This window comes from Pseudomonas tremae, from assembly GCF_001401155.1.
Lineage (GTDB): Bacteria > Pseudomonadota > Gammaproteobacteria > Pseudomonadales > Pseudomonadaceae > Aquipseudomonas > Aquipseudomonas tremae.
This window is the reverse complement of sequence record NZ_LJRO01000360.1, coordinates 1-57671: the sequence shown is the minus strand read 5'-3', so window position 1 is coordinate 57671 and position 57671 is coordinate 1. Positions and strand designations below refer to the sequence as shown.

At 58.1% G+C, this 57671-nt stretch carries 44 protein-coding genes and 1 pseudogene (1 of these 45 running past the window's edge); 19 read left to right on the top strand and 26 right to left on the bottom strand.

What is annotated here, in order from left to right:
* Window positions 1-498: the 3' portion of an HAD family hydrolase gene (locus tag ALO43_RS20150; protein WP_054997962.1), read on the top strand. 135 nt of this gene lie to the left of the window's left edge; only the last 498 of its 633 coding nucleotides appear in the window; its start codon lies beyond the left edge, outside the window; it ends in the stop codon at window positions 496-498.
* A gap of 53 nt (window positions 499-551) precedes the next feature.
* On the opposite strand, the gene ALO43_RS20145 is transcribed toward ALO43_RS20150, so the two are convergent.
* A complete protein-coding gene (locus tag ALO43_RS20145) occupies window positions 552-1307 on the bottom strand; it encodes a hypothetical protein (protein WP_235662529.1) in 756 nt (251 codons plus the stop codon).
* A 355-nt stretch (window positions 1308-1662) separates the two neighbouring features.
* Here ALO43_RS20145 and ALO43_RS20140 point away from each other — a divergent pair, with 355 nt between their 5' ends.
* The 3 genes from ALO43_RS20140 (at window position 1663) to ALO43_RS20130 (ending at window position 5379) form a co-directional block, all read left to right on the top strand.
* Window positions 1663-2715, top strand: coding sequence for a nucleoid-associated protein (locus ALO43_RS20140; protein WP_054997961.1), 1053 nt, complete (start codon window positions 1663-1665; stop codon window positions 2713-2715).
* On the top strand, window positions 2678-4174 hold the full coding sequence (locus ALO43_RS20135) for a hypothetical protein (protein WP_054997960.1): 1497 nt from the start codon (window positions 2678-2680) through the stop codon (window positions 4172-4174). Before ALO43_RS20140 ends, ALO43_RS20135 begins: the two co-directional genes overlap by 38 nt.
* A gap of 593 nt (window positions 4175-4767) precedes the next feature.
* Window positions 4768-5379, top strand: a complete 612-nt coding sequence (locus ALO43_RS20130; protein WP_054997959.1) for a pentapeptide repeat-containing protein — start codon at window positions 4768-4770, stop codon at window positions 5377-5379.
* Between the two features lie 879 nt (window positions 5380-6258).
* On the opposite strand, the gene ALO43_RS20125 is transcribed toward ALO43_RS20130, so the two are convergent.
* Window positions 6259-7122 carry a hypothetical protein gene (locus ALO43_RS20125; protein ID WP_054997958.1) on the bottom strand — a complete coding sequence of 288 codons (864 nt, stop codon included), beginning with the start codon at window positions 7120-7122 and terminating at the stop codon, window positions 6259-6261.
* A gap of 211 nt (window positions 7123-7333) precedes the next feature.
* Here ALO43_RS20125 and ALO43_RS20120 point away from each other — a divergent pair, with 211 nt between their 5' ends.
* From ALO43_RS20120 to ALO43_RS20105, 4 genes are all read left to right on the top strand, one after another.
* Entirely contained in the window at window positions 7334-8518 is a 1185-nt protein-coding gene (locus tag ALO43_RS20120; protein WP_147461972.1) for an HNH endonuclease signature motif containing protein, read from the top strand.
* 378 nt (window positions 8519-8896) lie between these two features.
* Window positions 8897-9631, top strand: a complete 735-nt coding sequence (locus tag ALO43_RS20115; protein ID WP_054997956.1) for a phosphoribosyltransferase — start codon at window positions 8897-8899, stop codon at window positions 9629-9631.
* A gap of 537 nt (window positions 9632-10168) precedes the next feature.
* A complete protein-coding gene (locus ALO43_RS20110; RefSeq protein WP_054997955.1) occupies window positions 10169-10882 on the top strand; it encodes a hypothetical protein in 714 nt (237 codons plus the stop codon).
* Between the two features lie 187 nt (window positions 10883-11069).
* Window positions 11070-14303 carry a hypothetical protein gene (locus ALO43_RS20105; RefSeq protein ID WP_054997954.1) on the top strand — a complete coding sequence of 1078 codons (3234 nt, stop codon included), beginning with the start codon at window positions 11070-11072 and terminating at the stop codon, window positions 14301-14303.
* Window positions 14304-14395: 92 nt separating this feature from the next.
* Here ALO43_RS20105 and ALO43_RS20100 read toward each other — a convergent pair whose 3' ends face one another.
* Window positions 14396-15454, bottom strand: a complete 1059-nt coding sequence (locus ALO43_RS20100) for a hypothetical protein (RefSeq protein ID WP_054997953.1) — start codon at window positions 15452-15454, stop codon at window positions 14396-14398.
* Between the two features lie 306 nt (window positions 15455-15760).
* On the opposite strand from ALO43_RS20100, the pseudogene ALO43_RS20095 reads away from it, so the two are divergent.
* Window positions 15761-16072 (top strand): annotated as a pseudogene (locus ALO43_RS20095) (thymidylate synthase); the annotation flags it as partial.
* Window positions 16073-16231: 159 nt separating this feature from the next.
* Here the strand turns inward: ALO43_RS20095 and cadR are convergent.
* Window positions 16232-16678: a Cd(II)/Pb(II)-responsive transcriptional regulator gene (gene cadR, locus ALO43_RS20090; protein WP_005896182.1), complete on the bottom strand. Its 447-nt coding sequence runs from the start codon at window positions 16676-16678 to the stop codon at window positions 16232-16234.
* Window positions 16679-16763: 85 nt separating this feature from the next.
* On the opposite strand from cadR, the gene ALO43_RS20085 reads away from it, so the two are divergent.
* Window positions 16764-19016 (top strand): heavy metal translocating P-type ATPase, encoded by a 2253-nt coding sequence (locus ALO43_RS20085; protein ID WP_053931793.1) that lies wholly within the window; start codon window positions 16764-16766, stop codon window positions 19014-19016.
* A 52-nt stretch (window positions 19017-19068) separates the two neighbouring features.
* On the opposite strand, the gene ALO43_RS20080 is transcribed toward ALO43_RS20085, so the two are convergent.
* The 10 genes from ALO43_RS20080 to hutU form a co-directional block, all read right to left on the bottom strand.
* On the bottom strand, window positions 19069-19527 hold the full coding sequence (locus tag ALO43_RS20080) for a thiol-disulfide oxidoreductase DCC family protein (RefSeq protein ID WP_054997951.1): 459 nt from the start codon (window positions 19525-19527) through the stop codon (window positions 19069-19071).
* 62 nt (window positions 19528-19589) lie between these two features.
* On the bottom strand, window positions 19590-20390 hold the full coding sequence (gene hutG, locus ALO43_RS20075; protein ID WP_005896187.1) for an N-formylglutamate deformylase: 801 nt from the start codon (window positions 20388-20390) through the stop codon (window positions 19590-19592).
* Window positions 20391-20401: 11 nt separating this feature from the next.
* The gene (gene hutI, locus ALO43_RS20070; protein ID WP_005896188.1) at window positions 20402-21607 is read right to left on the bottom strand and encodes an imidazolonepropionase; all 1206 of its coding nucleotides are present in this window, start codon (window positions 21605-21607) and stop codon (window positions 20402-20404) included.
* Window positions 21608-21622: 15 nt separating this feature from the next.
* Complete coding sequence (locus ALO43_RS20065) at window positions 21623-22999, bottom strand: amino acid permease (protein ID WP_054989380.1); 1377 nt, start codon at window positions 22997-22999, stop codon at window positions 21623-21625.
* A 104-nt stretch (window positions 23000-23103) separates the two neighbouring features.
* Window positions 23104-24651: a histidine ammonia-lyase gene (gene hutH / locus ALO43_RS20060; protein ID WP_054997950.1), complete on the bottom strand. Its 1548-nt coding sequence runs from the start codon at window positions 24649-24651 to the stop codon at window positions 23104-23106.
* Window positions 24652-24705: 54 nt separating this feature from the next.
* Window positions 24706-26247, bottom strand: coding sequence for a histidine ammonia-lyase (hutH, locus tag ALO43_RS20055; protein ID WP_054997949.1), 1542 nt, complete (start codon window positions 26245-26247; stop codon window positions 24706-24708).
* 12 nt (window positions 26248-26259) lie between these two features.
* Window positions 26260-27090: a quaternary amine ABC transporter ATP-binding protein gene (locus tag ALO43_RS20050; protein WP_050586612.1), complete on the bottom strand. Its 831-nt coding sequence runs from the start codon at window positions 27088-27090 to the stop codon at window positions 26260-26262.
* On the bottom strand, window positions 27087-27938 hold the full coding sequence (locus ALO43_RS20045) for an ABC transporter permease (RefSeq protein WP_005896196.1): 852 nt from the start codon (window positions 27936-27938) through the stop codon (window positions 27087-27089). Before ALO43_RS20045 ends, ALO43_RS20050 begins: the two co-directional genes overlap by 4 nt.
* 73 nt (window positions 27939-28011) lie before the next feature.
* Window positions 28012-28980, bottom strand: coding sequence for an ABC transporter substrate-binding protein (locus ALO43_RS20040; RefSeq protein WP_054997948.1), 969 nt, complete (start codon window positions 28978-28980; stop codon window positions 28012-28014).
* Window positions 28981-29091: 111 nt separating this feature from the next.
* On the bottom strand, window positions 29092-30789 hold the full coding sequence (hutU, locus tag ALO43_RS20035) for a urocanate hydratase (RefSeq protein ID WP_054997978.1): 1698 nt from the start codon (window positions 30787-30789) through the stop codon (window positions 29092-29094).
* A gap of 652 nt (window positions 30790-31441) precedes the next feature.
* Between hutU and betT the strand changes: the two genes are divergently transcribed.
* The gene (gene betT / locus ALO43_RS20030; RefSeq protein WP_172678987.1) at window positions 31442-33397 is read left to right on the top strand and encodes a choline transporter BetT; all 1956 of its coding nucleotides are present in this window, start codon (window positions 31442-31444) and stop codon (window positions 33395-33397) included.
* A gap of 61 nt (window positions 33398-33458) precedes the next feature.
* Here the strand turns inward: betT and ALO43_RS20025 are convergent, their stop codons facing one another.
* Window positions 33459-34505, bottom strand: a complete 1047-nt coding sequence (locus ALO43_RS20025) for a LacI family DNA-binding transcriptional regulator (protein ID WP_053481164.1) — start codon at window positions 34503-34505, stop codon at window positions 33459-33461.
* A 219-nt stretch (window positions 34506-34724) separates the two neighbouring features.
* On the opposite strand from ALO43_RS20025, the gene ALO43_RS20020 reads away from it, so the two are divergent.
* The 4 genes from ALO43_RS20020 (at window position 34725) to mgrA (ending at window position 40571) form a co-directional block, all read left to right on the top strand.
* Complete coding sequence (locus ALO43_RS20020) at window positions 34725-36992, top strand: TonB-dependent receptor (protein WP_054997977.1); 2268 nt, start codon at window positions 34725-34727, stop codon at window positions 36990-36992.
* A 35-nt stretch (window positions 36993-37027) separates the two neighbouring features.
* Complete coding sequence (locus ALO43_RS20015) at window positions 37028-38353, top strand: LLM class flavin-dependent oxidoreductase (protein ID WP_024670511.1); 1326 nt, start codon at window positions 37028-37030, stop codon at window positions 38351-38353.
* A gap of 162 nt (window positions 38354-38515) precedes the next feature.
* Window positions 38516-39451 (top strand): sulfonate ABC transporter substrate-binding protein, encoded by a 936-nt coding sequence (locus ALO43_RS20010; RefSeq protein WP_005896208.1) that lies wholly within the window; start codon window positions 38516-38518, stop codon window positions 39449-39451.
* Window positions 39452-39533: 82 nt separating this feature from the next.
* Entirely contained in the window at window positions 39534-40571 is a 1038-nt protein-coding gene (gene mgrA, locus ALO43_RS20005) for an L-glyceraldehyde 3-phosphate reductase (protein WP_005896210.1), read from the top strand.
* Between the two features lie 226 nt (window positions 40572-40797).
* Here the strand turns inward: mgrA and ntrC are convergent, their stop codons facing one another.
* The 6 genes from ntrC to glnA all read right to left on the bottom strand — a co-directional run bounded on the left by ntrC (window position 40798) and on the right by glnA (window position 46977).
* Window positions 40798-42234, bottom strand: coding sequence for a nitrogen regulation protein NR(I) (ntrC, locus tag ALO43_RS20000; protein ID WP_005896211.1), 1437 nt, complete (start codon window positions 42232-42234; stop codon window positions 40798-40800).
* Window positions 42231-43316: a nitrogen regulation protein NR(II) gene (glnL, locus tag ALO43_RS19995; RefSeq protein WP_003420138.1), complete on the bottom strand. Its 1086-nt coding sequence runs from the start codon at window positions 43314-43316 to the stop codon at window positions 42231-42233. The genes ntrC and glnL overlap by 4 nt, the downstream gene beginning before the upstream one ends.
* A gap of 283 nt (window positions 43317-43599) precedes the next feature.
* Window positions 43600-44229 (bottom strand): DUF4124 domain-containing protein, encoded by a 630-nt coding sequence (locus tag ALO43_RS19990; protein ID WP_032618625.1) that lies wholly within the window; start codon window positions 44227-44229, stop codon window positions 43600-43602.
* The gene (locus ALO43_RS19985; protein WP_054997947.1) at window positions 44226-44768 is read right to left on the bottom strand and encodes a DUF4124 domain-containing protein; all 543 of its coding nucleotides are present in this window, start codon (window positions 44766-44768) and stop codon (window positions 44226-44228) included. Before ALO43_RS19985 ends, ALO43_RS19990 begins: the two co-directional genes overlap by 4 nt.
* Window positions 44769-44847: 79 nt before the next feature.
* Window positions 44848-45405, bottom strand: a complete 558-nt coding sequence (locus ALO43_RS19980) for a chorismate mutase (protein WP_005896221.1) — start codon at window positions 45403-45405, stop codon at window positions 44848-44850.
* Between the two features lie 165 nt (window positions 45406-45570).
* Entirely contained in the window at window positions 45571-46977 is a 1407-nt protein-coding gene (gene glnA, locus ALO43_RS19975) for a glutamate--ammonia ligase (protein ID WP_005896223.1), read from the bottom strand.
* 336 nt (window positions 46978-47313) lie between these two features.
* Here glnA and thiI point away from each other — a divergent pair, with 336 nt between their 5' ends.
* Window positions 47314-48768, top strand: a complete 1455-nt coding sequence (gene thiI, locus ALO43_RS19970; protein ID WP_005896225.1) for a tRNA uracil 4-sulfurtransferase ThiI — start codon at window positions 47314-47316, stop codon at window positions 48766-48768.
* 141 nt (window positions 48769-48909) lie between these two features.
* Entirely contained in the window at window positions 48910-50730 is a 1821-nt protein-coding gene (gene typA, locus ALO43_RS19965; protein WP_005896227.1) for a translational GTPase TypA, read from the top strand.
* A 101-nt stretch (window positions 50731-50831) separates the two neighbouring features.
* Here typA and ALO43_RS19960 read toward each other — a convergent pair whose 3' ends face one another.
* The 3 genes from ALO43_RS19960 to ALO43_RS19950 form a co-directional block, all read right to left on the bottom strand.
* A complete protein-coding gene (locus ALO43_RS19960; protein WP_005896229.1) occupies window positions 50832-51656 on the bottom strand; it encodes a DeoR/GlpR family DNA-binding transcription regulator in 825 nt (274 codons plus the stop codon).
* A gap of 131 nt (window positions 51657-51787) precedes the next feature.
* A complete protein-coding gene (locus ALO43_RS19955) occupies window positions 51788-52561 on the bottom strand; it encodes an L-iditol 2-dehydrogenase (RefSeq protein ID WP_005896231.1) in 774 nt (257 codons plus the stop codon).
* Between the two features lie 39 nt (window positions 52562-52600).
* Entirely contained in the window at window positions 52601-53917 is a 1317-nt protein-coding gene (locus tag ALO43_RS19950) for an ABC transporter substrate-binding protein (RefSeq protein WP_005896234.1), read from the bottom strand.
* A gap of 280 nt (window positions 53918-54197) precedes the next feature.
* On the opposite strand from ALO43_RS19950, the gene ALO43_RS19945 reads away from it, so the two are divergent.
* Entirely contained in the window at window positions 54198-55097 is a 900-nt protein-coding gene (locus ALO43_RS19945; protein ID WP_024670507.1) for an AraC family transcriptional regulator, read from the top strand.
* On the opposite strand, the gene ALO43_RS19940 is transcribed toward ALO43_RS19945, so the two are convergent.
* The gene (locus tag ALO43_RS19940; RefSeq protein ID WP_054997946.1) at window positions 55098-56357 is read right to left on the bottom strand and encodes a cation:proton antiporter; all 1260 of its coding nucleotides are present in this window, start codon (window positions 56355-56357) and stop codon (window positions 55098-55100) included.
* Between the two features lie 277 nt (window positions 56358-56634).
* Entirely contained in the window at window positions 56635-56964 is a 330-nt protein-coding gene (locus ALO43_RS19935; RefSeq protein ID WP_005896239.1) for a DUF2790 domain-containing protein, read from the bottom strand.
* 217 nt (window positions 56965-57181) lie between these two features.
* Between ALO43_RS19935 and ALO43_RS30775 the strand changes: the two genes are divergently transcribed.
* Complete coding sequence (locus ALO43_RS30775; RefSeq protein ID WP_024670506.1) at window positions 57182-57406, top strand: hypothetical protein; 225 nt, start codon at window positions 57182-57184, stop codon at window positions 57404-57406.
* Window positions 57407-57671 lie beyond the last annotated feature (265 nt).

Sequence of the window (57671 nt, the reverse complement as noted above, 5' to 3'; positions counted from 1 at the left end):
CTGATGACTCACAAGCTGTCCATTTCCCAGGCAGCGGAATGTTTTGGTATCCAGGTCTCGCCTGACCGCCTCGGTCTCCTGGAGCAAGCCCTCGAAGCCGAGCTTGCGAGCATTGAGCCGTTCCCAGATGCCTTGGAAGCCATAGCGATGCTACGGGCTGCGGGCATGCGAACAGCCCTATGCTCCAATCTGGCCATGCCATATGGCCCACCGATTCAACAGATCTTTCCGAACCTCGATGGCTACGGTTTCAGCTACCAAGTTGGAGCCATGAAGCCTTCCCCGATCATCTATCGACATACCTGTGACTTACTGGGGGTCAGGCCCGGTGATGACTTCATTAGTCATGGACGAGTCGTAATGATTGGCGACTCGGTGAGATGCGACAGAGACGGGCCTCGCCAATGTGGTATCGGCGGCTTTCTCTTGCGCAGGGGGCAGGTAGAGGGATTTTCGAGCCTCACCGACTTCGCACGAGCCGTACTCGCTTATGAGTAGGCAGAAGCATAGGCCCCTGTATTGTTTGGCCTATGACCGACTGCGCATAACGCTTAGAAGTCCCCAATCAGCTCATCCAGGGTTTCGCGGATTCGACGGCTGATCTCCGAAGCAAAAACATCGATAGTGTTCATGGCCTCGAACACCTGGCCGGGCTTCAAGATGATGATTTCATCATCAATCGTCTTTCCATTTCGATGCACGATGTCATGTCGCAAGTTGCAGATCGGAACGATAGGCGAAACATCCAAATCCTTCATGCGATCGCCAATCAAGACGCACAGCACGTTTTTGATCGTGGCCGGATTGTGGAACGTCAGTTCGGAAAGAAATTTCAGGATGACCCCTTCTACACCTTTGGGATGCTCGGCAATTTCCAGCAAGGTAAATTTCTTCCCCCGGTGAAGGGTCTCGATGTGCTTGGCGATATTGAGCAGAAACGCCTTGTCTCGGATAACGAGGGCACGCACCGACGTACTGATCATGGTTTCCAAGAGGGTGACGGCGTGTGCGTACACCAGCTTGCAGGTCATCTGGGCGTAAGGGCCATGCTCGCTATGCGTGAGCAGCATGATGGCAGCCCTTAGCTCCACGCCAAACTCGATGTACTGCTCGTTGAAAGATTGTCGTTCGAGCCACCTGTACTCAGCTTCTTGGTCATACGCATCCATCATGTCTGAGTATTCTTGAGCAAGCGCCTGGTAAGCCTCTGACTCATCGTCCAGATCTTCGCGATCTAGGCGATCCCCTACCCAGTCGAGAAACCTCTCCCGTTCAACCTCGAAGAAATACTCTTTCACACTACTCATGACGCCAGTCCTTGAACGCGAGCCTTTGTGATTAAGAGCATATCAGTCTCGCTAGGCATGCGTTCCCCGCCTGGATCAATCGCCAGGGCTCATTCACGGCGACATGCGATACCCGAAGCCTGACCTGGTCAATATGCCATGAAACTGGCGTATGCTCTGGTACCCATGCTGGCTTCCTGCCAGTTCAGGGGGCAGCCTGTGCCCCATACGACGGTCAGGCATCCCCTGTGATGGGACACCGAACGCAGCTTGTTATCAGGCTGTCGCTGATACCTTTCTATTTTGCGTGAATGCTTTGCTGGGTGAGTACCTCGCAGCGCCGGCAGGAATCGCTAGGGCTTTTTTTGGAGATCGCATGAGTTTTTTTACGGACGAAGAATCCGGGTCGTTGACGATCAAGAGAATGATCTTGCACGTAGTCGGCCCTAAAGATTTCCTGGCCATGCCGGAGCGCTCCTTGGAAGAGGAGGCATTTTTCATAAGCAAAATTGAGGGTATGGCGGCTGCACCCATTTTCATGTTCAAGACGGTCTCTACAACCCGCCAGGAAATTGAGTCAATGGCGAGTGGGGACGTTTCCTTCGAGCATGGGGCCCAGAGTCTGGCAGCGAGCTTTAACAGGCAACACGTCAGCGGCAGCGCGGATGGCGTTCTATGCATGTTTGAGTTAGGGGTCGCCGATCCAGACGTGAAGATCTACAGCTTGATCAAATATGACTACAAGCTTGCCCTGGAGCAAAACGATACCTCGCCAGGGCAGGCCTTGCGCAGGATTGTTACAGCGCTGGTGGACGATAAGAAGGCTATTCAGAAAACGGCACTTATACGCGTGGTCAGTGGTGTCGCAGATCAAAACATCTCCGCCACTGACCGCACCAAGAACGGTGCGGATCTTGCCGACTATTTCGCTGACTTCCTATCCGTGGCGAGGGCGGTTTCAGATACCGAGCTCAGCGAAATCACCCGCAAGCTTCTGAAAGGGGCGCTACAAGCCTGCAAAGCTGACCTCCCGGATCAAGATGTACCTCGGGCAGTTAAGAAGGCGCAGGCCTCGCTGGCTTCCCGCAGAAGGATTGACGAGGAAGCCATTGTTGAGGCAGTCATGATCGCTGCAGGCCACCCGGACGATGAGAAAGTGGCCAATAGACTGGAGCGTGAGACCCGTAAGCGTGTGAGGTCGAGTAAGCTTCATGAGGTCAGCTTCAAACCTGATCGGAAAATTTTCCGACAGCCCTACATGCGAAAGATCATGACTGCTGAGGGCGTGACGATCCTATTTCCGGACAAGTCTGAGAGCCCTAACGTGCGAGTGGTCGACCTTGGCGGAGATAAAAGACAGATCATCGTAGACACCGATAAGGTCACGGAGGATGGCGTTGTCACACCTAAGACTAGCCAGCCTGCTTAATGGCCTGGCCCGAAATCGTCAGGCCCTGATTTCGGAGGGGCCAACGAGTATTGTCGTCTCGGATTTGTTAGCAGGCCCCACGCTTGAAGTGGTACAGGCCGCGTCTGAGGCCGGCTGGATGTTCACGACTGTCGACAGCCAAGGCAGCAGATACGATATCGATGAAGTCGGTGCGGATTTTGAGCCATTTCGCATCACTCTCGAAAAGCATTTGCCGTCCGAGCATAGTGCTGCCGACGATCTGTTCATCGCCACCGAGGTTGGGTTCAGGAGCTTTCTTCGTAGAGGGTACAGCGCACCGCGCTGGCATCTGCTTGGGTTAACCACCGCATTCAGCACTAGGGCAAGGGTGTACTGCGGATGGGGCGAATCGTCAGCACTCGCGCAGTCACCAGCCACGAAAGCGCCCCGGCTTCTGGTCAAGGAGGCGGCAACTGTTCGTACCGTGCCAGAAGACGTTCGACATTGGCTTTACGCGGAAGGCCATATTCTCGAACCTGGCGACCCATTCCACATGATCTGGGCGGCGCATGCGCTTAATTATTTGAGCCGGTGCTTTGCAAACGAGATCGATACCGCCGGTACCCTGCTTACATTCAAGGGGCCGCCGAAGCTGAATCTTACGATCAGCCAAGTGGCCGATGACGTTGGCGAATTGTCGCTATCTGAGTTTGAGGTTGTCCAGGATGCGGCTGGCTGGGTCTTCGATAACTCAAGGGAGGCCGAGGTAAAGCACATCCTTCTTTCAGCAGAGATCGCTCGATCTGGAAGAGCTGATGGGGATGCAGGCGACTACTTCAAGGAGAATCTCGCTGCTGCTCTGGATTGCGCAAAAATTGCTTATCAAATGGCGGTGTCCGAGATCACCAAGGATACCCTCAAGTCATTGGGGGATCTTCGCAAAGCCGTTACGGAAGAAACGTCAAAAGCGACCGACGCTACACGTCAAGCGACAGCAGCAATCGCCACCGCGCTGACGGTTGGTCTTGGCCTGATCGCAGCCCGGCTCACGGTACAGATCAACCCCTACCTGATTGCCGTTGTCATGAGTGTGGCGTTTGGCTACACGCTCATGAGCGTATGGTCGGGCCGCAAGTTCATCCAGATCCAACAGACCTTACGCCAGGAATGGCAGCCTAAACTCTACCGCTACCTTTCCGTCGATGAGTTCAACAAGATGGTGAGGGATCCCATCAGCGAGGTAGAAACGCTGTTCAGTCGTGTCAGCGGGTGGGGCCTGGCAACGCTTGGGATCATTGCGACGGCGATTGTCATTTTTGCCTTTACTTATGTCCCACCGACCGACTCCGACATCAGTGCACCCGCCGCGCCTAGGCACCAGACTGAGCCGAAAAAAGCAGCGCCGAGAACACGCCCCCCGATGCACCATTTCGGCGGTGGGATGACAGCAAGTCTGGGCTTCGAGCGTTTGCTTTGGACGCCAAAGTCCCGCGTTTGATGGGGGCATGACGCCTTTCAAACTTTCAGAAACTAGCGGGGTTTAGCAATGACCCAGAATAAAGCTTTCGAGTAGACGATGGATCAGAACACTAAGACGATTTGTGATGATACATGTTGCACATGCGATCGCTCCCAACCAATTATAAAGTTGTTGGCCAAGCTTCCAAACGGAACTAGGGTATCGCCGCAGGGCATAGGCGATCGCTTCTACGGAACCGCCCACGTCGCTCCGCAGAGCGCTTTTGAATTCGGCCTGCCTATTAAGGGCTACTGCGCTGATTTGCTTCGGCATGCCAGGCGGGGGCAGGACTCAGCGTTTCGTGGTACGACTGAAAGGTCGGTGATTTCGCATTCACAAGGACAGGGGGCTATCTATTGGGCTGAGGAGGACGGTTGGGTATACGAACTGGGCGAGCTGTCCGGGTGGGATGTGGAGCAATTGCTTGAGGGGATTGTCCCAACACCGGCTGGCTTTACAGGCGCCCCGTTCCCTGGTGAGTTGGAATGTGCAATCCACTCCAGAATCTCACCGGCAATGATCAGGCGCGCAGCACCAGTGGTCAAGGGCAGACGGTGTTTGGAGTTGGGTGAATGGAAAGCGAACAGAAACTATCGTGCAGCGAAATTTCGGAGCTCCAAGATCGATGGAGATCCGAGGTAGGCCAAAAAGTGAAGCAGGCCCTCCTGGGGGCGCTCCGTGCGCATCAGCTTGACTGGCCTGAGCTCTTGAAGGACTTGCCGGCTGTTAGCGTTCCAGCCCCCTATCCTGATGTCCTGGATGATCTTCGCGGGCTATGCGTGTTGAAGGAGTCGCTCGACGGCGTCTCATTGACGTTCTCAGATTTGAGCTACAGCACTTTTCACTCATGCTCAATGAAGAGGGTCAGCTTGCAGGGGGCAAAGCTGAGCTGGGCGAGTTTCGAGAAAAGCAATCTGTTGCAGAGTGACCTTCTGCAGGTCGTGGCAGACCATGCCGTTTTTGACGACTGCAAGCTCGCCGGCTCAATGATGATGACCGGAAACTACAGGGAAGGCTCGTTCAAAAATGCCGACCTGCGCAAGTGCGTTCTCAACGGCTGCGACTTTACAGGGTCTGAACTTTCCAACGTGAGGCTCCAGGCGGCAGAAGTCTTCAACGTCAAGGTACCCGCTTCATTTAACTTGAGCCTTCATCTAAGGGGCCTCAACAGTCTCGAACCTTAAGATGCTCGTCTAAGCCATGTATTGCCGACATCTCGTAGTTCTTGTCATGGTCTTGACGTTGCCGCGCTCAGGCGAGCCCCCGTTAAGAACGGCAAGCAGTGCATCGGCGCATCTAGGTCATGGCCATCGCTAGGCCATTCAGCATCGCGATTTCGCCAATTTTCTACCGTTCGTCGGCATAATGATCTTTTTTGACCCCCCACCCCCTTGAAAAATTTTAAACGAGACGGAGTTCTTATATTTGAGAGCAAAAGAAAAGCTGCAGTGGCGCGGACACCGTTTTTCTCACTGGACACCTCGGGCTTTTACTTCTGTTTTTCACGGCTTTTCAGTGGCACGGTTTTGGGGACTGAGACAGTGTAAGAGACTAGAATGGTGCAGCCGGGGCCTAGGGGGGAGTCGTTGCTTCTCTTTGCAGCCGCAGGCTGCTGCTTACGCTTTGACGTCAAACCGATAAGGCTCTTTTGCTGGGATCAGTCCGCCTGAAATTACACCCGTGTCAGCCAACAGGGGTCTGTAAGCTTCCGTCACAGCCTTCTTGCGTGCAAAGTATCGAAATGCTTGGTTGGCGCGTGGGTATCCCAGGCTACGAGGGGTAGCGACTGGCCGCGAATCATCTCCGCGAACTCCATGGGTGTGAGGGGGCACTTTCTTGTACTGCAAATGACCTCCGATAGCTCAAGCAGTGGCGCGCATTGCTATGTATCCGTCCGGCCAACACATCTTCCTGACGCAATCGCCGAAGGCCATGGTGTGTTCATCACCCGCTTACCGCGTGCGACCACCCTTCCCTCATAGCTGAGTAATCTTTGCCGCCAGTCCTCCAAGGATCTGCTGCCAACCTGTCGCGGGCGCGAGTTAGGTGTCTTATAGGATGAGCTACTCGGCTCGACTGAATGGTAGGGTGATACCACCCGGATTCTTGATGGACAGCATGAAACGCAGCTCTTGATTCGCTACAATTACCCGCTTTTCGCACGACAGTAGGTCGTCAAAAAAAGACCCTGCCACGACGTACTCCTGATCAAAGGTATCATTAGTCGCTTTCTGGGGGGTGTAGTTCTCAATACCTCCTTTTATTGCCCACTCCAAGCCATGGCGGACGAGAGTGAGGTAATAGCGGAAATATAGGGGATTACCTTTCAAGAACCGTTTGACGCGAACTGGCAGGTGTCCTCGCGCAACCAACTCATCCTTGGCCAGAATCGAGGCGATGAAGTAGACCAATGCCAGCCGTTCAATGGTTGGAAAATCTGGTTGTTTGACCACCTTCATTCCCGCTGGTTTCAAAAACTCTTTCACCTTAGTCGTCATGTCTTGCAAGCGCTTCAGGTTTTTGCTGTGATCAAGCTCGTCGTGGCTTAGGTCATTCTGAACAGCAGGAAGCCGGGCACGGAACTGCCTGATGGTTGGCGCTGCGGGATCATTGGCCGCAAGTTCGGTCGCCAGGGCCCGTACGTAACGAGTCGACTCCTTGCAAATCATGTTGAGGGGCGCGCGATCCAGCGTTTCCAGTTCGTACCGCAGCGCCTCCCCTAGAGAGATTGAAGCCAAAATACGTCCGGGCCTTTTGCTCAAAATCTCCAATGAGCGCCGCATGATTTTCATCCACTCGTCCCCTTTAGCCATCTCCAGCAGCGCGATGTCCAGCACTACGAATTTTGCAGTCGGATCAGCCGCAATTAAAGATTCGAGCTCACCGCTTCGGAAGAAATTTTGGTCTAAAGCAAACACCTTCGCCATGTCCAACTCCTATGTACTGAGGGGGCTGGCCAACGCGGAGTGCTGAGCCTGCAGGTGGGTTGTTGGGGAGCTAGCATAGCGGCTTAGGGCTTTGAATGGAAAACTGGACTGACGATCTGGGCCTTAATTTGGGGATTCTGAAGGTGTGTTCGCCGTACGCTTACATTGCTATGGGTTAATCTTGCACCGATCTCAAAACGGAATCGAGCTCGTGACTAGAAATCCAGTTGAACGGGCCCTCATGGCACGAGGGGTAGACAGTGCGTTGGCCAGGAGGCTGAGGGAAGAGAAATGGACACTCGCGAAGCTTCAATTACAACGTCCGGAGAAACTGCTGGAGCTGGGGCTCAGTGAATCGGTCGTGCCCAAGATCCTCGGGAAAGGCAGGCCACCGGTACCACTGGATGTCCTCATCAAGACCCTTTACGACAATCGCTGGGTTTGCTGTGTCTGTCGAGACGCTGAGCGCCCGGTCATCGTTCATCACATCAAATCATGGGCGGAAAGTCGCGATCACTCGCCGGCCAACCTCGCAGTCCTTTGCTCTATCCATCATGGGGAGGCGCATTCCACGCATGCTCTGGAGCTTACGCTCACCGCTGATCGGCTCAAGGCGGATAAGGCGGTGTGGGAACAGGATGTGAGCCGGCTCGATCCCTTGGCCATATTCAAAGCCACTCAGCTAATGAGTTGCCAGTGGTGGTACTTCAATCACCTCAGGATTCTTGAAATCGCTGGACATGTTGGAGTCGATGTCACTCAGCTACAGGGATTTCAAGCGGCTCTTCGCAATGGGGTCTGTGACGAGGACGGTTACCTTTGCGCCAGAGAGGGTCTTCTGTACGTCGGTCAGGCACCCTCGCACAGCCTGTACCGTTACATGAGCAACATGTTGCGGGCCGCCGTGGATCATGGCTGTGTCAGAAACATTTCGGATGACTTGGATCGGAGCACGCTCGATATTCTGGTCACCCCTGGTGACCTAGTGTTCGTACAGAGCTCCTATCATTTCACGGATATGCCTCCTGACGGCTCCGGCGCGGACATGGTTCGGGGGCGACGACGCGTCAACAAAGTCGAAATCACTTTCGTCTTCGATAGGAATGAAGGAACGTCCGGCTCAGCACGAACCGAGTGGCTTTTTGGCGTGCACACCTTGGGCTGTCTCTTGCGCGTGAACAAGCTACAGCGAGATCTCAACGGTGTGTTGCATCTCGGGGCTACCGTCTTGGCGATTCGCAGCGCCCATGAAGAGTTGAAGTCGAGGATGTATGAGATTGGCCTCTATCAAAGCGGCCTGATAGGTCATGAGGATGAGGATGAGGATGAGGATGAGGAATTGGAAGATTTCGATCCTAAGGACGATGAAGAGAGTGACGATGCGCTTCACTTCTAGTTCGGACAAGACCTGAGGCCACTCCTCGTCGGTCGTGACCTAAATCGACCGCTGCGGGTTGAAGGCGCAGTCTTCAGGCCGGGTTCGGCGTCGATCCCTCTGTGCGCCTCGGTCAGTAGCTACCTCATCAAAAAATCGAAGTGATCTGAATCGGTGTTTGGCCCTCGGGTAGCGGCTGATAGGTAATGCGGGTAGCGGGATGTTGGATGACGGTAACCGCGAGTTTTTCAGTTGAAGCAAGGCCGGCATCGGTTGCAAATACGGTGGGGGTGGGTCGTTGACTGAGCACGCGGTTGGACGACTGTGCCTGCTAGCCGCCAAGCTTGCCTGGCATTATGATGGCTAGCTTTGCCACCACCATTTGTTCGGGGTAGACCTTTGGGACTTGTCGTCACGCAGAACCTGGTCACGGTTGACCACGCCGTCAGGGATCATTTGATCACCACTGTGGATGGCAACCCCAAAACGGACATCCGGGAGTGCGGGCTAAAGGTCACTTCTCTTTTCACCCGGATCAAATCTTCTGCAAAAAGGAGTCGGGATCGGAAGGCCAGCCTGATCGGCGACAACTGCCCCCTCCTGTACGCTCTCAAAGGCAAAGACGGGCTCACGACCAATATCACCTCTATCAAGCGCCTGGCACAGAGCGGTAGCGGGATCCTGGCGTTGATTGCCGCACAAACCCAAGCCGACACGGTGGTGTATATGCCGTCAGGCTATAGTTTGAGCCGCATCGTAGCGTCGCGATGCGCCTCGGTGCTCAATGCTGAATTGGCCCATGACGTCTTCGTAAAGTCGTCCAAAATGGAAGCCTTCGACATGATCCGAAAGGCTGAAGACAACGGCGATATCAGTATCGAGGAGCGAAAAAAGCTTCAATTCAGGCTGAAGATGCAGGACGGCTTTCCACTCAAGGTGATCCCGGTCGAGTATCGGCACCTGTTCACGCCGCTCCAGCGCAACCCAGCATTTCGTGGTAGCGTTACCGGACGCGTCGTGTTGGTTGACGACCTCTTGGCCACGGGGCGAACGCTCACGGTGGCCAAAGAGATCGTCCGAGCAATGAATGGCGTCACTTCAGTGGAAGCCGTGTGCCTGTTCAGCGACGTGTGATGCGTACAAGGCTTTACAAGGGATAGCCCCTTCGCTACTATTGATTACGAGTGTGCATGAGCCTCCCCGCTCGTTAAATCCAGATGAGGCCCGCGTAGCACCTCCCAGGGTCAGTCCGTAAAGGGCAAATAATGGGATGGTTAGGCAGCGGCTAACCCCTCAACCTTCTAGGTTGTTGAAGCGTCATAGGGCTCCGGCCCTACCTCTTTCAAAGCCGAGCTCATGCTCGGCTTTTTCTTTGGCGCTATACACGCGCCTTCAGGCCTACATGGCCTCCGAGATGTGGGCTCCTGCTGGCCCGTCTCACCTCTCACGAACTGTAGGTCGGCTGATGGTGACCCTAGCTCCTCATCACAGGCGCAGTACGCAGCCATATCCATGCACCCGCTGTCTGCGCATAGGTTCCTGAGCTAATGGCGCCCCTTCCTAAAGGGGGCTTCCGCCGGCCTGCAGCCATGCTATATGGTGGCATACTGCCAGTAGTTTAGCCCTGGAAGGGGAGAAATCCCGGCTCATTTTACAAGGATAGTTTTGGTCATGACTTACATTAACCTGCCTAGTAATCAGCAAGCTGCAATCAGCGACGTTGACGAGACGGTGCTTCGGGCAGCGGTGCGCAAGTGCCTAGATGAAGAGCGTATAGGGCCGATTCACGGCCTCGGGCTCAGTGACTGTGGCCCCTACGTGGGCGCCAAGCTTCGTGCGTTCCACCAAGCGATCACTGAGTACAGCAAGTCCAAGGCCCATGCTAAGCGTGAACGGACTGGGCAAGATGCGCTGCGCGCCGGCAGTGACCTCGTTGACGCGGTGCAGCAAATGAAGGGCCGGCTCGAAACTGAGCGCCAAGAGGGGGAGCTATTCTTCATCGATGATCAGATCAGGCCGCCTTTCCATCTCGGCAAGCGGCTATCGGTGCCTGTGTCGTTTCGCTGGCGAACGTCGCCATCTGCAGACTGGAAGCACGGCTATGTGACTTTCGTCTACGATTTCTCCCCTCAGCCGAGTTACACCTTGCCGCTGCCCAAGCGCAAACCTAGCGCGGCAAAGGTAGAGAGGGATCTTGAAGGCAGTCGCTACCGAGAGTGGGAATGTTTGAAGGCCCAGGCGCTCTTCTCGATGAGGGAGTTCTTCCGCGATGGCGGCGATGGGGATGCTGTGCCAGAGGTATTCGCGGTGAGGCCTAGTCCCTATGGTGGGGGCCTTAATAACTTCAGCTGTAATTTCTGGCAGCCCGAGAGGCCGGCACCATAAATCTGGCAAGCCATCAGCTTCGGTAAGTAAGGCTGGTGTAAACGACCGTCCGCTCATCCAGTATGCGTGGACTTTCCCAAGCATCGTGCGCGCACACTATCACGATGACACCGAGCCCTGCGCTGACATAGGGCCGGAGCGTTGATCGTAGCCGGGCGATGCCAGTGGTCATTTTTAGGAGTGGATGATGGACAAGGAACAATCGGCTACCAAGATAACTGCTCCCAAGCCGCAAGACTTTCTGCGAGCGAGACGTCCAGAGCAGTTCTCGGACTCTGTAAAGCTACAGGAGTCGACTATCGATCGCTGCATGCTGGAGTACCACTTCGAGACCCTGAACAATCGAAGCCAAGAGCTTGAGTTCGAGACATTCGTACGGAAGCTTTGCGAGCGTGAGATATGCCCCAACCTGGTTGCCCAGACGGGGCCGACAGCCGGTGGCGACGGTAAAACCGACACAGAGACGTATCCTGTCTCCAGCCAAATTGCTTTTTTCTGGGGGCTAAACGAGGCTCCGGAGTCTGAGCGATGGGCATTTGGCGTCAGCACTCAGAAAAACTGGAAGGCGAAATGCACGAAGGATGTCGAGAGCGTCATGTCCACCGGGCGTGGGTACGCAAGTATTTTCTGTGTCTCAAGCCGGCTCATCAAGAACAGTCTGAGGGCGCAACATCAGGACGACCTTTCGAAAAAGCACGGCGTCCAAGTCACGATACTTGATCGCACCTGGCTGCTTGATAGAGCGCTACAGCCCAAAAATCAGCACCTTGCTATCGATCACCTAGGCCTTACTGGCAGTATTGAGAGCAAAATCCAGATCGGCCCATATGATGCTGACAAGCAGATCCAGCTGGCAGAGATCGAGCGCGAGATCGAGCAGATTGAGGATCCGGGTCGTTTGACGCTCTCCCAGGTCGACCTCTACACCAAGCGGGCCATCATCTACAAAGAGCTGGAACGGGATGCCGCTGCTGTGGAGCATCAGTTCAATATCGCTGTGCGGGTAGCGAAAAAGTTTGGTACCCATAGGCAGCATTTCGATGCCCTTTACCAACTGACATGGGCTGCGTACTGGTGGCTGGAAAATGCCGATGTCTTTGAGGAAACCTTTGAGAAAGCGTTCGGCGTGGCTCAAGAGACCGACAACGTTGAGGTTTGGGAGAAAGTCGTAACGTTGTTCAATCTGGTGGTCACCTCTCATCGAGACGGCAAGTGCACCCTTGATGTGGTTTCCTTGAGCGCTACCATTCGAGAGAGGTTGAACTCGATTGCCAACGACGCGGATATGATCAGCGGTGCATTACAAGCCAAGACCTCTTTGGCGCTTCTGGATCTGTTGGCTGCCGAAAATGAGGAGCAAGTCAATAATACCTTCAGGACTTTGGGCACCATCGCGGATAGCGCTCATAAGCTGATTGGTTACCCTATGGCTCGCCTCGTCAACTTGCTGGAAGCTCTCGATGTGGCCTTTGGAGATCTCAAGGCCTACGAGGATCTCATGGACAAGCTCATTGATGACGCTGGTGCGCGGGAAAACAGCCGGATCAAGGCAGATAAGTACTTGAGGCGTGGAGCGCTGAGCAGCGACAAAAAAGATTACTACAGGGCGATCAAATGCTTCGGGTTGTCCTTGTATGGTTTGTATAACAGCGAGAGCAAGACGGAAATGTTCGCTGCCCTTTATATGTTGTCCCATGCATACGAGAAGCAGGGGTTGCTCTGGGCTGCACGAGGAGCAGCGCTCATGGCAGCGTACCTTGTCACCGGTGACGCGCTGAAGGAGCAGCGAAGCAGCGCTAAGCAAGCTGCTATTTACCAGCAACTCATGTGGATTGAAGGTCAGCTGGGTCGATTGGGCCAGTCATTGACCTGGTATCACCTGGCTCAACTGATCTCTCAAACGCTGGATGAAGATCCGTGGACAGAAAATCAGAAAATGAGTTATGAGGCTCTGATTGGTAAGCTGTTTCTCAATGCCAATTTTTCAGATATTGAAAGGCTAGCTTGGCTCCCAGACAAGTTGAATCAGCTGGATCTGGGGCTAAGTGCAGATGCGCTATTGGTTTGCTTAGGCCATGAAGATAAAGCGGGGCCTGAAGGTGAGCCAATTGACCTTCAATTTATGAATATGTGGCGCAGTATTGATATGGGTGCCCCGGTAGCCACGCTAGACCTCTATCTTGACCGCTGGACGACCATAAACTCCTACATTCTGGGCTGTAAGGTGTCCGTATCCTTCCCCGTGAAATCCCCTTGCATGGAGTTAGCTCAGCATTTGCTGGCTGTACTGGAAAGCTTCTGTGCACCGATGATGGTTGATCATATAGCGTCTACCCTGCCCGCCGTGAACATCGATATTCTGTTGGAAGATGAGGACGACTTCATGCTCCAGCATAATTTTGATACCGCTGCGCAGGTAACGTCTGCTGAAATCCTCTGCTCGCCGTTCAGTATCGCCAAATTAACCGACGAGCAACGAGATGCAATCAAGCAATTCTATAGTGAGTTCTGCCTCCATTTCGTCTCCATCATCTGTCCTCAAGTTGGCTGGTCGAGACTGGAAGAAATGCTTCGAGACGATAAAGCCTTGGAGCGAGCAGTTGTATTCAATTGTAATATTGGGTTGGACGACTACTTCATGGGGCGTGATGCTGCCCCAGGGATTGCTTCTCACCAAGATGCGGCCCTGGAGTTGCACAAGCCGACTCGTAGCGTAACTTGGTTTCAGTATCACAACATTGAGCCCATGGTGTTGCGACCTAAACATGATGTGTCCGAGGAGCGTCCAAAACATCCCTTCCAGTTCTCAAGTCTTAAGCATAGAGAGTTGAAGATTTCATCTCTTATTCAGGTCAGTCTGTGGGATCAAGCTGGATGGAGGGGAGTGGGATTTCACGGAGGCGGAGGAGAAATTCCTTCCATCGTGTTCCTGTTTGAGAATCCGACAGTTGGGGCGAGAATTTTTTCAAACATAGCTAAAACTATTGGTGATAAAGATTCTAAAAATACATTGCGTATCGCTTTGATACGCGGAATTAGCAAGCATAACCCTGCCCACTACCGGGTGGTCGTTACGAATAACCTTGAGCAGAATGATGATGACGCTTCGAGTATTCATTCGGCCTTGTCCAGAATTCTTACGGTGACTCCGGATACCTCTCAGAATATTGATAGGTTTCTAAGTGATTATGAACACTACAAAAGGTGCTATGTCGCCACAGTAGATGCTCAGGGCCATCCCACGCATCACTTGTCAACTTCAGGCGTTGTAGTTTTAAATGCCTGGGAGATTGATGACAACCACTTAGAAATTTCGGCTATCCAACCTGATGACGATGTGTTGATACCGGAGGGCGTCGATGATCCCCCGATCAGCCGGGCTTTAGCGAGGATTCGCTCACCGGAAGGCCGGAAGGCTTAGGCGCCAGAGGTTGATTACCCCTGGCGCGTGTGACCGGTGCCTGGCGAGCCTGTGTATTCGTGGACTACAATGCATTGAGCTGCAATCAGAAGTCATTCGTAGTGCAGCTCACCGAACAAACCAATCATGAGATCACCTTCGAGCACCTCAAAAGGAAGCGTGACGTACTGATCGCGATGGCGAGGCAGCGCCTTTCCATCGTGCGGTGCATTTTTCGTGTGCCCTTGAACCTTCTCCCCGTTCTCCTTAATATAGGGAAGCACGACTATCCGACCATGGTTCTTGGATAGAATCGTCCCCTCATGCCACAAGGTGTTTCCTTCATCGCTGCTGGACTCGCCCCCCGTGTTTTTCACCACCCACCGTGGCACCCCGTCGTCCTCATACCAGAACACGAAGCCACCGCAGACCAATACCCTTTGGCCGCGCATCCTCGCCTCGGCGAGCATTTGCTTGACGCTTGCCAACTGCAATAGCTGATTGGCTCGGGGCAGTAAGAGTGCGCGTATCTGCGCTTTGGTTCTGCCCCAGTGGTCAGCTCCCGAAAGACCAAACCCTTTGGCTGTCACTTCGCGCAGGCAGATCTGCGAGCGTTTGGGAGACAAGGCTCCGATCTGTTCCCATGTCTGGTCATCGACACGGCGAAGGCACATGTTGAATCTCGGTATGGCAACTATCTCTAGGTAAGGCGCACGCTCAAGCTCCTCATGGAGCGGTTGTCGCAAGCTTTCCATTGTATTGTGCAATGTCAGCTCTTGCACTGAGGGCCGAGGTAGATGGGCGTTGCGCTTGATCGCCTCGCGCTCCATGAGCTCCTCCTCTCCCTGGATACGGCGCGCCGCCGTCAGTGCTTTCTCGACTTTTAGGATGGTTGAGCTCTGAAGCACAGGATCCGGTACCGCCTGAATTACCAGTTCACTGGTGCCGCTGTTGAATTCGTCTGCAGCTGCCATGGCCTCCTCGTAGGAAGTGAAAACAGCTGCCATCGCATGTCCACTGCCGTTATCGTAGAAGTAACGCTTCCAGGACAGATGGGAGTCGGGGAAGAGCTTGAGTGCTCGCAGCTGCCACGTCCATCCGATGCGGAATTGCCGGAATGGAAGGACGGCCAAGGTGGGCATTGAGTGGTATGGCATCTGATCTAGGCGCATCGACTTTCCCTGCTGTTTGCGTCTTGGCGCTTGCGGAAGCGCTGGAGCTCATCCTGGGGAGATAGATTCCCCGACCTTATGGATAGCACATTGCCAGGATGAGTCAATTTCTTGGTTACAGGCCTCGTATTTCGGGGGCTTCAGGAGAAAGTGAGATTTGGGCGGGACTTTAAAAAACTGGTGGTTTATCCAGTATTAGGGATTGCGCAGGTAATGTGCAAACGATATAATGCACATATACCAAGTTGCTTGGAAGGCGTTACAAGTCAGCGTAATGTGCAGGTAAGTGGGGGGACGAGTTTTTTCGGCACGCCATTCAATTTGACCGAAGGCGCCGCGCTGCTCAGCCTCATCGGCCGCCTGACTGGCTACACGCCGCGCTGGTTCACCTACTTCATCGGCGATGCCCATGTGTATGAAAACCACTTGGACATGCTCAACGAGCAGATGACACGCGAGCCGTACCCGATGCCGAAACTGGTGATCTCCGACCGCGTGCCGGAATTCGCCAAAACCGGCGTCTACCAGCCTGAATGGCTGGAGCTGATCGAACCTTCGGATTTCACCCTGGAAGGCTATCAGCACCACCCGGCGATGACTGCGCCGATGGCGGTTTGAGCGCATATTCGCTTGTTCCGGCGCTTATCTTTACAGGCAGCTTGTGAAGAATCTGGAAAACGCGCTACTGCCCGAAGGGCGTGGGAGCGAACTTGTTCGCGAAGACGGGCGCTCAGACAACGCTGAGCACCCCTGAATGGAAGCTCTATTAAACCCGCCTCAATGCCCGTGACTCCTCCCGACATGCGAGGCCTCGCCCTCTGGAGCTGATACAGCGCCCGTCACTTCTAGCCTCTCCAGTATCGCGCAGTGGTCCGCCACACCATCGCTGCAGCGGCGGCGCAGGTCGAGCAATTGCTCCTGAAGCGCTTGCAGACTCGCCACGCGGGCGTTGACGTGTTCGATGTGCTCGTCGATCAGGGCGTTGACGCTTTCGCACTGGTCCTGCGGGCTGTCGCGCAGGTTCAGCAAGTTGCGGATTTCTTCCAGGGTCATGTCCAGGCTGCGGCAATTGCGGATGAACGACAGGCGTTCCATGTGTGCCTGGGTGTATAGCCTGTAGTTGCCGTCACTACGGGCGGGGGCCGGCAGCAGGCCTTCACGCTCGTAATAACGGATAGTTTCGACCTGAGTGTCGGTCAGTTTTGCCAGTTCGCCGATTTTCATGGGGACTCGTCTTGATTGAGCGCTTGACCCTATAGTGGCTACAGGGTGTTCACTTGGCAACAAGCAGAATCCTGGAGCACGCAAAATGGGCACGACGATCAAGACTTCCCCCGCACACGAGCATGATCACGACGATGATCACTCGCAACACAAGCACGAGCCTGCAGCGCATGCGCACTCCTGCTGTGCAGGCGATGCACAGCCCGCTGTGGTGACATTCTCTGAAGCGTCGGCGTCCGGCAGTCGCCTGAGCAGTTTCCGTATCGAAGCGATGGACTGTCCGACCGAGCAGACTCTGATCCAGAACAAGCTCGGCAAACTCGCGGGTGTGCAGAAGCTTGAGTTCAACCTGATCAATCGCATGCTGGGTGTCTGGCACGATCTGCCGTCCACTGATCCGATCCGCGAGGCCATCGGCGCGCTGGGCATGCAGGCCGAGCCGGTCGAAGAGGGCGCCGAGCCTGTAGCGTCGGCTGCAGCGCCTGCGAAACACTGGTGGCCATTGGCATTGTCCGGCGTGACTGCGCTGGGCGCCGAAGTGGTCCATTTGGCGTCGCTTGGCCCTACCTGGGTCGTTGCCGTTTTGGCCCTGGTGTCGATCTTCAGTTGCGGGCTGACTACCTACAAGAAGGGATGGATAGCGCTCAAGAATTTCAATTTGAACATCAATGCCCTGATGAGCATTGCAGTGACCGGTGCAATCCTGATCGGTCAGTGGCCGGAAGCAGCGATGGTGATGTTTCTGTTCACCATTGCCGAATTGATCGAAGCCAAGTCCCTGGATCGTGCCCGCAATGCAATCAGTGGCCTGATGCAGCTGACGCCCGAACTTGCAACGGTCAGGCAGGCGGATGGCAGCTGGAAGGAGATTGAAGCCAAAAGCGTCGAACTGGACGCGATTGTCAGGATAAAGCCCGGCGAGCGCGTGGGCCTGGACGGTGAGGTGGTGTCCGGCAATTCGACCATCGATCAGGCATCCATTACCGGCGAAAGCCTGCCGGTCGAGAAAACCGTTGGCGATAAAGTCTTCGCGGGCACGATCAATCAGTCAGGATCGCTGGAATACCGTGTCACCGCTGCTGCGAATAACTCCACTCTGGCGCGGATCATTCACGCGGTGGAAGCAGCGCAGGGCTCACGCGCGCCGACTCAACGCTTCGTCGACAGTTTCTCGCGCATCTATACGCCGGTCGTGTTCATTGTCGCTTTGGCGATGGCTCTGGTTGCGCCTCTGTTCTTTGACGGCGAATGGTATGACTGGATTTACCGGGCGCTGGTGCTGCTGGTAGTGGCGTGCCCGTGCGCGTTGGTCATCTCCACGCCGGTGACCATCGTCAGCGGTCTGGCGGCTGCTGCGCGCAAGGGCATCCTGATCAAGGGCGGCGTTTACCTGGAAATGGGCGAAAAGCTCGACTATCTGGCCCTCGACAAGACCGGCACGCTGACCCACGGCAAGCCTGTGCAGACCGACTACGTGCCGTTGAACGCGACCACCGCAGAGACTGCGCCTGCTATCGCCGCAAGCCTGGCCGGTCGCTCCGATCACCCGGTTTCTCAGGCTATTGCCAAAGCCGCTGATGAGGGTCTGATGCTGCATGAGGTGACTGCATTCGAAGCCTTGAGCGGACGGGGCGTGAAGGGTGAAGTGAACGGCCAGATGTATCACTTGGGCAACCATCGTCTGGTTGAAGAACTGGGTCTGTGCTCGCCCGCGCTGGAAGCGAAGCTGGATGCACTGGAAATGCAGGGCAAGACCGTGGTCTTGTTGCTGGATGCGTCGGGCCCGATTGCGCTGTTTGCGGTGGCCGATACCGTCAAGGAGACCAGCCGTGAGGCCATCGTTCAACTGCATGCGCTGGGTATCAAGACTGTCATGCTGACTGGCGACAATCCGCACACCGCCAAGGCGATTGCCGATCAGGTCGGGATTGATGAGGCGCAAGGCAATCTGCTGCCGGCCGACAAGCTGAGTGCTATCGAAGCGCTTTACGCTCGCGACCATCGAGTGGGCATGGTGGGCGACGGCATCAACGATGCACCGGCACTGGCTCGTGCCGAAATCGGTTTTGCGATGGCCGCTGCGGGTACGGATACGGCTATCGAAACGGCAGATGTCGCCCTGATGGACGATGATCTACGCAAGATTCCGACGTTTATCCGACTGTCCCGCCAGACTTCGGCGGTGCTCAAGCAGAACATTACATTGGCGATCGCGACCAAAGTGCTATTCATCGGCGTTACCTTTGCAGGCATGGCGACCATGTGGATGGCCGTGTTTGCCGACATGGGCGTGAGCCTGCTGGTGGTGTTCAACGGGCTGCGTTTGCTCAAGAAGTGATCAGGCACTTTGCATCAGGTCGAACGTTCTTCAACAAGATTGAGCGAAGCGTCTAACGTTTGTCAGGTGGTGAACGGTCGTGCGCACCCCGGTTGTTTTCCGGAACTGCACAGCTGTCGCCCCGACAGCGAGCACTGCCATCAGGATGAGGCAGCCACGCCAAATGCGGACGCCAGCGGCAAAACAGACGGTAAACAATATTAAGGAGCGGCCTGGCCCACCGCCATGATAACGGCGCAGCCCAGAAACCCAGGCCCGCCGCTCGCCAGCTCCAGAGCGTCGCGTCCAGGCCGGTTACCCATGTCCCATCGTCAAATTTCGCATGCAATGACGACTCCATCTGCGCCAGCGTGAACCCCACAGCTTCAGCATCAAAAGCTTCATCACTGATATCAACAAAACTAAGGCGATCAGGTGCGGCACGCGCACGTAGAATCTTGACCTCTCGAGCGCAGAGCGGGCATTCACCGTCAAAATAGAGCGTCAGTGGCCAATGTGTTTTCTGGTACATGTGTGAGCCCCCGTATCGACCTGACAAGATATGCCCAATGACCCAGGCCCACAATGGGGCGATCAGCCAAACCGCTTCTGCCCCCAGGCAATGAAGGTTTCCAGCAACGGTTTAAGTACGGCGCGGGTCGGTTCGGCCAGGTCCGGGCGATAGTGGAAGGGTACGAACTCGTCCATGTAAGTGCTTTGCGCCAGCTCCAGTTGCACGGCGTGGATGTTGTTGGCAGGGTCGCCGTAATGGCGGGTGATGTGACCACCCTTGAAGCGCCCGTTCAGCACATGGCTGTAATCCTTGGCCGCTGCGCAGACCTGCTCCATTCGGCTGGCCAGTTCCGGGTCGCAACTTGCGCCATTGAAAGTGCCCAGATTGAAATCCGGCAAGCGACCCTCGAACAGGTGCGGAATGTGCCCGCGAATCGAGTGGGCGTCGAACAGCAGCGCATAGCCAAACTCATCGCGCATCCGCTGCAGCTCCTGCTCCAGCGTCTGGTGATAGGGCGTCCAGATCTGCTGCAGATACCGAGCACGTTCTTCGGCACTCGGCGTCTGGCCTTCCTTGAACAGCGGCACGCCGTCAAACAGGATCGACGGGAACAAGCCGGTGGTTGCGCCCACGTACATCGGCTTGTCGTCTGATGGCCGATTGAGATCAATGACAAAACGCGAATACTCGGCGGCCAGGGTGCCCGCGCCCAGTTCGGCAGCAAAGTCATACAGGCGCGGGATGTGCCAGTCGGTGTCCGGCAGGCTAAGCGCCTCGTCCACCAGCGCCGCCTCGACGACCGGCGTCAGCTTCAGGCCGGCATGCGGCATGCTGATCAGCAACGGAATGCGACCGCGATTGAATGTCAGAACGTTGTCCACAGGGCTCTCCTTCAGATCGATGTTTCGACGCCGTGGCGCACGATGCGTTTGTCCAGATCGCCGCCCAGCCAGTAGGCCAGATCAGCCGGTCGTTCGATGTTCCACGCCACAAAGTCCGCCACCTTGCCGACTTCCAGCGAGCCATGTGTCGCGCTCATCCCCAGTGCCTTGGCGGCATTGAACGTGACTCCGGCCAGCGCTTCTTCGGGCGTCATGCGAAACAGCGTGCAGGCCATGTTGAGCATCAGGCGCAGCGAAAGCCCGGGTGAAGTGCCGGGGTTCAGGTCGGTGGCAATGGCAATCGGCACGCCATGCTTGCGCAGCGCGTCCATCGGCGGCAGTTGAGTTTCCCGCAGGAAATAAAACGCCCCCGGTAGCAGCACCGCGACGGTCCCGGCAGCGGCCATGACAATGGCGTCGTCTTCGGTCATGAACTCCAGATGATCTGCCGACAGCGCTTTGTAGCGCGCTGCCAGGCTCGAGCCGCCCAGCGAAGAAAGCTGCTCGGCATGCAATTTCACTGGCAGTGCCAATTGCCCTGCCGTGATGAAAACCTGCTCGACCTGCGCAGGCGAAAACGCCAGGTACTCACAGAAAGCATCCACCGCATCCACCAGACCTTCGGCAGCCAGCGTCGGAAGCATCTCGTTGCAGATGTGGTTGATGTAGTCGTCAGCGCGATCGGTGTATTCCGGTGGCAGCGCATGGGCGGCCAGGCAGGTGGCGCGCACGGTGACCGGCTGGGTATTGCCCAGACGGCGGATCACGCGGAGGATCTTGCGCTCGTTTTCCAGGTCCAGCCCGTAGCCTGATTTCATCTCGACGGTGGTGACGCCGTCCTTGAGCAAGTGCCGCAAACGCCGCTCGGCGCTGGCGTATAGTTCATCCTCGCTGGCGGCACGCGTGGCCCGTACCGTGCTGGCGATACCGCCGCCTGCTGCAGCAATCTCGGCATAGCTCACGCCCTGCAAACGCTGCTCGAATTCGCCACTGCGATTGCCGCCGAAGACCGTGTGTGTGTGGCAGTCGATCAGGCCGGGCGTCACCCACGCGCCGCCCAGATCGATGCAGTTGTCATGTTCCGACCCAGCCAGCTTGGCCTGAGGCCCGATCCACTCGATGAGTGCTCCGGAGGTCACGATGGCGGCATTTTCGATGATCGAGTATTTGCCGTGAGCCATGCTTGCGATGTGACAGTTTTTCCAAAGCATTTTCATTCCGGGCCTCTTTGATCAATGGGGGTTGTTGAGCGCCTTCGGCTTGACCCACACCGCGTAGGCGATGAGCAGCAGCACAATCCAGACTGCACCGACGATCAGGGCTGCACGGTTGTCCGGGAAATAGCCCAGAACGCCGAAGATGAACAGCATGAAGACGATGGCGGCGGCAGGCCCGTAAGGCCAGAACGGCACCGCAAACTTGAGCTGTGTGACCTCTTCGCGGCTCATCGAGCGACGCATGGCGACCTGAGTCAGCAGGATCATCAGCCAGACCCAGACCGTGGCGAAGGTTGCCAGCGACGCGATCAGCAGGAACACGTCTTTGGGGATCAGGTAGTTGAGCAGCACGCCACCGAGCAGCGTCACGCCCATCACCAGCACGGTCATCCACGGCACGCCCTGACGCGACAGGCGCGCAAAGCTCGCCGGCGCCTGACCGTCGCGGGCCAGGCCGTACATCATGCGGCCTGCGCCGAAGATGTCGCTGTTGATAGCTGACACCGCCGCCGAGATCACCACGATGTTGAGAATGGTCGCCGCCGAGGCAATGCCCAAATTGTCGAAAATCTGCACGAACGGGCTGCCTTGGGTGCCGATTTGCGGCCACGGATAAATACACATCAGCACAAACAGGGTCAGCACGTAGAACAGCAGAATACGCAGCGGCACCGCGTTGATTGCCTGCGGCAGGCTGCGTTGCGGGTCCTTTGCCTCACCGGCCGTGATGCCGATGATCTCGATGCCGCCGAACGCAAACATCACCACGGCAAACGAAGCGATCAGGCCAGCCACGCCGTTGGGCATGAAGCCGCCATGCGCCCACAGGTTGCTGATGCCGATTTCAGTGCCGCTGGTCGAGCTGCCGATGCCGAAGATCATGATGCCGAAGCCTGCAACGATCATCGCCACGATGGCGCTGACCTTGAGGATCGACAGCCAGAATTCGGTTTCGCCGAAAACTTTGACGTTGCACAGGTTGAGCGCGCCGATCAGGAACACGATGCCCAGCACCCAGATCCAGCGCGGCACTTCCGGAAACCAGAAGCCCATGTAAATGCCGAAGGCGGTCACGTCGGCCAGACAGACGATGATCATCTCGAACGCGTAGGTCCAGCCCAGCACGAAACCGGCCAGCGGCCCCATGTAGCGCGTGGCGTAATGGCTGAACGAACCGGACACGGGGTCGTGAACGGCCATTTCGCCCAGTGCGCGCATCACCATGTACACCGCCGCGCCGCCAATCAGGTACGCCAATAATACAGCGGGACCGGCCTGTTGAATCGCCGAGGCCGAGCCGTAGAACAACCCTGTGCCGATGGCAGAGCCCAAGGCCATGAAGCGGATGTGGCGGGCGGATAACCCGCGTTTCAAACCATCTTGTGACGTCATTTCAGGTCCATTTCATTACAGGTATGGCAAAAGCCGCGAGAACGCCTGCATCCGGCTTCCCGCAGCACAATGACCAAAGCGAGCCCTGCCAGGCTCGCGGTGCATCACAGACTCGGTAGCAGACGTGCAGGAACCAGCGGGTTCAGGCAAGTGGAGGACAACAGCTGACTGGCAGCTTCGATGTCCGGTGCAAAAAAGCGATCCTTTTCATAGAACGGGACCTTGCTGCGCAACAGGCTGCGGGCTTGCTCCAGCTTCGGAGAGGTTTTCAGGCCCTCGCGCAAGTCCAGCCCCTGGCAGGCAGCCAACCATTCTACGGCAAGAATCCCGCGAACGTTTTCTGCCATTTCCCATAACCGCTTGCCGGCGGCCGGGGCCATCGACACGTGGTCTTCCTGATTGGCCGAAGTTGGCAGGCTGTCGACGCTGTGCGGATGGGCCAGCGCCTTGTTTTCACTGGCCAGCGCGGCGGCTGTGACCTGCGCGATCATGAAGCCGGAATTGACGCCGCCGTTGGCCACCAGGAAGGGCGGCAGTTGCGACATGTGCTTGTCCATCATCAGCGAAATGCGGCGCTCGCTGAGCGAGCCGATCTCGGCGATGGCCAGCGCCAGATTGTCTGCCGCCATCGCGACCGGCTCTGCATGAAAATTGCCACCGGATATGACGTCGTTCTCGGCGGCGAACACCAGCGGGTTATCGGACACCGCATTCGATTCGATTTCCAGCACCTCGGCGGCCTGACGCAGCTGCGTCAGGCATGCGCCCATGACCTGTGGCTGGCAGCGCAGCGAGTAAGGGTCCTGAACCTTGTCGCAGTTGCGATGCGACTCCGACACACCGCTGCTTTCGCCCAGCAAATCGCGATAGCAGGCCGCCGCATCGATCTGCCCGTGCTGACCGCGCGCGGCATGAATACGTGCGTCGAACGGCGAGCGTGAGCCGAGCACCGCTTCGACCGTCAGCGAGCCGCAGGTCAGCGCAGCGGCGAACAGGTCTTCGCCCTCGAACAGCCCGCGCAGTGCATAAGCGGTCGACACTTGAGTGCCGTTGAGCAGCGCCAGCCCTTCCTTGGCGGCCAGCGTCAGCGGCTGCAGGCCTGCGACAGCCAACGCATCGACAGCATTCAGCCATTCGCCCTTGTGACGTGCCTTGCCTTCGCCCAGCAGCACCAGCGACATGTGCGCCAGCGGGGCCAGATCGCCGGAGGCACCGACCGAGCCCTTGAGCGGAATGTGCGGGTAGACCTCGGCATTGATCAGAGCGATCAACGCGTCGATCACCACCCGCCGAATGCCCGAGAAACCGCGGCTAAGGCTGTTGACCTTGAGCACCATGATCAGCCGTACCAGATCATCGCTGATCGGCTGGCCGACACCGGCCGCATGCGACAGCACCAGCGAACGCTGCAGGTTCTCCAGGTCCTCACTGGCGATTCGGGTCGAGGCCAGCAAGCCGAAACCGGTGTTGATGCCATAGGCGGTGCGGTTCTCGGCCAGAATGCAGGCGACGCAGGCGACGCTGTCGTCGATCTGCTGGTTGGCGCTGCTGTCCAGCGTCAGGCTGACTGGCTGCTGATGAATGGCGCGCAATTGCGCCAGGGTCAGTTGGCCGGGGATCAGGTTCAGCGTCTTGGCAGATAAGGTGGTCACGATGCTGCTACTCCTTGATGGATGTCGGCAACGGCTGGTGGCCGTCAGCCGCCTCTACAGGTTTGCCGCATGATTGCGGCAGTGCCGGAAAACCCTTTCCAGCGATGTTTCGTCTTTGAGCAGGGCAGCGCTGCTGGCGATGTCAGGGGCCAGCCAGCGGTCTTCGTCGTAGGCCGCAACCTGTTCGCGCAGCAGCCGCCAGGCCATGTCGGTACCGACGCCGAAGCGCTGCGTCTTGAGAAACTCGAATGCCTGCGCGGCGAGCAAATACTCGATGGCGAGAATCTGTGTGACATTGGCCAACACCTTGTGCAGCTTGAGTGCGGCGCTGGTGCCCATGCTCAGGTGATCTTCCTGCAGGCCGGAGGTTACGTAGTTATCGACCACTGCCGGCTGTGCCAACTGGCGGTTTTCTGCGCACAGCGAGGCGGCGACGTACTGGACGATCATCATTCCCGAGTTGACTCCGGGCTGACTGACCAGAAAAGCCGGCAGGCCGCTGACCAGCGGGTTGACCAGGCGGTCCAGTCGCCGCTCGGCAATGGAGCCCAGTTCGGCCATCGCCATGCACAGCAAATCCGCCGCCATCGCCACCGACTGACCATGCGGGTTGGCTTGGGACACCACGCGCCAAGCGTCCGGCGTGCCGAGCAAAAGCGGGTTGTCGGTGGCCGAATTAAGTTCTGTTTCTATCTGGCGAATGGCATGGGCCAACTGGTCGCGGGTCGCGCCATGCACCTGAGGAATCGAGCGAATGCTCAGTGCATCCTGGGTACGAATGCCCTGGCTGCTGGCCAGCACTTCGCTGCCTGACAACAAGCTGCGCAGGTTCTTGCCTACCTGCTGCATGCCTGGGTGAGGCTTGAGAGCGAGAATGCTTTCATCGAACGCGTCCAGCTGGCCGCGCAGGGCCTCGAAGGTCATCGCCCCGATCACGTCGGCCCATTGGCTCAGACGCTCGGCATCGGCGATGGCCAGGCAGCTCAGGCCGGTCATGCACGGCGTGCCGTTGACCAGGCACAAGCCGTCCTTGGCACCGAGTATTACCGGTGCCAGACCTTCTTCGTCCAGCGCCTGCTGCGCAGCGACGATCTGCCCGCGATAACTGACCTGACCAGCGCCCAGCAGTGCAATGCCGACGTGCGCCATGTGGGTCAGATAACCCACTGAGCCCTGCGACGGTACTTGCGGCGTGATGCCTCGATTAAGCAACGCCAGCAGCGCCTCGACCACCTGACGATGGATGCCGGACTTGCCCTGACTGTAGTTGAGGATCGCGGCGCAGATGATTGCGCGAGTCTGTTCATCGGCCAATGGCGTACCCACCCCGCACGCGTGGCTGAGCAGGGTATTGCGCGACAAACGACTGAGCTGTTCGCCTTGCAGCGATACATTGCACAGCGCGCCGAGCCCGGTATTCACGCCATACGCGCGCTCGCCGCTGACGACGATGCGTTGCACGATGGCCTGCGCATTATCGATCCGCGCCCAGGCGGCATCCGACAAGGCCAGTTGCGCGCCATGTCGGGCCACGGTGACTACATCCTGCCAGCCCACTGGGGCTTCGCCGATGACGATCTGTTCTGCTCGCGACATCTGCAACAGTCCTTAAAGGGTGGCTACGCGACGCTGAACGAAACGGTCCACGTAATCGTCGGCAGGCGAATGAAGGATTTCTTTCGGCGTACCGACCTGAATCAATCGCCCGTCCTTGAGGATCGCGATGCGGTTGCCGATGCGCACGGCTTCGTCCAGATCGTGGGTGATGAACACGATGGTCTTGTGCAGGCTGGCTTGCAGCTCCAGCAACTGGTCCTGCATCTCGGCACGAATCAACGGGTCGAGGGCGCTGAACGCCTCGTCCATCAGGATGATGTCCGTGTCCGCTGCCAAGGCTCGCGCCAGGCCGACGCGCTGACGCATGCCGCCGGAAAGCTGGTGCGGGTATTTGTTCTCGTAGCCTTTCAGGCCAACTGTGGTGACCCAGTGCTGCGCGCGTTCCTGACACAGCGCCTTGCTCTCGCCGCGCACTTTCAGGCCGTACGCGACGTTGGCCAGCACGGTCTTGTGCGGCAACAGGCCGAAGCTCTGGAACACCATGCTGATCTTGTGCCGCCGAAACTCGCGCAGAGCCTCCATGTCGTAACGCAGTATGTCTTCGCCGTCGATCAGGATTTCGCCGCTGGTAGGGTCGATCAACCGGTTGAAGTGGCGCACCAGCGTCGATTTTCCCGAGCCGGACAGGCCCATGATGACGAATATTTCGCCGCTGCCGATCGACAGCGACAAGTCGTTGACCCCGACCACGCAACCGGTCTGCGCAAGCACCTGATCCTTGCTTTGGTTCTGCTTGATCAGCGCCAGGGCGTCTTTGGCGCGATTGCCGAAAATCTTGAACACGTTTTTGACAACGATCTTGTTCGGTTCCACGCTGCTCATTTGTTCGCCTCATGACGTGGGCGGCCATAGGCCTGCGTGATACGGTCGATGACGACCGCGAGGATGACAATGGCCAGGCCCGCTTCCAGCCCGCGCCCGACGTTGAGCGTCTGAATGCCCACCAGTACGTCTTCGCCCAGCCCGCGTGCGCCGATCATCGAGGCAATCACCACCATCGACAGCGCCATCATGGTGGTCTGGTTGATCCCGGCCATGATGCTCGGCATCGCCAGTGGCAGTTGCACGCCGAATAATTGTTGCCAGCGGTTGGCCCCGAAGGCGTTGATCGCTTCCATCACTTCGCCATCGACCTGACGAATGCCCAGATCAGTCAGACGAATCAGCGGTGGTGCGGCGTAGATAACCGTGGCGAAGATCGCCGGGACCTTGCCCAGGCCGAACAGCATCAGCACAGGGATCAGGTAAACGAAGCTGGGCATGGTCTGCATGATGTCCAGCAACGGCATCAGCACCGAGCGCAGACGATTGCTGCGCGCCGAGAGAATGCCCAGCGGAATGCCGATCAGCACTGCAATGATCGTGGCAACCAGCATCAGCGCCAAGGTCTGCATCAGCTTGTCCCACAACCCGACCGCGCCGACCAGAAACAGCAGGCCGACGATCACCAGCGTCGTGATGATTTTGCGCGTCGCGTGCCAGGCGATACCGCCGACGATGATCAGCATCAGCCACCACGGGGCCATGCGCAGCAGGCCTTCGAGGTTGACGATGGCCCACAGCAGGGTCTCGGAGATGTGCCGGAACACGTCGCCATACTGAGTCACCAGCGAGTCGACCCCGTCGTTGACCCAGTTGGCGATCGAGAAAGTGAAGCTTTCAGGAAACATAAGCGGCTCTCAAATGAGGTGTGTCGGGTCAACGGCCGGGCTGCCGAACCTTTCAGTCCGGCAGCCCGGTCGTTTACAGCGAAGCGTCCACCTTTTTCGCGGCGTCTTCACTGACCCATTTGTGCCAGATTTCAGGGTGCTCTTTCAGGAAAATCTTCGCCAGTTTCGGCGATTCGATGCGTTCCTTGGCCATGCGTCCCAGGTTCTGGTTAAGCAGGTCGATCGGCAGATTGACCTTCTCCAGCACCGCGACCAGTTCAGGGGCCTCGTCGTGGAACACTTTGGACACGCCGACCTTGATATCGATCGTCTTGTTGACGCCGGGTTTCTCTTCCAGTCGCACCAGGTCCACCTGGCCCATTAATGGCGTTGGCGACCAGTAATAGGTCAGGATCGGCTCGCCACGTTTGTAGCTGGAGAGAATAGCCGCGTCCAGCGCCGGGCCGGTGCCAGGGCGGAAGTTGGTGTACTTGCCTTCCAGGCCGTAGCTCTTGAGCATTTCGCTGTTTTCCAGCTCACAGGTCCAGCCGGCCGGGCAGTTGTAGAAGCGGCCTTTGCCGGGCTCTTCCTGATCCTTGAACACTGCAGAATACTGAGCCAGATCGCTGATGGATTTGAGGTTGGGTGCCTTGGCTTCCAGCTTACGTTTGGCGTCGCCTTCGATCACATAGCGCGGTACGTACCAGCCTTCCACTGCGCCGACTATCGGCGCGCCGACACCGACGACTTTCCCCGCTGCGGCGGCCTTGTTCCAGACTTCACTGCGGCCGACCCATTCTTCGGCGAAAACCTGAATGTCGTTGGTGCTCAGGGCGTTCTCCATGGCGATGGAGTTGCCGGGCAGGGCGTCCACGGCGCAGCCGTAACCCTTGTCCAGCACGACCTGCAGGATGTCGGTCAGCAGCATCGCGCTTTCCCAGTTCAGGCCAGCGAACTTCACCGGCTTGCCTGATTCGCACCAACCCGCAGCCTGACTTGCGCCTGCGCTGGCTAGAAGGCCAGCGGATACCAATGTGGTCAACAGGGCCTTTTTCATTTTCATTGTCGATGCTCCTAAGCCTGAAATGGATGACGGCAGCTTCAATCAGGCATCCGGCCCATGGGCATGCTCATGCCCGTTCCCCAAGTCTGTCGGTTTGATAACCGCAGGCTCTTAACGTCCAATCATCGGCAGGTTCAAGCCCTGCTCTTTGGCACAGTCGATGGCGATGTCATAACCTGCATCGGCATGGCGCATCACTCCGGTGGCCGGGTCGTTGTGCAATACGCGGGCAATTCGCTCGGCGGCTTCATCAGTGCCGTCACAGACGATCACCATGCCGGAATGCTGCGAAAAGCCCATGCCGACGCCGCCGCCGTGGTGCAGCGATACCCAGGTCGCACCGCTGGCGGTGTTGAGCAGGGCGTTGAGCAGTGGCCAGTCGGAAACCGCATCCGAGCCGTCACGCATGGCTTCGGTTTCGCGGTTGGGGCTGGCGACCGAGCCGGAGTCCAGGTGGTCGCGGCCGATCACCACCGGTGCCGACAGTTCACCACTGCGGACCATCTCGTTGAATGCCAGACCCAGCTTGGCGCGCTGGCCCAGACCGACCCAGCAGATACGCGCAGGCAGGCCCTGAAAGCTGATGCGCTCGCGGGCCATGTCCAGCCAGTTGTGCAGGTGGTCGTCGTCCGGGATCAGCTCTTTGACCTTGGCGTCAGTCTTGTAGATGTCCTGCGGGTCACCCGACAGCGCGGCCCAGCGGAACGGCCCGATGCCGCGGCAGAACAGAGGGCGGATATAGGCGGGGACAAAGCCTGGGAAATCGAAGGCATTGGCGACGCCGACTTCCTTGGCCATCTGGCGAATATTGTTGCCGTAGTCAAAGGTCGGAATGCCCGCTTGCTGAAACGCCAGCATGGCTTCGACGTGTTCGGCCATCGACTGCTTGGCAGCCTTGACCACATTGGCCGGCTCGCTAACCGAACGGGTGCGGTACTCGTCCCAGGTCCAGCCTTTGGGCAGGTAGCCATTGAGCGGGTCGTGGGCGCTGGTCTGGTCGGTGACCATGTCCGGACGCACACCGCGACGGACCATTTCCGGCAGAATATCTGCCGCGTTGCCGCACAGGGCGATGGAAATGGCCTTGCCTTCGGCGGTGTATTTGGCGATGCGCGCCAGTGCGTCATCCAGGTCAGCCGCTTGCTCGTCGACGTAGCGGGTCTTGATGCGAAAATCGATACGGCTTTGCTGGCATTCGATGTTCAGCGAGCAGGCCCCGGCCAGCGTAGCTGCCAGCGGCTGTGCGCCGCCCATGCCACCGAGCCCTGCGGTCAGCACCCAGCGGCCTTTGAGGTTGCCGTCATAGTGCTGGCGGCCGGCTTCGACGAAGGTTTCGTAAGTGCCCTGAACGATGCCCTGGCTGCCGATGTAGATCCAGCTGCCAGCTGTCATCTGGCCATACATCGCCAGACCCTTGGCGTCCAGCTCGTTGAAATGCTCCCAACTGGCCCAGTGCGGCACCAGGTTAGAGTTGGCGATCAGTACGCGAGGGGCATTGCTGTGGGTCTTGAACACGCCGACCGGCTTGCCGGACTGCACCAGCAGGGTTTCGTCATCGTTGAGCTGGGTGAGGCTTTCGACGATCTTGTCGTAGCATTCCCAGTTGCGTGCCGCGCGACCAATGCCACCATAAACCACCAACTCATTGGGGTTTTCGGCGACTTCCGGGTCGAGGTTGTTCATCAACATGCGCAGCGGTGCTTCGGTCATCCAGCTTTTGGCAGTCAATCGAGTGCCGCGTGCAGCCCGTACCACGCCTTCGCGGTGGCGGGTCCAGTCCTGCTTCAGGTCTTGATTATTCTCGGTCACAAAAGAATCCTCGGCGATCAATCCAAACCAGCCCGATTAAAGGGCGAGCAGTGCCTGGCGAAGCAGGCTGATTCAGTCCAGTGGAGAGCAGAATGTGTAGCCTGTCTCTACTTGTACATACAAGCATATGCAATCAAAGGACCAACTTCGTCCGCACCCTGGCTAATTGATCGTTTGATGGGTATGCCATCCAGTGTTTTTGCGGGTTGGCAGCCTCTCTCACAGCGATTTGAGGCTTTGTGCAACGAGACCGACAGCGTTACCTGAAACGTGATTTGCGCGTTTTTGGGGCGGCAGGTAACAGAACGGTGCGTGAAATGTGTGCGAGGCCAGGCTCATGTTGGACAGTTGATCCATGTCTGCAAATACCTCCATCTGGAGGGCCTGAATTGCGTGGCTGGACGATTGGAACGATCCCGCCCGGGCGTGCGTCATACCGTGGCCTGAGCCAGCGCTTACCGGCCTGCGATTAGTATTTGCGGGTACTTTCATGTTTAAATTGAACGCTCGTTCAAGTTAAACCGGTGGTTCGCTGCCCGCTCACAACAGGAGGCTAACCCTTGCCGTATCCGTTTTTTGCAGTTGGTTTTATCAGTCCGGAGGCGTTCATACGATGAGTTCTCCGAGTACTTCTTCAAGCGGCATGGTCCGCATGAACGCCCCAGTGTTCTACTTCGCTGCGAGCTTCATCCTCATCTTCGGCATCATTGTCATCGCCTTCCCGCAAGCCAGCGGCGAATGGCTGCTGGCTGCGCAGAACTGGGCTGCCAATACGGTCGGCTGGTACTACATGATGGTCATGACCCTGTACCTGGTCTTCGTGGTGGTCACCGCCTTGTCGGGCTTTGGCAAGATCAAGCTCGGTGCCGACCACGACGAGCCCGAGTTCAGTTACCTGTCATGGGCCGGGATGCTGTTCGCTGCCGGGATCAGCATCACGTTGTTCTTCTTCTGTGTCTCGGAACCGCTGACGCACTTGCTGCAACCGCCACAGGGCGAGGGCGGCACCGCTGAGGCTGCACGTCAGGGCATGCAGTTGCTGTTTCTGCACTGGGGCCTGCATGGCTGGGGCGTCTTTGCTTTCGTCGGCATGGCGCTGGCCTACTTCGCCTATCGACACAATCTGCCGCTGGCCTTGCGTTCGGCGCTGTACCCGCTGATCGGCAAGCGCATCAATGGCCCTATCGGCTATGCCGTCGATGGTTTCGGCATCATCGCGACCATTTTCGGGCTGGGCGCAGACATGGGTTTTGGCGTGCTGCACCTTAACTCCGGTCTGGATTACCTGTTTGGTGTGGCGCATACCCACTGGATTCAGGTCGGTCTGATCACTCTGATGATGGGCGCAGCGATTCTGGTGGCGATTGCCGGTGTCGACAAAGGCGTGCGCCTCATGTCCGACATCAACATGCTACTGGCCTGTGCGCTGTTGCTGTTCGTGCTGTTTGCCGGCCCTACACAGCATTTGCTCAATACCCTGGTGCAGAACATCGGTGACTATCTGGGGGCGCTGCCAAGCAAGAGTTTCGATGTCTACGCCTACAACGAGCCGAGTGACTGGCTGGGCGGCTGGACCGTGTTCTATTGGGCCTGGTGGATTGCCTGGTCGCCGTTCGTGGGCCTGTTCATTGCACGTATTTCTCGTGGCCGGACCATCCGTGAATTCGTTTTCGGCGTGCTGCTGATTCCGCTTGGCTTCACCCTGGCGTGGATGTCGATCTTCGGCAACAGCGCCATCGACCAGGTGCTCAACCACGGCATGGTCGCGTTGGGCCAATCGGCTATCGATGATCCGTCGATGACCCTGTATCTGCTGCTGGAAACCTACCCGTGGAGCAAGACGGTCATCGCGGTGACGGTGTTTATCAGCTTCGTGTTCTTCGTCACCTCGGCCGATTCGGGCACGGTGGTGCTGTCGACGCTTTCCGCCAAAGGTGGCAACCCTGACGAAGACGGGCCGAAATGGCTGCGCGTCTTCTGGGGTGTCGCCACTGCGCTGATCACCAGCGGCCTGCTGTTTTCAGGCAGTATCGATGCGCTGAAGTCGGCGGTGGTCCTGACCTCGCTGCCGTTTTCGCTGATTCTGCTGCTGATGATGTGGGGCCTGCACAAGGCATTCGTCATGGAGTCACAGCGCAAGATCGCGCAACTGTACTCGCTGGCTCCTGTGTCCGGTTCACGACGCGGCGGCTGGCGTCAGCGCCTGAGTCAGGCCGTGCATTACCCGTCGCGGGATGAGGTGTATCGCTTCCTCGACCAGACCGTGCGCCCGGCGATTGATGAAGTAACGGCAGTATTCGTCGAGAAGGGCTTGAGCGTGGTCAACGTGCCTGACCCGTCCAACGACTCCGTGACCCTGGAAATCGGTCACGGCGAAGAGCGTCCATTCATCTACCAGGTGCAGATGAAAGGCTTCTTCACGCCTTCGTTTGCGCGCGGTGGCATGGGCTCCAAACAGTTGAACAACCGCCGCTATTACCGCGCCGAGGTTCACCTGAGCGAAGGCAGCCAGGACTATGACTTGGTGGGTTACACCAAGGAGCAGGTGATCAACGACGTGCTCGACCAGTACGAACGGCATATGCAGTTCCTGCATCTGGTGCGTTGATCAGGGCTTGGGAGCACCTATCGTTCCGCACGCTCCCGCATGGGCACGCGATTGCGTCGGCTCAGGTACTCTCCCGCTCCACCAATTTGCACTCCAGCAGATTCAAACGCTGTATTTCCCCACGCACTGGCAGTACCCCGAGGCTTTCGAGCACCCGCGTCGCAGCCATTACGCCGATTTCCAGGGCCGGCGGTTTGATGGTGGTGAGGCTGGGTAGCATCATTTCTGCGAAGGCGTAATCGCCAAAGCCCATAACGGCGCAGTCCTGCGGAATGCTCAGGCCTGCGCGCTGGCTGGCGAGCAGGGCGCCTGCGGCCAGGTTGTCGTTGGCGAAGAAGACGGCGTCGGGGCGTGGCTGCTGGTTCATCAGCGTTTCCATCGCCTGTTTGCCTGCTTCGAATGGCGCTCTCCCGGCGTCCGGGACGAATACCCTCGGCGTGATGCCGAGCCCTTCCAGGGTTACGACATAACCGTCGCGGCGCTCCAGTGCGCTGAAGTCACCTGCAATGCTGTTCTGCACGAACGCAATGCGGCGATAGCCCTTGTCGTACAGATATCGAGCGGCAGTAACACCGACGTCATAGTGAGAAAAGCCGATCTGGATCGGGCTGCGTTCAGGCTGGTGGTCCCAGGTTTCGATCACCGGGATATCGGTCTGCTCGATCATCTTTTCAGTCGCGGGGCTGTGGAAGCGACTGGTCAGCACCAGTGCCGCCGGGGACCAGCCGAGAAACGCCCGCACGGCGCTTTCTTCCTGCCCGGCGGAAAAGTAGCTGGAAGCCAGCAGCAACTGAAAACCATGCCGGCTCAGCGTGTCACTGAAGCCTTGGATGGTGTTGGCAAATATGGGCCCGGAGATATTGGGAATCACCATCGCCACCACTTTGTTGCGCGCCGACGCCAGACCGCCGGCCACCAGATTAGGCACATAGCCCAGCGTATTGACCACAGCGGCAATGCGCTCGCGCAGTTCGTTCGACACTTGCTCCGGCTGGTTGAAATAGCGCGACACGGTGATGGCCGAAACTCCCGCCTGGCGTGCGACGGCGGTGATAGTCACTCGACCTGCGCCTCGGCGTTTGCGTGTCGCAGGTTTCTCGTCGGCCATGCTCTATCGCTTCGTATAAAAGTAAAAAGAATATAAAACTAATTTTTCAGTATTGGACGATCTATACGGTGTTTCCAGATACTGCCGATGTTAGCGCTAACAAAGATGGTTGTCTGCTACTCGTCACCGCGAATGCTCGGACCCGCTTTAGCCAGCAACGATAAGCGCCAGCGCGCATTGCACTGGCGTATCAGGGGCATATTTCAGGCAGGCACGCAGATGCACACAACACGCGGGGATGGGGTCAAACACACACTTCTGGCACAGGCCATTGGGCAGGCTCATGCGGGGCGGGGGCGTCAATACGGCTGGCTGTTGATGGGGCTTGCCGCCTTGTCGTGGGGAGCAGCCCTGGCTGATACCGAGGCCGCGGAGAATGCGCAAACCATATCGCTGGAATCGGTCACTGTAACGGCCACGCGCCGCGAAGAATCGCTGCAAAAGGTGCCGGTCGCGGTGTCGGTGATTCAGGGCGAACAGCTGGAGCGGGACAACCGCACCGGCGTTGCCAGCATCGTGCAGCAAGTGCCGTCGCTGAATTTCCGCACCGGCGCTTCCAACAAGGACACCTCACTGTTCATTCGCGGTGTCGGCACCATTTCTACATCACCGGGCGTCGAGCCGACAGTGGCTACCGTGATCGATGGTGTGGTGTATGCGCGTCCGGGGCAGGCCACGCTGGACTTGCTCGATCTCGAACGCATCGAAGTGCTGCGCGGTCCGCAAGGTACGCTGTTCGGCAAGAATGCATCGGCTGGTGTGCTCAACGTCACCACCAAGGCGCCGACCGAAGAGACCCACGGTTATATCGATCAGTCGTACTACAGCGGCAACGAAAGCCGCACCCGTTTCGGCATTGGCGGCAGTCTGATTCCGCAGACCCTCAAGGGCTCGATCACCACGCTGTTCGGCAGCTACGACGGCAACGTCGACAACACGCTCAATGGTCATGAAGTCAACGGTTACAACCGCAAGGGCGCGCGCGGCAAGCTGGAGTTCACGCCCAACGACGACATCACCTTCACCCTCGCCGCAGACTACATGCAGTCGCATGACGACGCGCCGAATGGCGTGGTGAGCAAGGCGCTGACGCCAGCGTTCGCCAGTGCGTTGTCACCGGTACGTGCCGACAGCAACAACCGCAACGTGGTCAGCGATTACCGCAGCCATGTCAAGGACGTCAATAAAGGCCTGTCCGGCCAGCTCGACTGGCAACTGGGCGATTACACCCTCACGTCCATTACTGCCTGGCGCGGCTGGGACAACACCCAGTATCAGGACGGCGACCGCCTGGGCACAGTCAGCGCTGCCTTTCCCGGTACCGAAGACAAGGGCGATCTGGAGTTCAACCAGTACTCGCAGGAGTTACGGTTGGCATCGCCCAAGGGGCAGTTCGTCGAGTACGTCGGCGGGTTGTTCTATATGCACGGCAAGAGCGACGAAACCTATCGGCGCACGCTGATCACGCCAACGACTCAGGATCGCGGCATCGCCGATTACAGCACCTCCACCGACAGCTACTCGGTGTTTGGCGAAACCACGTTCAATTTCACGCCGGACTTTCGCGCCATTGCGGGGGCGCGCTGGACCCACGACGATTTGGAATACGATCACCGCCGCCTCTCGACATCGGCTACCACGGTAAGCGGCATTCAGCCTGCGACCAGCAGTTCCGGGTCGGTGGACGAGGACGGCAAGTCGGGGCGTCTTGGCCTGCAGTACGACCTGAGCGACAGCGTGATGACGTATATCACTTACTCGCGCGGCTACAAAGGCCCGGCCTACAACGTGTTTTTCAACATGCAGCCGCGCGACACCGAAGCCCTCAAGCCAGAAACCTCCAACACCTGGGAAGTCGGCCTCAAGGCCACCACCTGGGACAATCGCCTGACCACCAATCTGGCGGTGTTCCACAGCGAGTACGACAACTATCAGGCGAACTTCTTCGACAGTGTTGCCGGGCAGGTCGTGACGCGCCTGATCAACGCCGGCACTGTCAGCTCTGAAGGCATCGAGTTGGATTACGCCCTGCAGGCCACTCAAAACCTGAAATTTTCCGGCGCGCTGTCCTATACCCGCGCGCGCATCGACAGTTTCGGCTGCCCAGCGGGCGCGGCGGCGTCGTGCGACGTCGATGGCAAGACCCTGCCGTACAGCCCGGACTGGAAAAGCTACGTTCGCGCTGATTACACCATCCCGCTGGACAACGGCCTGGATATCGAGCTGGGCACCGATTACAGCTGGCAGAGCGAAGTGCAGTACGACATCAGCCAGAACCTGGACACCAGGCAGGGCGCTTACGGCATCTGGAATGCCAGCGTGGCGCTGGCTGATTACAACAGTGGCTGGCGCGTGGCACTGCTCGGCAAGAACCTGGCAGACAAGTCTTATTCGCCGATGCTGGCCACTGGCGGCAACTACGTTTACCGATCCGTGCCGCGTGATGACGAACGTTATTTCGGCGTGCAATTGCGCAAGGATTTTTGAGCCGTCGCCCGCAGTCACACAGTAAGGAGAGAGAAATGAGCACGACTGCTCGACAGATGAAGCTGGGCGCGTTCCTGATGGCCACCGGGCATCACGTTGCTGCCTGGCGACACCCTGAAGTGCCTGCGGACGCAGGACTTGATTTCAAGCACTACCGGCACTTGGCCCAAGTCGCGGAAGCGGCGAAATTCGATGCGCTGTTTGTGGCGGACAGTGTGGCTGCTGCGACTGGCGATATAGCCAGCCGCATGGCGCGCTCCGATCATTTCGAGCCACTGACGCTGCTCTCGGCGCTGAGCGCGGTAACTGATCACATCGGCCTGATTGCAACCGCAACCACCACCTACAACGAGCCCTATCACGTGGCCCGCAAGTTCGCCTCGCTGGATCATCTGTCTGGTGGGCGAGCAGGCTGGAATCTGGTGACCTCGGATGCCGCCGCCGAAGCGCAGAACTTCGGTCGCGCCGAACATGTCGCGCATGCCGAGCGTTACAGCCGCGCACGGGAGTTTCATCAGGTGGTGACTGGCCTGTGGGACAGCTGGGCAGACGACGCTTTTACCCGCGACAAGGCCAGCGGTGAATATTACGACCCGGCCAAGGTGCATGTGCTCAATCACGTGGGCGAGCACTTCAGCGTCAAAGGTCCACTGAACGTGGCGCGTTCGCCGCAGGGGCAGCCCGTGGTGGTGCAGGCCGGTTCCTCGGAGGTTGGTCGCGATCTGGCAGCGCAGACGGCGGAAGTGGTGTTTACCGCACAGACCTCGCTGGCCAGTGCCCAGGCCTTTTACGCGGACATCAAAGGGCGTTTGAGCGCTTACGGGCGTGGCGTAGATTCGCTGAAAGTGATGCCCGGCGTGTTCATCGTCGTGGCAGAAACCGAAGCGCTGGCTAACGCAAGATTCGAGTCGCTTCAGGCGCTGGTCGAGCCTCGGGTAGGCGTCGCCCTGCTGGGGCGCATGCTGGGCAATTTCGACCTGTCGGGTTACCCGCTGGATGGTCCGCTACCGGAACTGCCGTTGACCGACAGCGGCCAGCGCAGCCGACAGAAACTGCTTACCGAACTGGCCGATCGGGAAAACCTGACGTTGGCGCAATTGGGTCGCCGGATTGCCGGCGGGCGAGGGCACTACAGCCTGATCGGCACACCTGAGCAGATCGCCGACGAGCTGCAAGTCTGGTTCGAGCAAGGCGCAGCGGATGGCTTCAACGTACTGGTGCCTCACCTGCCCGGTGGGCTTGAGGATGTCGCCCGGTTGCTGGTGCCGGAGCTACAGCGGCGTGGGCTGTTTCGTATTGAATACGAAGGCACGACCTTGCGCGAGAACCTTGGATTGCAGCGGCCTGCTTACAGGTTTTGAGTGTTTCCTCTTACTGGACGTTACATGCAAGTCCTGAAGAGCGCAGAAAACGGGGCTTCTGCTCGCAGGGCGTGGGAGCGAACTTGTTCGCGAAGACGTTCGATCCCACGGCCTCCGGCCAGAATCCAGGGCGGATTTTTATACAGAATTAAAGGATTACCCATGAAAAGATTCACCTTTATTGCCACCATCCTTGCCTTCAGCGGGTTGCTCAATACAGCCTCTGCCGACGAACCCGACACGCTGCGCATGGGCTACCAGAAAGGCTCGATCACGTTGGTGCTGGCCAAAGAGCACGGCCTGCTGGAGAAGCGCTTCCCGCAAACGCAGATCAAATGGATCGAATTCCCGGCTGGGCCGCAGATGCTGGAGGCGCTGAACATCGGCAGCCTGGACATCGCTTCGACCGGTGATATACCGCCGATCTTCGCTCAGGTCGCTGGTGCCGATCTGGTCTACATCGCCGCAGAACCGGCCAAGCCTCAAGCCGAAACCATACTGGTGCGCAACGAAAGCCCGCTGCACAGCGTTGCGGAGCTTAAAGGCCGCAAGGTCGCACTTCAGAAAGGCTCAAGCTCGCATAACCTGGTGCTGCGTTTGCTGAACAAGGCAGGCCTGACGTTCAAGGACATTCAGCCTGTTTACCTGACGCCGGCCGATGCACGCGCTGCCTTTGAAAACGGTAGCGTCGATGCATGGGCTACCTGGGACCCGTACTCCTCCATCGCCATTAACGAAGGCCATAGCCGGCTGCTGGCCAATGGCGAAGGGCTGGGTTTGGCCGGGTCGTTTTACACCGCACGCCGTGCGTTTGCCGAGAAAAATGGCGCGTTCGTGCAGCAGGTTCTCGACCAACTGACTGTCGCCGATGGCCTTTCCCGCACCCAGCGCGCCGAGAGCATCCAGATTCTGTCGCGCAGCATGGGGTTGTCCGAAGCGGTCATCACTCAGTATCTTGATCATCGACCTGAATCGCCCAGTCTGCCGATCACGCCGCAGATCGTAGGTGCGCAGCAAGCGACCGCCGATCTGTTTTACGACAACCACCTGATACCCAAGCGGGTCGATATTCAGCAGGTTGTCTGGCAAAAGCCATGATGCCTGCGTGGCGAGCAGACGTTTCAGGCTCGCGAGCGCATGGCAAGACGCCTCGAATATCCCCCAGACAAGAGAGGATTCAATGACCTACATCGCTGCCGAAAATCGTTACAACGACATGCCTTATCGCCGTACCGGTCGCAGCGGGCTGGTACTTCCGGCGCTGTCCCTGGGCTTGTGGCACAACTTCGGTGACAGCACGCCGATCGACACCCAGCGCGCCATGCTGCGTACCGCATTCGATCTGGGTATCAACCATTTCGACCTGGCCAACAACTATGGCCCGCCGTACGGCAGTGCCGAGATCAACTTTGGTCGTTTGCTGCGCGAAGACTTCAAGCACTACCGTGACGAGTTGATCATCTCCAGCAAGGCCGGTTGGGACATGTGGCCGGGGCCATACGGGCAGGGCGGTGGCTCACGTAAATACGTACTCGCCAGCCTTGATCAGAGCCTGCAACGCATGGGCCTCGATTACGTCGATATTTTCTATTCCCACCGCTTTGACCCCGACACTCCGCTGGAAGAAACCGCCAGCGCGCTGGCCACTGCGGTGCAGCAGGGCAAGGCGCTGTACATCGGTATCTCCTCGTATTCCGGCGCCAAGACCCGCGAAATCGCCGCGTTGCTGAAAGAGTGGAAAGTGCCGCTGCTGATTCATCAGCCGGCTTATAACCTGCTCAATCGCTGGGTCGAGAAAGACCTGCTGGACGCCACCGAAGAGCTGGGTGCCGGCGTGATCGCCTTCACTGCACTGGCTCAAGGGCTGTTGTCCGACAAGTACCTCAATGGCGTGCCCAAGGATGCTCGAGTCAATCGTCCGGGTGGCGGCTCGCTGCAGGCTTCGCACTTGTCCGAGCAGAACATTGCCCATGTGCGCGCCCTCAACGAAATCGCCCAGCGGCGCGGTCAGAGCCTGGCGCAAATGGCCCTGGCCTGGACCCTGCGTGACCCTCGCGTGACGTCCGCGCTGATCGGTGCCAGCCGTCCCGAGCAAATCATCGAAAACGTCGCTGCGCTGAAGAACCTGGCGTTCAGCCCCGAAGAGCTGACCGAGATCGACAGCTTCGCGGTGGAAGGTGGGATCAACTTGTGGGAAAAGCCATCGCTGGCCGAGTGATGTGCTGCCGCCCATGACTGAGTTCCCACGCTCGCGTGGGAACTCAGTTCCGCACTAGGGCTCGCCAGACTGAAGATTTGTGACGCAGAGCGTCACGAACTGCAGGCCAACGCGGAGCATTGGCACGATAATCGTTCTTGAGATGACTATCGTTCCCGCGCTCTGCGTCCTGCGTTGAGTGGTCGTTCATGCCAACGCAGGGCATGGCCGACCATCATATAACTACTCAGCCCTCATCGGCCTCGTCGTCATCTCCGCCATCGACCTTCATGCCCAGTTCCTTGATCTTGCGGGTCAAGGTGTTGCGGCCCCATCCCAACAGCACGGCAGCATCGCGGCGGCGTCCGGCGGTGTGTTTCAAGGCGGTTTCAATCATGATTCGTTCAAAGGTTGGCACCGCGCTGTCCAGCAGGCTGGACTGACCACGCGACAACGCCTGATCGGCCCACTGGCGCAACGCCTGCTCCCAGTTGGTAACCGGCGCGGCGTCCTGCGGCAGGCTCAGCAGTTCCGGCGGCAGGTCGCTGATGTGCACCTCACGGCCCGAGGCCATCACCGTGATCCAGCGGCAAGTGTTCTCCAGTTGACGAACGTTGCCCGGCCACGGCAGATGCTTGAGGTATTCCTCGGTCTCGGCCTTGAGCAGCTTTGGTTCCACGGAAAGCTCTTGCGCAGCGCGGCTCAGAAAGTGTCTGGCCAGGGTCGGAATGTCTTCGCGACGGTCCGACATGCGCGGGATATGGATACGGATCACGTTCAGGCGATGAAACAAGTCCTCACGGAACTTGCCAGCCTGCACCAGAGTTTCAAGGTTTTGGTGAGTGGCGGCAATGATCCGCACGTCGACCTTGACCGGCGTATGACCGCCCACCCTGTAAAACTCGCCATCCGCCAGCACGCGCAGCAGACGGGTCTGGGTGTCGGCGGGCATGTCACCGATTTCATCGAGGAACAACGTGCCGCCGTCAGCCTGCTCAAACCGACCGCGGCGCAGGTTGGCCGCACCGGTGAACGCGCCTTTTTCATGGCCGAACAGCTCTGATTCCATCAGATCCTTGGGAATCGCCGCCATGTTCAGCGCGATGAACGGCGAGGCCGAACGCGGGCTGTGGCGGTGCAAGGCGTGGGCAACCAGTTCCTTGCCGGTTCCCGATTCACCGTTGATCAACACGGTGATGTTGGAGTGGCTCAAACGCCCGATGGCGCGAAACACTTCCTGCATGGCGGGCGCTTCGCCAATGATTTCAGGCGTACGGGTCAACGTCGGTGCGACGTCCAGGCCCTGTTGCTCCTGCGCGTGCTGGTTGGCGCGTTTGACCAGCGAGACGGCTTCGTCGACGTCGAATGGCTTGGGCAGGTACTCGAAAGCGCCGCCCTGGTAAGAGGCCACAGCGCTGTCCAGGTCTGAATGGGCGGTCATGATGATGACCGGCAGGCGAGGATGCTGTTCGCGAATCCGTGCCAGCAAATCCAGCCCGCTGGCACCGGGCATGCGGATGTCGGAAATGATCACGTCCGGTTGCTGACGGGCCAGACGGCTCATCACTCCGTCGGCGCTGTCGAAGCTTTGCGTGGTCATGCCTTCCTGTTGCAAGGCTTTTTCCAGTACCCAGCGGATGGAACGATCGTCGTCTACGATCCAGACAGTTTCACTACGGCTCATGTCGAAGCTGCTCCTTGTTCCAGCGGCAGGAAGATCGAGAACGTGGTGTGGCCGGGATGGCTGTCACACTCGATCAGGCCCTGGTGCTGGCTGATGATGTTCTGGGTAATGGCGAGACCGAGCCCTGTGCCGTCCGGGCGGCCACTGACCATCGGATAGAAAATGGTTTCCTGAAGCTCGGCCGGGATGCCTGGGCCGTTGTCGATGATTTCGATCTTGCTCACCAGTCGGTGGCGTACGTGCCCGATAGTGAACTGGCGCATGGCGCGGGTGCGCAGGGTGATCCGGCCCAGACGCAGTTCGTTCTGGCCGCTGATGGCTTGCATGGCGTTACGCACGATATTGAGCACTGCCTGAATCATCTGCTCACGGTCGATCAAAACGTCGGGAATGCTTGGGTCATAGTCACGCACCAAGGTGATGCAGCCCTGGCTCTCGGCCTCGACCAGGCTGCACACGCGCTCGAGCACTTCGTGCACGTTGGTCATGGCTAGCGACGGCAGCTTGTTGGAGCCCAGCATGCGGTCAACCAGATTACGCAGGCGGTCTGCCTCTTCGATGATGACGTTGGTATAGTCCTTGAGGCTTTCTTCCGGCAGCTCGCGGGCCAGCAACTGCGCGGCCCCGCGAATCCCGCCCAGCGGGTTCTTTATTTCGTGGGCCAGGCCGCGCACCAGCATCTTGGTGGTTTCCTGCTTGGACAGCTGGGCTTCTTCCTTGGTAATACGCAACAGCCGGTCACGGGGGTGTACTTCCAGCAGCAATAAGGTATCGCCCTTGCTGAGGATCGGCGTCACCGCGTAGTCGACGGTCAGGGTCTGGCCGGTCAGTGCGGTGAGCATCGCTTCGCGTTTGGTAAAAGGGTGTGCCTGCTCCACCGCCTGACGCAGTGAACTCAGGGCTTCAGTCGATTCGGTGAACAGTTCGCTGATGAATTGCCCATGGCTACGCTGCCCGCTGATGGCCAGCAGCATTTCCGCCGCCGGGTTCATGTACTCAAGTCGCAGGTCGGCGTTGAGCAGAATGGTGGCAGTCGTCAGGTTATCCAGTAACAGTCTGTGCAGCGCATCGCTTATAGTCATGAATCGTGTTGACCTCTTTTGGCACATTGCAGTCGCGCAATGCTGGTGCTGGTTGGTCTGCGCCAGCAGGAGCAAAGCCACCAATACGGTGCTGTGCAAGTGAAGTTGCAAAAAACAAACCAAGGCTCCGAAAAGAAGCGTTTTATCTGAAAAAGCGTGTCATTTTTTGCACACGTGCCCGCATACGGCGCCACTTGGGTAGCATTCCTGAACCAATCTGGGCTGTATTGTTGCGCTAGTGACTGATTTTCGCACCAAAAAGGTGCTTGTGTTTTGTCTGAGGTCAGAGGAAGGGGATGATGCTTTTCGGCTTGGGCTTATCTTTGAGCGGGCACTCCGGGCGCACGCCGAAATCATCGTCCTTGCAGGGCCGCGTCGCGCGCTTTTGCGCCAGCGACATACGTTGCAGGTGAAAGGGCTGGTTCGGCGTCTTTTCCAGGACCCGGCCAAGTTCGTCGAAAACCTCCACGGAAAGCTGATGGGTACCGCGGTCCACATTGCTCAGCGGGAAAACCGGACTGCGTCCAGGCTCACCCACGGGAACGCCGTCCAGCAACAACCGATAACTGTGGCCCGGCTGCAACGCGGGATCGCTGGTGACGGTAACAATCAGGTCTCCGCTGGGGATACTGAGCGACGCATCCGGTTCCGGAACCAGAATTCTCAATAATTGATAATGGAACATCGGTTGCGCCACAGGTTTGGCAGGGCGAGCTTTCAAGGTGCGGGTGGGCGGTGTGCCGGTCATGTTGTTGCTGGGCTGGATGTCTACGCGTTTGGCGTTCTTGTGCGGCTGATCGGTGAACACCCGGTTGCCCTGTGCATCGATGTAGGTGTAGACGTCTGCCATCACGGGCAGCGCCGACAGCCCCAGCAGGCAGATCAACAGGCCGTGCAGTGTGAGCCTGTTCATGGTCTGCCAAGGCTGACGCGTTGTACGGTCAGGGTGATCGTCTCGCTTTGCTGAATGATCCGCTCGCCATCCTTCACCACCACGGCAAAGCTGTGTTCGCCGCGATCGATATTGACCACCTGAAAGCGCGGCAGGTTGGTGTCTTGTCCATACAGGTTGCCGTCCAGCAGCAACTGCAGGCGATGGTTCTGTTGCAGCCGAGGCTGGATCTTCACGCCAATGATGAACGTACCGTTGTTGGCGCGTAACGCCTCATCGGCCGGCAGGTCGGTCAATTCCAGCACATCGTAGGCTGTCTGTGGCCTTTGCTGCGCAGGTGCCGAAGGCGACGAGGATTGCGGAGCGCTGTTTATCACGGGCCTCGGTGGCGCCTGGGTTTCGATGCTGTTGAGCGGCGGCAACTCGACCACTTCGGTTTTGGTACCGTTGGGTGGCTGACTGCTGAAGGCGGTGTTGCCGTTCGCATCGGTGTACTTATAAATCTGCGCCAAGGCAGGCAGGCTGATCAACAGCAGCAGGCAAATCAGGCTTTGACGCATGAGACTCTCGACGACAAGGGGCACGAATGGCCGTCAGCATAGAACACATCGTCCTGTGCTGCGCTATCCGCCTGATGTGTCAGAGCTTTGCCGAGCACAGATCCGCAGTGGCCATGATCAGCGCCTGATCATGAATCGGGTCGGTCTGGTAGCGCTTCAGCGCGGCGTCCAGCTGGAGCTTGCAGTTTTCACTCTTGCGCAGCGGCTGGAAGTCCGCGTAGGCCTGCAACAGTTGAGTCTGCAGCCGGTCGAGTTTCGGGCGGATGTCATCCACCAGGCTGAGCCTGACGGTGTCAGGGGCTTTGCCCGCTGCGTGCCACTGTGCGAGCAGGGCGTTCTGCACCTGTTTGTTGGCTTCTATCTGCGCGCGGAACAGGCGTTGAACGTCATTGGGGTCCAGCTTGAACTCCGCAGCGCGAGCCTGCGCGGCGCTGATCACTTGCAGCTCGCGGGGCGGGTCCTCGACAGCCTTGCCGCTGTCCCATTTGCTCAGGGCGACCTGATCGGCAATGGTCAGGCGTTCGCTGATGGCTTGCAGCAGCGGCTCGATGACAGAAGGTTTCTGCTCGGCGGCGAACGCAAAGCAGGAGGACATGCATGTCAGGGTCAGCAGGGAAGTGGCCAGAAGCAGGCGCATGGCAGTTCCATCTCGGGTCTATTGGGAAGACGCAGATTTAACTCCAGGTCGCTTACCAGAGCCAGCGTTACGGTGTGAACAAAAATTCACGCTGTGAATGTCAGGCAAAAAAAAGACCTCCCGAAGGAGGTCTTTTGTCACACCATCAATGCTGGCGTGGCTGGATCAGCAGCTGTAGTACAGCTCGTATTCCAGTGGGTGTACGAAGGTGCGAACGCGGATTTCTTCTTCGCTTTTCAGCTCGATGTAGGCATCGATGAAGTCGTCGCTGAACACGCCGCCCTTGGTCAGGAACGCACGGCCCTTGTCCAGTTCTTCGAGGGCTTCTTTCAGGCTGCCACAAACTTGCGGGATCTCTTTGGCCTCTTCAGGCGGCAGGTCATACAGGTTTTTGTCAGCGGCGTCGCCAGGGTGGATCTTGTTCTGGATGCCGTCCAGGCCAGCCATCAACAGTGCGGCGAACGCCAGGTACGGGTTGGCTGCCGGGTCCGGGAAGCGTGCTTCGATACGACGGCCGCGTGGGCTGGAGACGTAAGGAATACGGATCGATGCGGAGCGGTTACGGGCCGAGTAGGCCAGCATGACCGGAGCTTCGAAGCCCGGGACCAGACGCTTGTAGGAGTTGGTCGACGGGTTGGTGAAGCCGTTCAGGGCCTTGCCGTGCTTGATGATGCCGCCGATGAAGAACAGGGCAGTGTCGGACAGGCCGGCATAGCCTTCACCTGCGAAGGTGTTCTTGCCATCCTTGGAGATGGACATGTGCACGTGCATACCCGAACCGTTGTCACCGTACAGTGGCTTCGGCATGAAGGTAGCAGTACGACCGTAGGCGTCGGCCACGTTGTGTACGCAGTACTTGAGGGTCTGAACTTCGTCAGCCTTCTTGACCAGCGTATTGAATTTCACGCCGATTTCGTTCTGGCCGGCAGTGGCAACTTCGTGGTGGTGAACTTCCACGATCTGGCCCATTTCTTCCAGGGCGTTGCACATTGCGGTACGAATTTCGTGGTCGTGGTCGACCGGTGGCAGCGGGAAGTAGCCGCCTTTGACGCCAGGACGGTGGCCCTTGTTGCCGCCATCGACGTCGCCGTCAGTCATCCACGAAGCCTGTTCGGAGAAGATCTTGAACATCGAGCCGGAGATGTCGGACTTGAACTTTACTTCGTCGAATACGAAGAATTCTGGCTCGGGACCCACGAAAACGGTGTCGCCGATACCGGTGGACTTCAGGTATTCCTCGGCACGGTGAGCGATGGCGCGCGGGTCACGGTCATAGCCTTGCATGGTCGAAGGTTCGATGACGTCGCAGACCAGGATCAGGGTCGGCTCTTCGGTGAACGGGTCGAGAACGGCAGTTTCGTCATCCGGCAGCAGAATCATGTCGGAGGCTTCGATGCCTTTCCAGCCAGCAATGGAGGAACCGTCGAACATTTTGCCGACTTCGAAGAAGTCGTCTTCCAGTGCATCGCGCGCAGGCATCGTGACGTGCTGCTGCTTGCCCTTGGTGTCTGTGAAGCGCAGATCAATCCATTTAACGTCATGATCTTTGATGAGTTGAACCGACTTCGACATGGTGTCCTCCGGGTGGCTAGGGACCGACTTGGTAAAGTTGTGGCCCCTTGAAATGTGGTGGTGCCGGCGCGAATACTCTGCCAAGGCAACCTGCCTCACAAGGGAGCAATTTGCATGCCAGTGCCCCGTGTTGGGTTTTTTGCCTCAAGTGCAGCCTTTCAGGGGGCGAAAACGCGTCAGACGAGAAGAGTACGCACCTTAATGGCGCTTCAAAATGGTGCGGCGTCTCTTTTTGGTGCGCGAATGATCGGGTGTACGATAACTGGTTAAACGCTGAGCAATTTCCGCTATAATCCGCGCCCCCCTTTTTTGGTCGGCACCTCACCCACTGTTTCCATGAAACTAATCGTTAAAGTTTTTCCAGAAATCACCATCAAAAGCCCGCCGGTGCGCAAGAAATTCATCCGGCAGCTGGGCAAGAACATTCGTACCGTGCTCCGTGAACTGGACGCGGACATTGTCGTGGGTGGCGTATGGGACAACCTCGAGGTCGAAACCCGCCTGACCGACCCCAAAGTACTGCAGGGCATAAGGGATCGGCTGAGCTGCATGCCGGGTATCGCCAACTATCTGCAAGTGGCCGAGTACCCGCTGGGCGATCTGGATGACATCGTTGCCAAGTGCAAACTGCACTATGCCGACCTGCTGCCGGGCAAGATGTTTTCAGTGCGTTGCAAGCGTGCCGGAAAACACGATTTCAGCTCGATGGACGTCGAGAAATACGTCGGCAGCAAGCTGCGCATGCAATGCGGCGCTGCCGGAATCGAGCTGAAAAAGCCTGATCTGGTCGTGCGGATGGAAATTCGCGACCAACGGTTGTTTGTGGTTCATGACCAGCATAAAGGCATGGGCGGCTACCCGCTCGGCGCGCTGGAGCAGACCCTGGTATTGATGTCCGGCGGTTTCGATTCGACCGTTGCGGCCTACCAGATCATGCGTCGCGGCCTGATGGCGCACTTCTGCTTCTTCAATCTGGGCGGACGTGCCCATGAACTGGGCGTGATGGAAGTTGCGCACTTTATCTGGAAAAAGTACGGCAGCTCGCAGCGCGTGCTGTTTGTCAGCGTACCGTTCGAGGAAGTTCTCGGAGAAATTCTGCAGAAAGTCGATAACAGTCATATGGGTGTAGTTTTGAAGCGTATGATGTTACGCGCTGCATCTGCCGTGGCTGATCGTCTTGAAATCGACGTGCTGGTCACCGGCGAAGCGATTTCCCAGGTTGCCAGCCAGACGCTGCCCAACCTGTCGCTGATTGACGCGGCGACCGACAAGCTGGTCCTGCGGCCGCTGGTTGCTACTCACAAGCAGGACATCGTGGACCTGGCGACTGAAATCGGCACCGCTGATTTTGCCCGGCACATGCCTGAGTATTGCGGGGTGATCTCGGTCAACCCCAAGACCAACGCCAAGCGTAACCGCGTTGAGTACGAAGAAAAACAGTTCGACATGGCGATCCTCGAGCAAGCGCTCGAGCGCGCGAAGCTGGTTTCGATCGATCGGGTCATCGACGATCTGAGCCGCAATGTCGACATTGAAGAAGTCAGCCAGGCGCTGGCCGGTCAGGTCATCATCGACATCCGTCACCCGGATGCCCAGGAAGACCAGCCGCTGCAAGTGCCCGGCGTGGAGATACAGACGTTGCCGTTCTACGCATTGAACAGCCGCTTCAAGGCACTGGATGACACACGCCAGTACCTGTTGTATTGCGACAAAGGCGTCATGAGTCGCCTGCATGCCCACCATTTGCTCAGTGAGGGGCATGCCAATGTGCGCGTTTATCGACCGAGCTAAGTGCCCGGGGCTGTTTGCCTGTGGCTTGCGTCACCGGCCCCCCGACACCAGTCGTCATGCCGTTACGGCTTTTGCCGGCTCGAAATAGTAATCGCTGTCCTTAACAGTCAGCAGACCGAATCCTCTGATCGAGATACACAAGTGATCGAAAATCTACGTAACATCGCCATCATTGCTCACGTTGACCATGGTAAGACCACCCTGGTAGACAAACTCCTGCGTCAATCCGGCACTCTGGAGCGCGGCGAGCTCAACGACGAGCGCGTGATGGACTCCAACGACCAGGAGAAAGAACGCGGTATTACCATTCTCGCGAAGAACACCGCGATCAACTGGAATGGCTACCACATCAACATCGTGGACACCCCGGGCCACGCCGACTTCGGTGGTGAAGTAGAGCGCGTGATGTCGATGGTCGACTCCGTGCTGCTGCTGGTCGATGCCCAAGACGGCCCTATGCCACAAACCCGCTTTGTGACCAAAAAGGCTTTCGAAGCCGGCCTGCGTCCAATCGTGGTCATCAACAAGGTCGACCGTCCAGGCGCGCGTCCGGACTGGGTTCTGGATCAGATCTTCGACCTGTTCGACAACCTGGGTGCCACCGAAGAACAGCTGGACTTCAAAGTCGTCTACGCCTCGGCCCTGAACGGCATTGCCGGTCTGGAACACACCGACATGGCTGAAGACATGACCCCGCTGTACCAGTCCATCGTCGACAACGTTCCGGCACCCGCCGTCGACCGTGACGGCCCGTTCCAGATGCAGATCTCGGCACTGGACTACAACAGCTTCCTCGGCATTATCGGCGTTGGCCGTATTGCTCGCGGCAAGGTCAAGCCAAACACCCAGGTTGTGGCTATCGACGCCAACGGCAAGCGCCGTAACGGTCGTATCCTGAAGCTGATGGGTCACCACGGCCTGCACCGTGTAGACGTCGAAGAAGCAGCTGCCGGCGACATCGTCTGCATCAGCGGCTTCGAAGAGCTGTTCATCTCCGACACCCTGTGCGACCCACAGAACGTTGAAGCGATGAAGCCGCTGACCGTTGACGAACCTACCGTTTCGATGACCTTCCAGGTAAACGACTCGCCGTTCTGCGGTAAAGAAGGCAAGTTCGTCACCAGCCGTAACATCAAGGAACGTCTGGACAAGGAACTGCTGTACAACGTTGCCCTGCGCGTTGAAGAAGGCGACACCGCCGACAAGTTCAAGGTCTCCGGCCGTGGTGAGCTGCACCTCTCGGTACTGATCGAAACCATGCGTCGCGAAGGCTTCGAAATGGGTGTCGGTCGTCCTGAAGTGATCATCCGCATGGTTGATGGCGTCAAGCACGAACCGTTCGAAAACGTCACCATCGACCTGCCGGAAGAATCCCAGGGTTCGATCATGGAGCAGATCGGTATCCGTAAGGGCGACCTGACCAACATGGTTCCGGATGGCAAGGGCCGTGTTCGTCTCGAATACAACATCCCTGCTCGTGGCCTGATCGGTTTCCGTAACGAATTCCTGACCCTGACTTCCGGCGCAGGCATCCTCACCAGCATCTTCGACCGTTACGACGTGATGAAGTCTGGCGACATGTCCGGCCGTCAGAACGGCGTTCTGGTTTCGGTTGCTACCGGCAAGGCGCTGACCTACTCCCTTGAAACACTGCAAGCCCGTGGCAAGCTGTTTCTGGGTCATGGCGAAGACGTGTACGAAGGTCAGATCGTCGGCATCAACAGCCGCGACAACGACCTGGGTGTAAACCCAACCAAAGGCAAGAAGCTCGACAACATGCGTGCTTCCGGTAAAGACGAAACCATCGCTCTGGTTCCGCCTATCCGCTTCACTCTGGAACAAGCGCTGGAATTCGTACAAGAAGACGAACTCTGCGAAGTGACTCCAAAGTCGATCCGCCTGCGTAAGAAAATCCTTGGCGAAAGCGAGCGTACCCGCGCTGCCAAGAAGTCGGGCAACTGAGTGATCAGTTAGTCGGCTAGACACAAAAAACCCGGTCGCGAGACCGGGTTTTTTTATGCCTGCTATTTGTGCCATCCGGCATCAGCGTGCTTGTCGGCAAGCTATTTTGTGCGATTGCCCACTGGGGCCAGCAGCAGCTCGATGCGCTGTTTGCGAATGCCGTCGGCGGCGGCTTCGGCCAGGGCTGCGTCGGTAATGATGGTGTCGAACTGCTCGAGTCCAGCCACCTTGTACATGCCGAAAGTGCCGTATTTGGAGCTGGTGGCGATCAGCACGGTTTGTGACGCTGATTGCATCGCGGCCTGCTTGACCTCGACCTTCAGTGCCGAAGGCGTGGTGGTACCGCGTTGCAGGTCCCACGAACTGGTGGACATGAACGCCACGTCGGTTGCCAGTTGTCGCAACGTTGCGGCAGCCAGGCCGCCGACGCTGGAGCGGTTCGGGTGATCGAGCAGCCCGCCGGTGTGGATTACATCCACATGCGCCGCATCAGCCAGTGCGTTGACCACGCCGAAGTCATTGGTCACAACCGTCATGCCCGACAGGGCAACGATATGCGGCACGATTTCCAGCGTGCTGGTGCCTGCGTCCAGGTAAATCGTCATGTCCGGGTGCAGCAAACCTGCTGCCAGCCGCGCCATACCCTGCTTGTGCGGCAGTTCGATCACCGCCTTTGACTGGTGGCTGGGCTCGCTGTGTACCTGGCTGGCAATACGCACACCGCCAGTGACCGAGTAGGCGCGGCCTTCCTGTTCCAGCTGAGCGATATCACGACGGATGGTCATGTGCGAGCAATCGAACATCTCCATCAACTGATGAACGCTGAGCACCTGATGCTTGCGCAACTGGCGCAGCATCAGCTCCCGGCGCTGATCGGGAATCATAGGTGTACCGCCGGAAATGGCGATCTCCTCTTCAATGGACATTCGTGCTCCTGTGCATCAATGAGCCGCCTCGGCCAGCAGGCGGTCCGCGCATCTTAGCCAATCGCCTCGGCAATGGAAGCGGTGTCCGGGCTTTTTTGCGCAGTCCGGCTCATCGCTGCAACAGTCGGTGCTCAGCTCATCCAGTTGCCACCGTCGACGTTATAGGTCTGGGCGACCACGTAATCACTGTCCGGTGAAGCCAGAAAAATGGCCATGCCGGTCAGGTCCTCTGCCGTGCCCATCCGCCCGTAGGGCACCTGCTCGCCCACCAGTTTTTTCTTCTCGCCCAAAGGCCGGTTCTCGTAGCGGGCGAACATCGCATCGACGCCATCCCAGTGCTCGCCATCTACCACGCCCGGCGCGATGGCGTTCACGTTTATGCCGTGTTTGATGAGGTCCAGGCCGGCCGATTGCGTCAGGCTGATCACAGCGGCCTTGGTCGCGCAATACACCGCCACCAAGGCCTCGCCACGCCGTCCCGCCTGGCTGGCCATGTTGATGATCTTGCCGCCGTGACCCTGCGCAATCATCTGCTTTGCAGCAGCCTGCAAGGTGAACAGCGTGCCTGCGAGGTTGATCGAAAACAGTCGCTCGTAGCTTTCGCGGGTGATATCGACAATTGGCGCCAGGTCGAACAGCGCGGCGTTGTTGATCAGAATGTCCAGCTTGCCGGTCTGCACGACCACTGCAGCGATGGCATCATCGATGGACGCCTGATCCGTCACGTCCATGCTGACCGCATAGGCGTTCGGTCCCAGTTCAGTGGCCGTGGCCTGCGCGCGCTGCAGATCAATGTCGGCAATCGCCACGCTGGCTCCTTCGCGAATATATGCCTGCGCAAAAGTCCGCCCGATACCTCGCGCGGATCCGGTGATCAGCGCGCTTTTACCTTCAAGTCGTTTCATGGGTTCATCATCCGTCGAATACATGTGGGGGCTGCCGGTCTACTTCGGGTAACCGGCACGTTTCATCTCGCGCCCGGTGACAGCCTGTGCGGCGGTGAGCGCCTGCTCAGTAGTGGTCTGCCCGGTCACAGCGGCAGAGAACAGCTTGCCGACCGAGGTGCCGATGGCCTGAAATTCCGGAATGGTCACGTACTGGATGCCCACGTAAGGCACCGGCTTGGCCGAGGGGTGTGCAGGGTCAGCGTGCTGCATCATCTGCAACGTGACCTTGGCGAACGGCGCAGCCTTGAGGTAGGCCTCGCTGTAGGTGGAGGTCCGGGTGCCGGGCGGCACGTTGGAGATGCCATCGGTCCTGGCGACCAGGTCGATATACTCTTTAGAGGTCGCCCAGGTGATGAAGGCCTTGGCTGCGTCCTTATGCTTGGAGGTGGCCGGTATCGCCAGCGACCAGGCATACAGCCATGACGACCCCTTGTCAGTGACCTCAACCGGCGCCGGCGCGAAGCCGACGCTGTCGACCACCTTGCTTTGCTCCTTGTCGGTAGTGAAGGAGCCGGCCACGCTGGCGTCCACCCACAACGCGCATTTACCGCTGTTGAACAACGCAAGTGTTTCGTTGAAACCGTTGCTCGACACGCCCGGCGGGCCGTAGTTTTTCAGGGTGTTGACGTAGAAGTTTGCGGCATTGGCCCATTCCGGGCTGTTTAATTCAGGCTTCCACTGCTCATCGAACCAGCGCGCGCCGAAGGCATTGGCCATGGTGCTGAGCAGCGCGATGTTCTCGCCCCAACCGGCCTTGCCACGCAGGCACATGCCGTATACACCCTTGTCAGGTTGATGCAGCTTTGCCGCGAACTCGCCCAACTGTGTCCAGGTCGGGTGCTCGGGCATGCTCAGGCCGGCCTGCCTGAACAGATCGGTGCGGTAATAGGTGATTGTGCTTTCGCCATAGAAGGGCAGGGCATAGAGGGTGTTGTTGACCGACAGCCCCTGACGCACCGACGGAAATATATCTTCCAAATCGTATTCCGCGGGAAGGGCCGTGACCGGTTCAAGCCACTGCTTGGCGCCCCACAGCGGGGTTTCGTAAGTGCCGATGGTCAACACGTCGAACTGGCCGCCTTGGGTGGCAATGTCGGTGGTCAGGCGTTGGCGCAACACGTTCTCTTCCAGCACCACCCAGTTGAGCTTGATCTCGGGGTGCTGCTGTTCAAAGGTTTTCGACAGGCGCTGCATGCGGATCATGTCGCCATTGTTCACCGTGGCGATGGTCACGGTTTCGGCCGCCTGAACGGCCGCGCCGAGAAGGGTGACAGACACGCCTGCGGACAGGAAAAGTGCTTTCTGAATATTCATCGTAGTGCTCTCCACTCCGCGCCTTGGGGCGGGAGTTATTGTTTTTGTTGTTGACCACGGCTGAGCGGCCTTGGTGGACGATTCGATTACAGCAGCCCGCGCACGGCCGGACAAACGCATCGGGAGCCCCGGACTGATACTTTTTTAACCGAGCAGTGGCCGACCGTCCGAAAGCAAAAAAGTATCGGCGTCGACCTGAACCCGCGCTAGCACTGGTCGCGCGCAAGGGCGTATGTTTGGGTGTCCATAGAGCGTTCATAACGATAAAAAGGGGCATCCAGTGCCTGACAGCCGAGCCGCCTTGTTCGAGCATCGTCCTGCCGAGCTTGAGGTCATTCTCCCGCAACCCGACCACTGTTTTCGCTGGTACGAGCACGACTATCCCTACGCGTTAGCGCGCTGGAACCACCACCCGGAATTCGAAATCCATCTGATCCGTCAGGGCAGCGGCAAGCTGGTGGCCGGGGATTACATCGGTGAATTCAGTGCCGGGCACGTGGCACTGATCGGCCCGGATCTGCCCCACGACTGGATCGGTGACCTGGCCGCTGGAGAGCATCTAGCGGGGCGCGACGTGGTACTGCAGTTCGATGGCGCTGCGCTTCTGGCATTGCGCGGTACGCTGCCTGAAATGGGTGACCTGCAGCACCTGTTCGAGCGGGCACGTCGCGGGCTGGAGTTCTCCGGCGCTACCGCGAAGCAGGCTGCAGAGTTGCTGGAGAAAATCGGGCCCGCGCAAGGGCTGGAGCGGCTGATTCTGTTCCTGCAACTGGTCAATACGCTGATGAAAGCGCCATCGCAGGAGGCTCGTCAGTTGGCCAGCGCCTGGTATGCCCCGACCCTGGATGCGCGCAGCTCGGAACGGATCAACAAGGCGTTCGATTACCTGCTCACGGAATTGACCAGCGATATTCGGCTGTCGGTCATCGCGCAGCGGCTGGACATGAGTGATCCGGGCTTTTCGCGCTTCTTCAAACGTACCACCGGCCACTGTTTCATTGACCTGATGCGCAAACTGCGGGTCCAGCGCGCGTGCCGGTTGCTGCTGCACAGCGAGATGTCGGTGTCGGACATCTGCTTTGAAGTCGGCTACGCCAACCTCTCCAACTTCAACCGGCACTTCCGGGTGGAAATGCAGCAGACGCCCAGTGAATACCGACGCGCTGCTGCACTGGCCTGATCAGTGTTCTGCCGGGTCTTTCGCCTGCGGTGAATGGGTGACGGCATGCACCAGCTTGCCGATGGTCAGGCCCTGCAAAAGGATCGACAGCAACACCACGATGTAGGTGATGCTCAACAGCAGGTCGCGTTCCGGCCCGGTGGGCAGCGCCAGTGCCAATGCCACCGAGACGCCGCCGCGCAAGCCGCCCCAGGTCAGAATGCGGATCGTGCCGTGCGGCACATTGCGCCAGCGACGCAGCAGCAGAATCGCCGGTGCCACGGTCACGAAGCGCGACAGCAGAATCGCCACGGCCAGCAGGCTGGCAGCGATCAGGTGCTGCCACGAGAACGGCAACAGCAACAACTCCATGCCGATCAGCGCGAACAGCAGCGCGTTGAGCATGTCATCCAGCAACTCCCAGAAACCGTCCATGTAACGACGGGTCATGTCGTTCATCGCCAGATTACGTCCCAGGTTGCCGATGATCAGCCCGGCCACGACCATCGCGATAGGGCCTGAAACATGCAGTTCGGAAGCCATCGCCGAGCCGCCGATGACCAGCGCCAGAGTCAGCATGACCTCGATCTGATACTGCTCGATGCTCTTGATCATCAGGTACACGGCGTAACCGATCAGGCCTCCAAACAGCACGCCGCCGACCGCTTCATGGACAAACAACAGCGCAGTTTCTCCGACCGTGGGCGTTTCCCCCAGTTGCGCAATGCCCAGCAATACGGTGAACACCACTACCGCCGTGCCGTCGTTGAACAGCGATTCACCGACGATAGTTGTTTTGAGCGGCTTGGACGCATTGGCAGTCCGCAACACGCCGAGCACCGCGATCGGGTCGGTGTGCGAGATCAATGCGCCAAACAGCAAGCAGTACAGCGGGCTGACGTGCCAGCCGAACAGGGCGAAGATCCAGTAGGCCAGTGCGCCGATCACGGTCGTGGCAATCAGCACGCCAAACGTCGCCAACAGGCCGATGGGCCAGCGGTAACTTCGCAAATCGCCAAGGTTGACGTGCAGTGCCCCTGCAAACAGCAGGAAGGACAGCATCCAGTTCATTAACAGGTCGCCGAAGTCGATCTGGCCGATCAGTTGCTGCACGCGATCTTCCAGGCCGGGATAGCCCAGAAAGCTCAACCCCTGCAGCAGCAACGAGAACATCAGCGCAGTCACCATCACGCCGATGGTGGGGGGCAGACCGATAAAGCGATAGTTCACATAGGTCAGCAGTGCAGTGAGGCAGATAAAACCAGCAGCGAGTTCAAGCATCCGTCATTCCAAAATCCGTGAGTGCAGTTTCTCGATCGCCATAACCGAGACTGTGTTGGATGGACCTGATCGTCTTCCAGACACATGGCGATACGACATACGGGTCTGCGTTGACCACGTAAAGACGGTGATGTTGCAAAAAAGGCAGGAATAAACAGTCAGGCGCGCTGTAGGAGGGGGCTTTGTGACGAGTGACAAATGCAAAAGAGTCAGCCCGGATGACGGTCCGGGCTGAGGGGGGATGCAGCGGTGGGTGGCCTCCCTGGCAGGTTCAGAATCATTGGCTGTTTCTGCACCCGCCCAGGACCTGATACTGCACGGTGTTCAGCTTGCCTTTGGAGTCCTCGTAGGTCATCAGCTTCGGCATAACCGCACACGTCTGCAGGTCCGGTGACTTGCGAATGAGCTTGGCGACGTCGAGCTTCATTCCGTATTTGTATTCCTTGATCTCCGGCATGGGTTTGTTATGGACGGCGGCATATTTCTCCACGCTCGCCTGGTGTTCCTTGATCACTGTGGTGGCTTTGACTTCATCAGTGGTGTAAGCAAAAGCACTCAGGGGTGAAAGAATAACCAGAGCAAGTAACAACGATTTGGCGGTGCGCATTTTCTTTTGTCTCCGTTTGAATGTGGCTCAACCTTAACAAGCGCACACTAACCAGAAAGTGGCTGAAACATTACAAATCGGTTATCTCGTAACTGTCAGTTTTCTAACAGTATTGTCATTGTTCGCTCACCTTCCTGTTAGCCAGTGCGGCGTAGCCTTGTTTCATCCCTGACGAGCACTGAGCTTTTAAGGAACTCCTTACACACCGAAAGAGGTAATGATGATGAAACTGATCAAGTCGATGGTTTTCGCGGTAGCTGCCCTGTCCGCCACCGCAGCCTTCGCCGACGACGGCAACGAATACGCCAGCCCGGCTGCCGACAAGATGCGCCTTGCACAGGAGCTGCGCTTCAAGGAACAGACCAGCAGCAACAAGGCCGAGCGCTACGTCAATGCAGACGACAACGCCAAGACCGAGCGGTCGACCAAGTCCGAGGGCTGATGCCGTTGATGCCTAAACCGCTGCACCCCCATTCGCCCTGCGGCAGCTCCCTGCTCCTTTGGTCGGGGCGAATCTTCAAGCGCCCTTCGGGGCGTTTTTTTATTCCCGCAAAAATGTCGACGAGAAGCGTTCTCTTTGTCACCTATCGTTCCGCACGCTCTGCTTGGGAATGCAGTTCTGGACGCTCTACGGCCTGTCTTGAATATCGGTTGACGTCTGCTCGTTCTGAACGTGTTGTAGTGAAGCCTGTCTCGACATCGAAATA

What these genes read in the sequence shown, in the direction of transcription:
- cadR (WP_005896182.1), bottom strand. Translation starts at nt 16,678, where the DNA reads ATGAAAATCGGCGAACTGGCAAAACTGACCGACACTCAGGTCGAAACT.
- ALO43_RS19985 (WP_054997947.1), bottom strand. Translation starts at nt 44,768, where the DNA reads ATGCGTCAAAGCCTGATTTGCCTGCTGCTGTTGATCAGCCTGCCTGCC.
- betT (WP_172678987.1), top strand. Translation starts at nt 31,442, where the DNA reads ATGAACGCCCCAGTGTTCTACTTCGCTGCGAGCTTCATCCTCATCTTC.
- ALO43_RS19950 (WP_005896234.1), bottom strand. Translation starts at nt 53,917, where the DNA reads ATGAATATTCAGAAAGCACTTTTCCTGTCCGCAGGCGTGTCTGTCACC.
- glnL (WP_003420138.1), bottom strand. Translation starts at nt 43,316, where the DNA reads ATGACTATAAGCGATGCGCTGCACAGACTGTTACTGGATAACCTGACG.
- ALO43_RS20025 (WP_053481164.1), bottom strand. Translation starts at nt 34,505, where the DNA reads ATGGCCGACGAGAAACCTGCGACACGCAAACGCCGAGGCGCAGGTCGA.
- ALO43_RS20020 (WP_054997977.1), top strand. Translation starts at nt 34,725, where the DNA reads ATGCACACAACACGCGGGGATGGGGTCAAACACACACTTCTGGCACAG.
- mgrA (WP_005896210.1), top strand. Translation starts at nt 39,534, where the DNA reads ATGACCTACATCGCTGCCGAAAATCGTTACAACGACATGCCTTATCGC.
- ntrC (WP_005896211.1), bottom strand. Translation starts at nt 42,234, where the DNA reads ATGAGCCGTAGTGAAACTGTCTGGATCGTAGACGACGATCGTTCCATC.
- ALO43_RS20145 (WP_235662529.1), bottom strand. Translation starts at nt 1,307, where the DNA reads ATGAGTAGTGTGAAAGAGTATTTCTTCGAGGTTGAACGGGAGAGGTTT.
- ALO43_RS20080 (WP_054997951.1), bottom strand. Translation starts at nt 19,527, where the DNA reads ATGTACCAGAAAACACATTGGCCACTGACGCTCTATTTTGACGGTGAA.
- ALO43_RS20015 (WP_024670511.1), top strand. Translation starts at nt 37,028, where the DNA reads ATGAGCACGACTGCTCGACAGATGAAGCTGGGCGCGTTCCTGATGGCC.
- ALO43_RS20010 (WP_005896208.1), top strand. Translation starts at nt 38,516, where the DNA reads ATGAAAAGATTCACCTTTATTGCCACCATCCTTGCCTTCAGCGGGTTG.
- ALO43_RS19960 (WP_005896229.1), bottom strand. Translation starts at nt 51,656, where the DNA reads ATGTCCATTGAAGAGGAGATCGCCATTTCCGGCGGTACACCTATGATT.
- thiI (WP_005896225.1), top strand. Translation starts at nt 47,314, where the DNA reads ATGAAACTAATCGTTAAAGTTTTTCCAGAAATCACCATCAAAAGCCCG.
- ALO43_RS20040 (WP_054997948.1), bottom strand. Translation starts at nt 28,980, where the DNA reads ATGAAAATGAAAAAGGCCCTGTTGACCACATTGGTATCCGCTGGCCTT.
- ALO43_RS20125 (WP_054997958.1), bottom strand. Translation starts at nt 7,122, where the DNA reads ATGGCGAAGGTGTTTGCTTTAGACCAAAATTTCTTCCGAAGCGGTGAG.
- ALO43_RS19935 (WP_005896239.1), bottom strand. Translation starts at nt 56,964, where the DNA reads ATGCGCACCGCCAAATCGTTGTTACTTGCTCTGGTTATTCTTTCACCC.
- ALO43_RS20050 (WP_050586612.1), bottom strand. Translation starts at nt 27,090, where the DNA reads ATGAGCAGCGTGGAACCGAACAAGATCGTTGTCAAAAACGTGTTCAAG.
- ALO43_RS20045 (WP_005896196.1), bottom strand. Translation starts at nt 27,938, where the DNA reads ATGTTTCCTGAAAGCTTCACTTTCTCGATCGCCAACTGGGTCAACGAC.
- hutH (WP_054997949.1), bottom strand. Translation starts at nt 26,247, where the DNA reads ATGTCGCGAGCAGAACAGATCGTCATCGGCGAAGCCCCAGTGGGCTGG.
- ALO43_RS20105 (WP_054997954.1), top strand. Translation starts at nt 11,070, where the DNA reads ATGGACAAGGAACAATCGGCTACCAAGATAACTGCTCCCAAGCCGCAA.
- ALO43_RS19990 (WP_032618625.1), bottom strand. Translation starts at nt 44,229, where the DNA reads ATGAACAGGCTCACACTGCACGGCCTGTTGATCTGCCTGCTGGGGCTG.
- ALO43_RS20110 (WP_054997955.1), top strand. Translation starts at nt 10,169, where the DNA reads ATGACTTACATTAACCTGCCTAGTAATCAGCAAGCTGCAATCAGCGAC.
- ALO43_RS20140 (WP_054997961.1), top strand. Translation starts at nt 1,663, where the DNA reads ATGAGTTTTTTTACGGACGAAGAATCCGGGTCGTTGACGATCAAGAGA.
- hutI (WP_005896188.1), bottom strand. Translation starts at nt 21,607, where the DNA reads ATGAAAATGCTTTGGAAAAACTGTCACATCGCAAGCATGGCTCACGGC.
- ALO43_RS19980 (WP_005896221.1), bottom strand. Translation starts at nt 45,405, where the DNA reads ATGCGCCTGCTTCTGGCCACTTCCCTGCTGACCCTGACATGCATGTCC.
- ALO43_RS19940 (WP_054997946.1), bottom strand. Translation starts at nt 56,357, where the DNA reads ATGCTTGAACTCGCTGCTGGTTTTATCTGCCTCACTGCACTGCTGACC.
- ALO43_RS20065 (WP_054989380.1), bottom strand. Translation starts at nt 22,999, where the DNA reads ATGACGTCACAAGATGGTTTGAAACGCGGGTTATCCGCCCGCCACATC.
- glnA (WP_005896223.1), bottom strand. Translation starts at nt 46,977, where the DNA reads ATGTCGAAGTCGGTTCAACTCATCAAAGATCATGACGTTAAATGGATT.
- ALO43_RS19955 (WP_005896231.1), bottom strand. Translation starts at nt 52,561, where the DNA reads ATGAAACGACTTGAAGGTAAAAGCGCGCTGATCACCGGATCCGCGCGA.
- ALO43_RS20130 (WP_054997959.1), top strand. Translation starts at nt 4,768, where the DNA reads ATGGAAAGCGAACAGAAACTATCGTGCAGCGAAATTTCGGAGCTCCAA.
- ALO43_RS30775 (WP_024670506.1), top strand. Translation starts at nt 57,182, where the DNA reads ATGATGATGAAACTGATCAAGTCGATGGTTTTCGCGGTAGCTGCCCTG.
- ALO43_RS20100 (WP_054997953.1), bottom strand. Translation starts at nt 15,454, where the DNA reads ATGCGCCTAGATCAGATGCCATACCACTCAATGCCCACCTTGGCCGTC.
- ALO43_RS20135 (WP_054997960.1), top strand. Translation starts at nt 2,678, where the DNA reads ATGGCGTTGTCACACCTAAGACTAGCCAGCCTGCTTAATGGCCTGGCC.
- ALO43_RS20085 (WP_053931793.1), top strand. Translation starts at nt 16,764, where the DNA reads ATGGGCACGACGATCAAGACTTCCCCCGCACACGAGCATGATCACGAC.